Origin of the sequence: Brevibacterium sp. BRM-1, assembly GCF_026802075.1 — a bacterium.
GTDB classification, from domain to species: Bacteria; Actinomycetota; Actinomycetes; order Actinomycetales; family Brevibacteriaceae; genus Brevibacterium; species Brevibacterium rongguiense.
In genome coordinates this window covers 1,375,308-1,432,978 of record NZ_CP113788.1, presented here as the reverse complement: position 1 = coordinate 1,432,978, position 57,671 = coordinate 1,375,308, and the positions used below count along the sequence as shown (strand labels likewise).

Below are 57,671 nucleotides of genomic sequence, written 5' to 3'. Positions count from 1 at the left end.
AGGTGGGTCCCAAGATCGTCCCCGTCCTGCAGAAGCTGTGGGACGTGTTCAAGGAAGAGGACGCCACCCTCGTGGAGGTCAACCCGCTGGTCAAGACCGGTGCCGGCGACATCGTCGCCCTTGACGGCAAGGTCTCGCTCGACGACAACGCGGACTTCCGCCACAAGGACCACGAGGAGCTGCGCGACATCAGCGCGGAGGACCCGCTGGAGCTCAAGGCCAAGAAGCTCGGCCTCAACTACGTCAAGCTCGACGGCCAGGTGGGCATCATCGGCAACGGGGCGGGCCTCGTCATGTCGACGCTCGACGTGGTGGCCTACGCGGGCGAGAAGCACGACGGTGTGAAGCCGGCGAACTTCCTCGACATCGGCGGCGGCGCCTCGGCCGAGGTCATGGCCAATGGGCTCGATGTCATCCTGGGCGATGACCAGGTCAAGAGCGTCTTCGTCAACGTCTTCGGCGGCATCACCGCCTGCGATGCGGTGGCCAACGGCATCGTCAAGGCGCTCGAGATCCTGGGCGACAGCGCGACCAAGCCGCTCGTCGTGCGCCTGGACGGCAACAAGGTCGAAGAGGGCCGCCAGATCCTCAAGGTCGCGAACAACCCCCTCGTCACGCTCACCGACACCATGGACGCGGGCGCGGACAAGGCCGCCGAACTCGCGGCCGCCAACTGATCGCCCGAAAGGACTAGGACAACCACCATGTCGATTTTCCTCAACCAGGATTCGAAGATCATCGTCCAGGGCATCACCGGCAGCGAGGGCGCCAAGCACACCGCGCGCATGCTCGCCGCCGGGTCGAACGTCGTGGGCGGCGTCAACGCGCGCAAGGCCGGCACCACGGTCAGCCACCAGGACAAGGACGGCAAGGACGTCGAGCTCGACGTCTTCGGCTCTGTGTCCGAGGCGATGGAGAAGACCGGGGCGAACGTGTCCGTGGCCTTCGTGCCGCCGGCGTTCACGAAGGACGCCGCGATCGAGGCCATCGATGCCGGGATCGGCCTGCTCGTCATCATCACCGAGGGCGTGCCGGTCCAGGACTCCGCCGAGGTCTGGGCCTACGCGACCGACAAGGGCAACAAGACCCGCATCATCGGGCCGAACTGCCCCGGCATCATCTCGCCCGAGCAGTCCCTGGCCGGCATCATCCCGGCCAACATCACCAACCGCGGCAAGCTGGGCCTCGTGTCGAAGTCCGGCACGCTGACCTACCAGATGATGTACGAGCTGCGGGACCTGGGCTTCACCACCGCCATCGGCATCGGCGGCGACCCGGTCATCGGCACGACGCACATCGATGCGCTCGCGGCCTTCCAGGAGGACCCGGAGACCGAGGCGATCGTCATGATCGGCGAGATCGGCGGCGACGCCGAGGAGCGCGCGGCGGAGTACATCAAGGACAACGTCACGAAGCCCGTCGTGGGCTACGTGGCCGGCTTCACCGCCCCGGAGGGCAAGACGATGGGCCACGCCGGCGCGATCGTCTCCGGCTCGTCCGGCACCGCCGAGGCGAAGAAGGAGGCCCTCGAGGCCGCCGGCGTCAAGGTGGGCAAGACGCCGTCCGAGACTGCGCAGCTCATGCGCGACATGCTCAAGTGACGCGCTGAGGCGCAGCGGGCGGCATGCCCGGCCACGGCCGCCGGGGCGCCGCGCGGGAGACCGCGCGGCGCCCCGCGCGCGTCTGCGGGCCCCGCGGCGCTCCTAGACTGGGGCGCATGTCGCGATCCCTGCTGCCCGATCCCGCCCTGCTCGCCCCCCTCGCACAGCGCCTGCGCAGCGCGTCCGCCCCCGCGCTGCCCGCCTGGCCCGATGGGGCACCCGAATCGCGGATCCTCGCGGAGTACCTCGTGGGCCGGGCCCACGGCGTGCTGGACGTCTCCGGCCGCCGGTCCGGTGGTGCGGACCGGGACGGCGCCGTTGCGCGGGATGGCGGTGCTGAGCCGGCCGGGAGCGCCGAGCGCGGCGGTGATGGGCAAGGCGGGAGCGCCCCGCAGGATGGGGGTGCTGAGGCAACCGGGGGTGCTCCGCACGACGGCGGCCCTGTGCCCACCGGGAGCACCGTGCGGGACACCGAAGGGTTCGCAGACCTGCCGCTGCTCGTGATCGACGACGACGAGGCCGGCGCCCTGTGGGCCGTGGCCGCCGGCGTCGCGGTTGGCTCGACCTCTCTGGCGGCCGAGGGCCTGGCGGTCGAGGGCCTCGCGGCGGACATCCCGGGGACCCACGGCTGCGCGGCCGACGACCGGGCGGGCAAGGGTGCGGTGCCGGCGGGTGGCCGCGTCCTTGCGTACAACGACCGGGTGAGCGCAGATCCGGCCGCGCGGGCCGCGGGCGCCGAGCTCGTCGGCGCGCTGCCGGCCGACGTCGTCGAGCGCGCACCGCTGCGCTGCATCATCGCCGCTCCCAAGGCCGTCGATGCGCTGCGCGAGACGCTGCAGGCGCTTGAGGGGATCGCCGCCGAGGTCATCGTCGTCGGCCGCGACAAGCACCTTTCGCCCGCGCTCAACGCGGAGCTCCAGCGCTTCTTCCGCCGCGTCGATGTCTCACCCGGGATCGCGAAATCGCGCCTCATCATCGCCTCCCAGCCCATTGCGTCCGCGGGCCGGCCCATGGCCGACGAGGATGCTGCGAACACCGAGGCGCGCATCCCGGAGGCCGCGGGGGCGCTCTTCCCGCGCTGGGCGCGCCGGGCCTGCGATATCCCGGGTGTGACGGACATCGATGTGGCCGCCCACGGTGCGTGCTTCGGGGGCAATTCGGTGGATCCCGGTTCGCAGCTGCTGCTGCAGGCGATCGCGCAGCGGGCCCGCGAGGGCGTGCTGCGCCCGTCCGCCGTGCTCGACCTGGGGTGCGGCAACGGATGGCTGCTCGCCGCCGCGGCGGCCCTGCTTGGCCCCGAGCGAGCGGTGGGCACGGACGATTCGCGGGCCGCGTGCGCCTCGGCCGCGGCGACGCTGCGGGCGGCGGGCACCAGTGCCCGCATCGTGCTCAGCGATGCCGGGGCGGACCTGGGGGACGGGACGTTCGACCTCGTGATGCTCAACCCGCCGTTCCACGCGGGCACCGCGGTGACGACCGAGGACGCCCACCGGATGATCGATGCCGCGCACCGCCTGCTGGCTCCGGGCGGCTGGCTCGTGTGCGTGTTCAACTCGCACCTGCGCTACCGCTCGCACCTGAACGCGGCATTCGGCGGCAGCGAGCAGTGGGCGCGCAACGCGAAGTTCACGGTGGTCGCTGCGCGCAGGGACTGAGGGACCGGGGTGCGCGAGAGGGGACTTGAACCCCCACGCCCGAAGGCACTGGAACCTAAATCCAGCGCGTCTGCCTATTCCGCCACTCGCGCGAGCCAGGGCCAGCCTAGTGCACCTCGCCCGGCGCGCGCCGTGCCCCGGGCGTCTCGGCCGCGCTGCCGGCCGGCGCGCCGGGCGCAGCCCCCAGCGGCGCGGTAGACGCAGCCCCCGGCCGAGCGGGCTGCAGCGGGCCTGACGCCGCCTGCGCGCGCCGGCCGCACGTCCCGACGGCTCCGCCTCGCACGCCCCCGACCCCAGCTGCACCGTGTCGCGTCACAGGGGAGCAACAGCGGTGGGTCGTGGCGCGGGTGAGCCCGGTCGGGCTCAGGCGGCGTCGACGCCCAGCTGTTTGCGCAGGCGGGCGACGTGGCCGGTGGCCTTGACGTTGTACTGGGCGGCCTCGACGGTGCCGTCGGCCGCGACCACCACCGTGGAGCGGATGACGCCCAGGACGACCTTCCCGTAGTTCTTCTTCTCGCCGAACGCGCCCCACTCGGTCATCATCGTCTTGTCCGGGTCGGACAGCAGCGGGAACGTCAGGTCCTCCTGCTCCGCGAACCGCTTGAGCTTGGCCGGCTCGTCCGGCGAGACGCCCAGGACGTCGACGCCGGCGCCGGCGAGGGCTGCCAGCGAGTCGCGGAAGTCGCAGGCCTCCGTCGTGCAGCCCGGGGTCATCGCGGCGGGGTAGAAGTAGACCACGATCCGGCGGCCGGCGTAGTCGGCAAGGGAGACGTCCGCCCCGTCCTGGTCCTGGAGGGTGAAGGCGGGGGCGGTGTTGCCGGGTTCGAGGCGGGGCATGGGTCTCCCTTCGTTGGGCGCGGTCCCGTGCGCTCGGCGCGCACGACCGCGGGGTCTCGGTGGGCCCTCGGCCTGCGGCCGGAGGCGCGTGCACAACGATACGCGGGCGCGCGGACACGGTGCCCGCGGTTCACGGTAAGCTCTGACCTGAAGAGACGGGCACGCCTGCCCGCCGCGGTCTCGCGGCCGCGCACAGGCTGCCGAACAGGCACAAGGTGAGGAAGTTTCAGTGAGCAGCAGCGTGTACACCTCGGACGTCACGGTCGATACGGCCAACCGCGAACAGCTCGTCGAGTCGATCCGCCTGCGCGAGCAGCGCCTGTCGGCCAACGTGGACGAGCTCGTGGGCCGTCTCCACCCCAAGGCGCTCGCCGCGCAGGCCGAGGCGCAGGCGAAGTCGGTCGTCATCAACCCCGACGGTTCGCCCAAGGTCGAGCGCATCGCGCTCTTCGGCGGCATCGCGCTCGCCGTCGCTGCGGGCATCACCCTCGCGGTGGTCAAGAGCCGCCGCTGAGGCGGCCGCGAACGGGGGGAATCGACCGCCGGAGCGCCACCGGGCACGCCCTGGTGATCTCCAGCACATCGGTCCTGTGAGGGCCGGATTCGATTTCACAACCAGGTGGCGAGCGTGTAGAGTCATGTCTCGTTGCGCGCACCTCTAGCTCAATTGGCAGAGCAACTGACTCTTAATCAGTGGGTTCCGGGTTCAAGTCCCGGGGGGTGCACAGAATGAAGGCCCCTCATCAGGCATCACGTCCGGTGAGGGGCCTTCGTCATGCGGTTCTGGGTTCGCCGATCCCGCGCTTACCCACCGGTTCGATCACCTCGTATTGCACCGCCCCGGGGGCGTTGGGGGAGGCTGCTGCGGAGTTCCATCCCTTGAGCGCCCGCCCCTGCGCTGGAATGCGCGCGGGGCTGACAGCGCGGGGTATGCAGGATCCCGTGCGGCACCGACAGCGCGGGGTCGTGGCCGTACAGAATCGTCCAGGGGCTGACTGTGCAGGGGGGCTGGCCGTACAGGGCGCTGACTGTGCAGGAGGGCTTGGCTGCACAGGGCGCTGACCGCACGGGATGAGGCTGGGTGCGGGAATGCACGGGTACCGGCCGCGCAGGATCGCGGCGGGCGCGGCCGGCTGCGCAAACGCCGTCACGGGCCGCGCAGGATGCGGACTCGGGCCGGACACAGCGATTCCGGGCGCTCACAACTCGGGCATCCCACTCACCGCGACATCGCCCACCGCCTCAGCGGCCAGGCGGAGACCGGGCAGCCCGGCACGGGCTCAGCGCATTCCGTCGCCCGGACGGGGCACCGCGAGGCGAGTGTCAGTGCGAGGGCGGGGCGGCGCCACGGCGGCGGCCGAGCACGAAGACCGCGATGCCCAGGGCCAGCGCGATGATGCCGCAGATCACCGCGATCGGCCAGGAGAAGCCCTCGGCGAAGCTGCTGCCCGCATCGTCGGCGTCCGCGTTGGGGTCGGCGGTCCCGGCGGGCGCCGCCTGCGTGGTCGCTCCATCGGCGCCGATCGCATCGGCGTTGTCGCCACCGGGAGCACGGGGGACCGGATCGGAGTAGTCGGAGGCGGCGCGCTCGCCGGAACTCTGGCTGCTCGGCGCCCAGTCGTTGCCGGCGTCGTCGCCGAAGGAACTGACGGAGCCGCCGCTGCCGTTCGACGGGTCGCGCTCGACGCTGCCGGGGTGGCGGTGCGGGCTCCGGCCCGGTTCCGGCGCGACCGAATCGCCATTGCTCGCATTCGGCTCCGGCTCTGGTTCCACTGGGCTGGGTTCGGGGGCCGCGGATGAGGACTGCGTGGGCACGGGCGTGGGCTGCGGCGTGTTCGTGGGCTTGGGGGTCGGCGTCGGTGCGGGTGACCCCGGCGAAGTCGTGGAGGGTGCCGTCGAGCTGTCGGAGGCACTGGGCTGCGGCGCCGTGGTGCTGGGGTCGGCGGAGCCCGCGGTGGCGGACTCGGTCGCGGGGGCCGATGAATCCGCACCATCGCCGTCGGCCGCGAGCGCGGCGCCGGCACCGAGCGGAGCCACCGCAAGTGCGAGGGCGACGGCGCATGCGACGGCTCGGCTCCTCAGGGCGGAGACCGTCGTCATGCTGTTCCTTTTCGTCGCTGCTGGGGTGCGGGGCCGCACAGGACCGTGCCGGTGCCTGCGGGGGCAATGGGAGGGGAGCCCAGGGTGCGCGGGGCGGAAGGCGCTGAGTACCGGGCCCCGTCCCATGGTAGGGCGTGTGCGCTGGTCAGGGCCATCCCCACGCGTTCTAAACGTTCAAAAGCCACAGATTTCACAAAATGTACGCGCTCAGCCCTGCTCCGGGTAGCCGACGACCCGGTCCGAGCCCTGCCGCACGATCGCGTACCCGGGCGCGCCCTCCGTCAGGGCGAGCAGATTCGTCTGGGTCCTGAACGCCGTGCTGCCGGAGAGCAAGCATGCGGCGCCGTCGACCGTGACCGGGGTGAGCGTGCCGCGCGGCTCGGAGAACCGGACATCGGCCTCGGAGCCGTCGCGCACGAGCAGTCCGCTGCGCATGTTGAACAGGTAGGGGCCGATGACGGCGTGCTCGTAGTTCTGCCCGCGCACCCAGCTCGCCTCGCCCACGGCGTCCGTCGATGTGGAGACCGTGGAGGCGATCATGCCGGTCTCCGCCTCGCTGACCACCAGCTGGATGCGGTGGCCGCTGTTCGTGCTGGCCCCCGGCTGGCCCCACAGGGTGACGACCTTGCCGTGCCCGGCGGAGACCCAGCGGATGATCTCGAGGCCCTCCTCGGGCTTCTCGAGTGCGATGCGCGTGGTCTGGCCGGTGGCGATGTCGGTGCTGATGAGCGGCCCGCGGAACTCCGCGCTGATGAGCCGGTCGTCGTCGAGCGCCATGGGCGTCGAGCCCGCCGGCGGCGTGGGGATGTTGCGCATCCCATCGCCGGTGAACGTGGACAGGGAGTTCCCGGCCTTGACGAGCACGCTCGAACCGGCCGAGGAGAGGCGTGCGCCCGCGGGCAGCGTGTAGTCCACGGGCGCCGAGGTGCCGTCGAAGAGCGCCTGCGCGTGCCGGCCCGTGCGCCACAGCAGTGCCTTGCGGCCGTCGATCGTCGTATCGACGGCGAAGTCGAGGCGGCCGTCCAGGCTGCCGCCGTAGCGCTGATCGCCGCTGCGGGGGTCGAGGACGCGCAGCTTCTGCTCGTCGATGACGAGGACCCCGCGGGCCGTGGCCGTGACGGAGGCGGTGCTTTCGACCTTCGCCTGCCAGGCGGGCTCCTCGGCATAGCCCGGCACGGGCTCGGACGAGTCCTCGACGCGGATCTCCGACTGCTGCGCCTGGCTGCTCGCCGCGGAGATGCTCTGAGGTGCGCCCGTGCCCGGCGCGCCGATGATGGTGGGGACGAAGTAGGCGGCCAGCGCCCCGACGAGCAGGATGGCCAGCACGATGCCCGGCATCGTGAGCCCGCGCAGCTGGGGCAGCGCGCCCCGCTTCGCGCGGCCGGCGCCGGGCCCGTCCCGGCGGGCGGGCGCGCTGCGCTGGGCTCGCTCGGCGCGCCGCGCGCTGCGCTTGGAGGCCCGGGCCGAGGCGCGGGTCGGCTCGGCGGGGCCGGAGAACGGAGTGCCCACCGGGTAGGCGGACTCCTGCCCCGCCGCGGGTTCTGCCCGCGACTGCGCGGGGGCCTCCGATGCCGCGGACGGAGCACCGGGCGCGGATGGAACGCCGGCCGCGGATGGGGCGCGGGGTGCGGACGGACCGGCGGCCCCGAGCCGGGCGGCAGACCCGGCTTGCGCCCCGGGACCCGTCGCAGGGTCCGCGGCGGCGCCCGGTGCGGGCTCGGTGGGCGGGGCGGCGGAAATGCGGCCGCCCGATTCGATCGTGATCGTCCGAACGGCCTGCCCGTCGTGGATCTGCGCGGTGATGTCCTCGCCCGCGGCCTTCGCGGCCTGGACGAGCTGTGCCATCGCCGCGCCCAGGTCCGGGTGCTCGCTCACCGCGTCGCCGACCGTGAGCTGCGCCGAGCGATCGGCGGCAACGCGCACGGAAGCGGTGGACATGGACGGCAGACCTCGCGGTAGACGGCAGGCGGACGGGGAAGGCGGTTTTTCAGTGTACGAAGCCCAACGGGGCCGCCTGCCCGATGAGTCCGAATAGTTACCCGCCGGTGACGCAATCGTTGTGGCCGGTCCGGGTTTGCCAAACGCGAAGCCGGGCAACTAGCATGTCATCTGCTGTCTGCGCGCCGAAGTGGTGCGCCGGATATGCGATGGTGGCTATAGCTCAGTTGGTAGAGCACCGCGTTGTGGTCGCGGGGGCCGCGGGTTCAAGTCCCGTTAGCCACCCCAGTCGAGCAAGGCCCCGCACCCCCGTTCACCGGGCGTGCGGGGCCTTTGCGCGTGCCCCGGCGCCAGCCCGCGGCCGGCCGTGGCCTTCGGGGCCCGTGCCTCAGCGCTCCCGGACCACGCTGAGCAGGAACGCGCTGTCCTCAAGCGCCTCGACGGCGTGGCGGGCGTGGGGGATAGCGATGAGCTCGCCCGGGCCCAGCTCCCACCGCCGCGCACCGGCGATGAGCGCAATCCGGCCCGAGAGCACCTGGAGGGTCGCCTCCGGCGGCGCATCGTGCTCCGCGAGACCGCTGCCGGCGGCCAATGCCAGGACCGTCTGGCTCAACACGGTCTCGTGGCCCCCGGCCACCATGTGCGCGGCCCTGCCCGCGTGCGCACCGCGCGCCTTGGCCACCAGCTCCCGGCTCAGGGCGGTGAGGCTCACGGCGCCGAGGCCCGGGGCGCCGGCATGCGGGGCGCCGGTGTTCGCAGTGCCGGGAGCCGGGGCACGGGGTGTCGCAGCGCCGGGATTTGAAGCGCCGAGACTCGCAGCACTGGGATTTGAAGTGGCGGGACTCGAAGAGCCCGGACTCGCCGTGCCGCCGTCCGGGCCACTCTGCCTCGGGCCGCTCTGGTCGGCTGCCCGAGGTGCGGTGCCGGCCGAATCGCTGGGATCCTCTGCCATGTCGATCGGTGTCCTTTCGATGGGTGCGGGGACAGCTCCACGGGCGCGGGGGGGCCGCTCAAGGGGTGCCGGCGCGGGCCCCGCCCGCTCAGCCGGTCAGCGCCGTCAGGGCCGCCAGCGAGGCAATCGCTCCGGCTCCCAGCGCGGCGGCCTTGGCGAGCTCGAAGGCCACGTAGAGCAGATGCGCCCGGGAGCGGTGCTCGCCCGGGTCCTGGCCCGCGAGCACGGCATCCGAGCGGCGGGTGACGAGCGGGCGGGCGAGGAGGAGCTGAAGCAGCAGGAGGGCCACCGCGCCCAGCAGCGCACACCCGCCCAGGCCCCAGGAACCGCCCGGACCGCCGCCGGAGAGCAGCAGTCCCGCCGTCACCACCGCGGCGAGCACGAGCTCGCAGGCGTTGAGCGCGCGGAAGACGAGCCTGCCGATTCCCAGCCCCAGCGGGATCGTGATGCCGGGAGCCTGGAACTTCAGCGGCGCCTCGAGGAACGAGACGGCCAGGACCATGCCCAGCCAGACGAACGCGGCCGCGATGGCCACGGCGCTCACGAGGCCGTCTCCACACGGGCGCCGCCCGCAGCCGCACCGCTCCTCACGGCTCCGGCACTCCTCGTGGCCACGGCACTCGTCATGCCCGCGGGGCTCCGCAAAACGCCAGTGCTTCTCGTGCTCTCAGCGCTCCCCGTCGCTCCCGCACCCCTCATGCCCCGGGCACGACGACGAGGCCGTCGGCGCCGATGTGCGGGTTCTCCGCGACGGGCACGCGCTCGCCCTCGGGGACGCGGCCGGGCGCGGTGCCCGCTCCGAACGGCGAGCCACCCAGCGCCTCCCGCCCGTGGGGGGAGACCCAGTTGGACAGATCCGGGCCGTCCGGCACGATCCCCGTGGGATTGATGTCGCTGTGGACGATGTAGTAGTGCTCCTTGATCTGGGAGAAGCTGATCGTGTCGCCGAACCCGGGGGTCTGGAACAGATCGCGCGCGTAGCCCCAGAGGTTGGGCAGCTCGTCGAGCTTGCTCCGGTTGCACTTGAAGTGGCCGTGGTAGACGGGGTCGAACCGGGCGAGCGTCGTGAACAGCCGCACGTCCGCCTCGGTGATCGTGTCGCCCATGAGGTAGCGCCGGTCGGCCAGGCGCTCCTCGAGCCAGTCGAGCGCGGTGAAGAGCCGGTCGAAGGCCGCGTCGTAGGCCTCTTGCGAGCCGGAGAACCCGCACCGGTAGACGCCGTTGTTGACCTCGGTGTACACGCGCTTGTTCACCCGCTCCATCTCCTCGCGCAGCTGCGCCGGCAGGAGGTCCGGGGCGCCCTCGCGCTGGAAGTCCCGCCACTGCTCGGAGAAGTCGATGGTGATCTGCGGGAAGTTGTTCGTCACGACCTCGCCGCTGGGCACGTCGACGATCGCGGGGACCGTGATGCCCTTCGGGTAGCCGGGGAAGCGCCGCTCGTAGGCGTCCTTGAGCCTGGGGATGCGCAGCACCGGGTCGAGGCCGCCGGGGTCCAGGTCGAACGTCCACGAGTCCGCGTCGTGGGTGGGGCCGGCCAGGCCCATGGAGATCGCGCCCTCGAGCCCCAGCAGGCGGCGCACGATGATCGTGCGATTCGCCCACGGGCAGGCGCGGGCGGCGATGAGCCGGTAGCGGCCGGCCTCGACGGGCCACTGGCCGGTCCCGTCCGAGGTGATCCGGTCCTCGATGTAGGCGGTGTCCCGCTCGTAGCTGGCCTCCACGTAGGTGCCGTTCGCCATGGCCTCTCCCCTCGTCATGGGTGCCCGCGGGCACCGTGATTCCCGCGCCCGAGGCGGGGCGGGTGTGCGCGTGGGCGCCGCCGGCCGCTTCAGGACGCGGCGTCGTCCGGCTCCCACGATACGGCCCGTGCGCCCTCCCCGGTGGGCAGGTGGGTGCGCCAGGCGCTCACGACCACTGCGCCGCAGAGTGCCGCCATGACGGCGCCGGCGGTGAAGAGCTGGGCGAAGGTGAAGTGCGCGGAGAGCGCGGTGAGCGTGACCGGGACGAAGAAGCCCAGGTAGGAGAAGCTGTAGAAGACGCTCGTGAGCCCCGCGAGGTCGTCGGGTCCCGCGATGCGCTGGACCTCGCTGAGCCCGGCGATCATCGCGAGCCCGTAGCCCGCGCCCAGGACGGCGGCGCCCGCGATGGCCAGCGGGAGCGTCAGGCGAGAGGCCGCGAGCGCCGCGATCACCATGCCCACGAGGATGATGCCCATGGCCAGCGCGGAGGCGCGGGCGCTGCGGTGGGTGTCGATGCGCTTGCCCAGCATCTGCACCACGGCGCCCGCGCCCAGGCAGATGACCGTGAGCAGGCCCGACAGCGCGATCGGCAGGCCGCCGGAGTGATCCGCCATGAGTCCGGGCAGCACCGCGTAGGCACTCCCCGCGGCCCCGAAGACCCACGGCGCGACCGGGATGACGACGAAGAGGAAGCGGCGGTGGGCGACTGCCGGCACCTTGAGGTCTGCCCACAGGCTGCCGGTCTCCGCGGCCGTGCGCCGTCGGCGGGTCTCCGGGGCGCGCAGGATGGCCAGGGAGGCCAGGAGTGCGATGACGATGTGCACGCCGTAGCTGAGCCGTTCGGGCAACGGGGCCCACTGCGCCAGCGCGGCGGCCGCACCGGCGCCGACGAGGAAGCCGGTCGTCAGCGACAGCGAGGCCCGCCGGGGGCCCGCACCGGCATCGGCTGCCCGCGAGAGCTCGGAGATCCAGGCGGCGCCGACGGCCATGCCCAGGCCCAGCGCGAGCCCGCACAGCACCCGTCCGATGCCCACGGCGACGAACGAGGCGGGGGCGGCGGCGATGACGAGCGAACCGGCCAGCGCAAGGGGAGCCGCCGGCAGCAGCAGCGGCCGGCGCCCGAAGCGGTCGGACAGCGGGCCGCCGATGAGCAGCGCGGGCACGATGCCGAAGATGTAGGCGGCCAGCAGGCCATCGGCCACCACAGGGGAGAAGTCCCCGTTCTGGCGGTACATGACGAGGAGCGGGGTGAACTCGTTGCCGCCCCAGGCCACGGCGAACATCACGAAGGCGACGGCCCGCCAGGCCCCGGCGGGCGCGGGGGAGCCGGGGCGGGCCACCTGGTCCGCGGCGTGGGTCGGGGCTGGGGATCGGGACACGTCTTCCTTCGGGGCGGCGGCGGTTGTCTTGGGCGAGGGCGCGGCGCGATTCACAGGGCGGCCCGGGCGGTGGCGAAGTGCTCGGCGAGCCGCGCGGCGTAGTCGTCGGCGCGGCGCTCGCGCAGGGCGGAAAGGAGGGCCGCGTGCGCGGCGCGGAAGTCCTCGGCGCGGCCCAGGTCGTGGGAGACGGAGTTGGCCGCCAGGCGCTGCTGGCGCTCGCGCAGACCCGCGGCGAAGGCGGTGAGCAGACTGTTGCCGGCGGCGGCGATGACGCAGTGGTGGAACTGCGCATCGGCGGCCGCATAGGCGGGCAGGTCGTCCGCGGCGATCGCGCTGCGCTGGGCCTCGATGATGTCCTCCAGGCGTGCGCAGACCGCGCTCAGCGCCTCGTCCCGCAGACCGGTGAGCGAGCGGGCGGCGTGGGACTCGACGACACGGCGGGCCTCGAAGACCTCATCGGCCTCGGCGGGGGAGATGGGCACGATGAGCGCCCCGCGCTTGGGGTACAGGCGCATGAGGCCCTCGGCCTCGAGGCGCAGGAACGCCTCGCGCGCCGGCGTGCGGCTGATGCCCAGCTCCGCCGCGATCTCGCCCTCGCTCGTCATCGTGCCTGCGGCCAGGGCCCCGCTGAGCACCTGGCCCTTGACGTGCTCGAAGGCACGAGCGGTGGCCGACTTCATGTATCTATCTTGTATCTATGAGGCTCGGAGCGCAAGTCACCGCCCCCGGACGCACGCGAGGCGCCGCGGGCACTCGGCCCGCGGCGCCTCGGCGGCGTGCTGCGCGGTGTCAGTCCTGCGCGGACTCCCGGGGCGGGCGCTCCGCTGTGCGCAGCGAACCGGGCGCGGCCTGGCCCGGCGCGCCTCCCTCGGCCGCGCGCGGGCGCTCCGGCTCGCTCTCCGCCTCCCGGTACTCCTCGAGCGAGCGCGGGGAGCCGGAGAAGGCGGCATCGCGCTGCGGTTCGGAGACCACGGACTTCTCCGTGACGTCGAACTTCTCGCGGTACTTGCCGAACAGCAGCCGGCCCTGCGAGTAGATGGCCGTCGTCGCGTTGTAGCCCAGGATCGTCGCCGGGTAGAGGAACCACTGGCCCAGCATCATGACCGACCGGAAGCGGCCGTAGCGCACCGGCCGCGGGGGGATGAGGTTCCAGAAGACGATGATCGAGATGAGCAGCGAGATCATCGCGACCTGCTGGATGACGCCCACGAGGAACGGCATCTGCTTGACGAAGCCGTCGACGCCCGAGCCCGTCTGCGTCATGACGATGAACGGCACCCAGCCGCCGATCGCGATGATGAGCGAGACGGACGCGAGCGTGATGTGGCCCTCGAGCAGGCCCAGGAAGCGCAGGGCGGAGCCGAAAAAGGGCGCCTTGCGATCCGAGATCGCCTGCCCCACGTAGGGCACGTCGGAGGCGCCGTAGGACCAGCGGCTGAGCTGCTTGAACTGCGCGATCATCGTCTGCTTGAGCCCGCCCGCGAGCACGGCGTCCTGGTAGATCGGCACGTGGATGGGCACGACCCTGTAGTCCCCGCCGAAGTGGAAGTACGAGCGCCAGTACTGATGGCCGTCCTCGACGATCGTGCGCTTGGACCAGAAGTCCATCTCGATGAGCGCATCGAGCGGCTGGGAGTGGGAGGCGAAGTTGCGCAGCGAGAAGGGCCGCACGGTGGAGGTGAGGTTCCAGAAGCAGTTCGCCGAGGCGACCACGCGGGTGATGGCCGGCGCGTCCCAGATGTTGCTCAGGTAGAGGCTGATGGGCTGGAACGAGCGCCGCTTGCGCTCCGGGCAGGCGATGTACTCGTAGGCGACGTAGTCGAAGTAGGACTCATAGGGCTTGTTGTCGCAGTCGAGGGTCGTGACGATGACCTCGTCGGGCTCGTAGCCCTCCGCCTGCGCCCACTCCTGGACCCGGTGCCCCGCATACGTGATGTTCGCGCCCTTGCCGGCGAGCTCCGCCGGCAGGTCGCGGGGATGCTCGACGAGCTCGAAGCGGCCGAAGCGGTGGCCGAACTCCTCTTTCAAGCGCTCGGCGGTGCGCTTCATCTCCGGCCCGCCGCGGCCCTCGTAGGCGAAGAAGAGGCACAGCTGATCGCCGGGCGTGGTGGAGTACATGAGCCCGCGGATCGTGGGGGCGATGACCTCATAGGACTCGTTGTAGGCGGCGATGATGATCGCGTGGCGCAGGTCCGAGGGGTGGAGGTAGTCCTGCGGGGCGGCCTTGACGCGGTCGAGCAGCTCGCGGTGCTGGTGGACGTGGAAGGAGCCCGGCGGGCTCGGCGGCACCCGCCGGCCGTCGAGCGTGAGGCCGATGTCCACGAGGCGCGCACCCCAGTCCACCCGCGCGCTGGCCTTGTAGCGCACGAAGCCGCGGGCCAGGTCGATCGAGCCGCGGATGGCGCGGAAGAACATGATCCCCACGACAATGAGCACGTAGACGGCGCCCGCACGCGGCGAGAAGATCGGGATGATGAAGACGGCCAGCAGCGCCGAGTAGCTGATGATCGCGGGGATCGTCTCGAAGAGCCGGTAGAGCGGTCTGCGCCGCCCGAGTGGGATCTCGTTGTCCACGCTCACATCCTTCCGGGGCGCACCGCGCGGGGGTGTCCTGCGCTCCGGGCCCACGTCCTCACGGCGGACCCGATGCGGGCGGCCGTGCACACGGTCTCAACCTCCCAGTCTACTGGGCGCCGGCCGCGCGGGTCAGTGCTTGCGGCTGTGGGGTGCCACACGAACGGCTGGGCGCTCCCTCAGGGCCACCGCCGAGTGCCATCGCTGGGCGGCATCGCTGGGCGGCATCCTCGCGCGGACCGGGCACCGGTTGCCGTGGACCGCTCACCGGGCACTGCATGTCCCCCTTGCGGGATGCCCCCGGCGCGGCGCTGCGCGGCTAGGATCGGCCCATGGTGGACACGCGCAGAGCAGACCTCATCCGCAAGCTGACCAAGCGCCTCGAGAGCGTGCACTCGGCCGGCTACTTCTCGCCGGCTGTGGCTCGCGCGGTGGCCGAGGCGGGCATCGAGCACCCCGGGCAGGCGTACCTGGCAGGCCGCGCCGCGCCCATGGGAGCGGTGCGCGCCGCGGTGGTGACCGCCGCGTTCTACAACTTCAGTCCCGAGCACGTGCGCCGGTTCGTGCCCGCGTGCTGGGAGATCGCGAGCCCCGAGCGCATCTGGGCGGCGCGCGTGCGCGGCACCGAGGCCATGCTCGCCCACCTCTTCCTGGGGGAGGGGGAGCGCGACCACTCCGAGCTCGCGGCGGCCGCCGCGCAGCTGGGCCGCGCGCTCCAGCCGGTGCTCGCCGCACAGCTGCCGGACGGACGGCCCCTCTACGCGGCGCACCAGGAGGCCCTCGCCGCCGGGGTGCAGGCCGAGGACCCCGCCGTCCAGCCGTTCCTCGACCTCTGGTCGGTCGCCACCCTGCTGCGCGAATACCGCGGGGACGGCCACATCGCCGCACTCGTCGTCAACTACCTGCCCGGGCTCCAGGCGCTCGCCCTCCACACCGCCACGGGCACGTCCTTCCGGCCCGAGGCCGCGCGCAAGTCCCGCGGCTGGTCAGCCGAGCAGTGGGCCCAGGCGCAGGAGTCCCTGCGGGCCCGCGGCCTGCTCGTGGGCGCCGGCGAGGAGGCCGAGCCCACCGCGGCCGCCGCCGGCCTGCGCGAGCAGATCGAGGCGCAGACGGACGCCTCCGTGGCCGTGGCGTTCTCCCCGCTGGACGACGAGGCGCTCGCGGATGCCGCCGAGGCCGCCAAGGACTTCGCGCGGGTCGTCGTGCGGGCCCAGGCCTTCCCGGCCCAGATCTTCGCCCCGGGGTCCGGGATGACGCGCGGGTGACGGGAGCGGCGCGCGGCTGAGGGCAGTGGTGCGCGGCCGGGAGCTGAGCGGGCTCAGGCGCCGGGCGAGGACCTCTCGCCGCCCGCCTGCGGCGCCTCGGCGGCGTCGGGGGTCTCCTGCGCGGGGAAATGGGCCTGTGCCACCTGCGAGGCGATCGCCTTCGCGGTCTCCGAGTCGGGGCCCTCGGGCACGAAGACGGCCCGCCGGTAGTAGTCGAGCTCGGCGATCGAGTCCCGGATGTCGCCGAGCGCACGGTGGCCCCCGGTCTTGGCCGGAGCGCTGTAGTAGGCCCGCGGATACCACCGCTTGGCGAGCTCCTTGATCGAGGAGACGTCGATGATCCGGTAGTGCAGCCAGTCGACGAGCTCGGGCATCTGCACCTGCAGGAAGCCCTTGTCCGTGCCCACCGAGTTGCCGCCCAGCGGCGCCCTGCCCGACTCCGGGACGTGCGAGCGGATGTAGGCGAGCACCCGGTCCTGCGCCTCGGCGACGGTCGTGCCGCCATCGAGTTCCCCGATGAGGCCCGAGGCGGTGTGCATGCCGGTGACGAAGTCGTTCATCTGCGCGCGGGCGGCAGCGCTCGGCCGGATGACGACGTCGATGCCCTCATCGAGGGGGGTGAGGTCGAAGTCGGTGACGATCGCCGCCACTTCGACGAGTTCGTCGGTGCCGAGCACGAGCCCGGTCATCTCGCAGTCGATCCACACAATCCTGTCGTAAGCCACCGGCCCACTGTACAACGCGGCGCCTGTGGGCAGGCCGGGCCGAGCGGGGCGCGCGACGGCGGGGTGGGAGGCCACGGCAGGACCGGGGGCCGCACCGCGCGGTGCGCAGTCGCGGGGCGGTGCCCGGCGCCCGCTCAGGGGGAAACCCGGCGAGTGTTCAGGGGGAAGTCAGCAAACGCATCGGCTGCGCGGATAACGGTTCGGCAACGGCGTGAACTAGACTTGGCCGGGCCCGTTCGCGGATCCCACACCACGGCCCACCCAATGGAAGGACCTCAGTGCGCTACGTTTTCGCCGTCATCTTCATGGTGCTCGGGGTGGTCCTGGGCGGCTTCGGCATCCTGCAGAAGACCGTCCTCGCCCCCTCCGACACGATCACGGCCACGGCCGACCTGGACTCCCCGGGCCCGCTCGTCGTGGTCGACCCGGGGATGCTCAACCTCTACCCGGGCCCGGCCAGGCTCACGGTCGAGGGCACGGGCGACGTGACGATCGCCCAGGCCTCGAAGGAGAACGTCGACGCCTGGGTGGGCGACACCGCGCACACGGAGATCACCGGGCTGACGAGCGAGAGCGCGCTCAAGGCGGAGAAGTCCGACGGCAAGGACTCGGCCCCCAACCCCGCGGCTGCGGACCTGTGGACCTCGGTGCAGACCGGCGCCGCCCCCCAGACGCTCGACTGGGACCAGGACGCCGGCCGCACGGCGTTCCTCATCGGCACCGACGGCAAGTCCGACGCCGCCCAGCAGGTCTCCATCTCCTGGCAGAAGGACGCCGCCACCCCCTGGGCGGTGCCGCTCATGGTGGCCGGCGGGATCGCGTTCCTCATCGGGCTCGTGCTGCTGTTCATGGGCATCCGGCGCGGCCGGCGCGAGCGCCGCCGGCGCACCGCGCGCCAGGAGCGCCGGCGCAAGCTCGCCGAGACGGGGGCGGCGTTCGCCGTCGTGCCCGCGCTCGCGCTCGCCGGCTGCGGTGCGCAGTCCCAGGAGCTGCCCGAGCCCTCCCCGGCGGACAAGCCCAGCACCGCCACCGCCGTCATCGACGACGGCCAGGCCGAGCGGATCCTCCACAGCGCCTCGGAGGCCGTCGCGCAGGCGGACTCCAACCTCAGCTCGAAGACGCTCGAGACGCGCGCCTCCGGCCCGTTCGGCGCGCTGCGCAAGAAGGCGTACGCCGTGAAGAAGAAGGCCAAGGACGTCGACCTGCCCCCGGCGCTCGCCGCGGACTCCATCACGCTCAACTACACCTCGGCGACGGACGCCTGGCCGCGGGTCACCACGCTCGTGGCCGAGGACTCCGACTCCGGCCAGACCCAGCTCATCGTGCTCAAGCAGGACACCGCCCGCTCCGACTACAAGGTGTGGTCGCAGTCGGTGCTCCTCTCCGGCAGCCAGATCCCGGAGGTCAACGACGCGCGGCAGGGCTCGACGCTGCTGGGCGCCGACGCCAGCGGACTCGCGAAGACACCGCAGGACACCGTCTCCGCGTACGCGAAGGCGCTGGCGGTCGGGTCGAAGAGCGGCGGCGAATTCGGCGACGACGACTACGCCAAGCAGGTCAAGAAATCGCTCGAGGACCAGAAGAAGGCGCTCGCCGAGGGCAACGCGACGATCGACGCGAAGTACACGCCGGGCAAGAACGTCGTCGCGCAGCAGACGGCCGACGGCGGCGCGGTGGTGGTGGGCAGCATGACCTCCACCCGCACGATCAGCCCCGAGTCCACGGGCGGGCGCTCCGGCACGCTCAGCGTGCCCAAGCCGCAGAGCGAGCTCGTCAAGGAGACTTCGACGAGCAAGAAGCTCAAGACGGACTACGCGGAGATCGTGGCGTTCGTCGTGCCGAAGAAGGGCGGCGGCAAGCCCCAGCTCATCGGCGTCACCGAGGCGATGACCGGTGCCGAGCTGACCTAGGCGCCCGCGCAGCGCGCACCGGGGCCCGCGTGGGAATACAGTGGCCCCAGGACCACAACCGCCGCGCGCGGCCCGCGGCCGCGCCGGCCCAGCGAAGCCACAGCAGGAGTGATGCACATGTCAGTTCCCCCGCAGCAGCCCGGTCAGCCCGGCGCCGCACCGCAGCCCGGCAGCGCCGCGCAGCCCGCCCCTGCCGGCGGTGGGCACGGTGGCCTCGACCTCTCCGCCGTCCGCAGCCGCTCCGCCGTGCCCGCCCAGGCGGCGGGCCAGGGCGGCGCCGGCGTGAGCGTGCCCGCGCTCGTCTTCGACGTCGACGAGGCGAGCTTCAACAGCGTCGTCGAGCTCTCCGCCCGCGTGCCCGTCGTCCTCGACCTGTGGGCGGACTGGTGCGAGCCGTGCAAGCAGCTCTCGCCCGTGCTCGACCGCGTGGTCGAGGGGATGGGCGGCGCGCTGGTGCTCGGCAAGGTCGACGTCGACGCGAATCCGCGCATCCAGCAGATGTTCCAGGTCCAGTCGATCCCCACCGTCGTCGCGATCGTGCAGGGCCAGCCCGTCCCGCTGTTCCAGGGCGCCCAGCCCGAGGCGCAGGTCAAGCAGATCTTCGACCAGCTCGTCCAGCTCGCGGGCCAGCAGGGCATGACCGAGCGCGCCGTGGTCGCGGGCCAGGCGGAGGAGCCCGCCGGTCCGGCCCACCCGGACGCACTCGACGCACTCGAACGCGGCGATCTGGACGGCGCCGAGGCCATCTACCGCGAGGCCCTCGCCGCCGCCCCCGCCGATGAGGACGCCAAGGTGGGCCTGGCGCGCGTCGGCCTGCTCAAGCGCACCCGCGGCAAGGACCTCGGCCAGGTCCGCCAGGCGGCAGCCGACGAGCCCGGCAGCGTCGACGCGGCGCTCGAGCTCGCGGACCTCGACGTCGCAGGCGGCCACGTCGACGACGCCTTCGCGCGCCTGCTCGGGATGCTCCCGACCCTGGCCGGAGACGACCGCGAGCGCGTGCGCGTGCGCCTCCTCGAGCTGTTCGAGGTCGTGGGCGCGGCCGACCCGCGGGTGACGAAGGCGCGTTCGCGCCTCATGCGCGCCCTCTTCTGACGCCATGCTCAAGTGGGTGTTCGCCGCGCTGTCGGCACTGGTGGGAGTCCTCGCCGTTGTCCTCGTCCTCTCCGCGCTGTCCGTGGCGGGCACGGACGACGTGACGGAGACGGACGAGTTCACGGCCGATTCCGCGGCCCGCGCGATCCTGCTCAACGAGCAGCTCGTGCCGTTCGCCAAGACCACCGCGACGATCACGGCGACCGGGGATGAGGAGCTGTTCATCGGCACCGCGAGCGGCGTGGACACCGAGGACTACCTCACCGGAGTCGCGCACGAGGAGATCACCGACGTGCACTTCCCCGGGGCGATCGACCACCGGTTCGTGCCGGGCGAGGCGCCCAAGGCCGCCGCGGCCGACCGCGACTGGTGGCTCAGCCGCGACACGGGCGCGGCGGTCTCGCGGACCTTCGAACTCGATGACAGCCGCCAGACGCTCGTCATCGCGCCCGCCTCCGGCACTGGCACCCTGGACAACGTCCACGTGCGCATGACCATGCAGGTGAGGGGCGTATTCGCGTTCTGCGTCATCGGCATTGCGGTGGCGCTGCTGGCCTTCGGGCTCACGGCGTTCCTGCTGCTGCGCATCCGCGCCAAGCGCATCCGCCCGCGCCCCAAGGGCCCCGACGGCGGGGCCGCGCACCGCGCCCGCACCGAGGCCTTCGAGGCCGCGGGCGTCCGGGGGCCGCCGGCCGCGCAGTCGGCCCCCCGTGCGCAGCCGGGTGCCGCGGGCGGGGCGCAGGAGCCCGCCGCGGAGGCACCGGATAGCCCGAACCGTGCGCCGGGTCCCGCCGAGCCGGATCCCGCCGAGCCGGCCGGTCAGCGCAGCCCCAGCGAGTCACTCAGCTCCGATGCTCCGCGTGGGGACGACGGCGCTCCGCTCAAGGACGGCACCCGGCTGAAGGACGATGCCCGGGCCGACGACGACACTCGGGTAGCGGATGGCACCCGCGCCGATGGCGCTCGGCCCGAGGGCGCGCCGCGGTCCGGGAACGGCGACGGGACCGAGGGCAGCACTGGTCGGGTGAATCGCGCCCGCGGTGAGGGCGACGTCCGGGCCGAGGGTGCTGCTTCTCACCCGGACGATGCGCGGGACGAGCATGACTCGCCCGCCGACGGCCACACCGGTGACCGGACTGACAGCGACAGCGAACGCGACGACGACAGCGGCGACAGCCACGGCACCGGCAACGGCACCAGCACCGGCGATGCCGTCGGCGACGGTGCCGGCCGTGCCGGCTCGCCGCGGGCGGGCTCGAGCGCGCGCGAGCGCGGCAGCGCCCGGTCACCGCGCAGGCGGGGCCGGCGCGGGCGCTTCACCGGCTCCTCGGCTGGGGGCGAGAGCGCCGAGGCCGGCGGCAGCACCGGCGGCAATCCCGGCGACGCAGCCGGCAGGCAGGGCGGTGCGGAGCGCCGCGGCGGCCCCGCCGGCCAGGCGAGTGCCGAAGGCGGCCCCGCCCGGCGCCGCCTTCGCGCGCACCGGCGCGGGCTCGCCCTGGCGGCGGGCCTGGGCGCCACGGTGCTGGGCGCCTCGGGCTGCACCCCCCTGCCCATCGCCCAACCCGAGCACCCGCAGGTCTCGCCCTATGAGCGCGGTCCCCTGCGCGAAGGCCAGGCGGGTGAGTTCCTCAAGGACTACACGAAGCGCCTCGACACGGCGCTCGGCAGCGGGGGAGAGGGCCTCGACGCGCTGCAGTCGGGCTCGCTGCTCGAGCGCACCCGCGCGGAGGTGAAGATCGCGAAGGCGGACAAGCAGAAGCTCTCGGCCGTCGGCTTCTCCTCCGTGGTGGCCGCGGGGCCGAGCTTCGGCGAGTACCCCATGTGGTTCCTGGCGTTCGGGCAGGCCGCGGACCAGAAGCAGGGCACCCAGGCGATGCTCGTGCAGCGGGAGAGCTCCACGGCGGACTGGACGGTCGCCAAGGGCATCTTCGTGCCCACCGGTGAGGTGCCGGCGCTCCAGGCGGGCGACGACGGGACCGTGGCCCGCGCGCCGGAGAATCACGCCGGGCTCGCCGCCAAGGCCGCGGCCCAGCTGGCCACGCGCCTGGAGACCGGCAAGGCCCCGGCGGGCGCCGCCGAGGTCAGCGGCAGCGCCGCGAAGAGCTTCCGCAGCTACGTCGAGGCGTTCGGCAAGGGCGATGACGCGTTCGCCAACGTGCGCGCCGACTGCAGCCCGGCCGACGACGGCGAGGTGCGCGGGCTGCGCACCGAGGACGACGGGGCGGTATCGCTGGGCGATCTGCGCTGCGCGGTCGACTTCGATGTGCCCGATGACTACTCCGTGAACATGGGCGCCGCGGTCAAGGCCGTCATGACCACGGGCGACGACGGCAGCCACATCCGCATCAACACCTCGGTGCCCTACCTGGCCGTCCAGCAGGGCGACGCGGTCAAGCTCGTCACCTCGGACTGGTTCCTCGTCTCCGCGCAGACATCGAAGGGCTCGAAGGACGCGAAGAAGAGCGCGAAGCAGACGAAGACGGCAAGCCCCGAGCCGGGCTCCGGCGCCGCGGGGAGCGCGGCGGAGCCGAGCGCCTCGGGCACGGACGCGGGCGGGGCGGCGAGCGCGGAGGGCTGAACAGAGCCGGCCTCCCTGGGCCTGCCGGCCCGCGGCGCACGGGAGCCTGGCCGGCCGGCCAGCGGCCCCCCGGCCCTCGGCGGCCCGCGGTCTCCCACCCTTGGCGGTGGCCGTTGCCCGTCTGCCCGGGCCGTCACTCCCGAGCGGCGGCAGCGACCAGGCTGCCTCGGTGCCGGCCGTCAACCATCTCCGGTGACGCCGGCCCTCACGCATCTGCGGAGACGCCGGCTATCGGCCGTCGGCCTCGGACGGCGGCCTCGCCCCTGTCCAGGGGCAGTCACGCGTGCGCGGGCGCCCTCACACCTGTGCGGGTGACGCCGCCTGCGCGGCGCGGCCCACGCGGCGCAGCCACCACAGGCCCACGAGCGGCAGGATGACGGGGATGAAGCCGTAGCCGATCCCGAAGGCCGACCACACGGTGGAATCGGGGAAGAGGTCCGGGCGGATGAGGCTGAGCGCGCCCACCACGATGACGCCGACGAACTCGACGAGGCAGGCGCCGATCGCGATCCGGTGGCTCGTCCGGGTGCCGAGCACGAAGCACACCGTCGCGACGATGTAGACGAGTGCGGAGAACAGCGAGAGCGAATACGCCAGCGGCGCCTGGTCGAACTTGCTGGCGAACTCGTAGCCCGCGCGGGCGGTCGCGGCCAGCGCGAAGATGCCGTAGACGGCGGTCAGGCCGCGCCCCAGGCCGGAGTGCATTGCCGAGTAGCTCACTGCCAAATCTGATCCATCCTCACAACCATGACGAACACCGTGATCCCGGCCGCCATCAGGACAAGCGGGCCCCACCGGCTGAGCTCGGCGAATGCCCACACCCCGGCCAGTGGCATGAGCACGATGGCGGTGGCGACGTAGCCGAAGAACAGCAGCGGGTCCGTCCCGGAGTGGCCCCCGAAGGCCGCGATCCCCACCACCAGCTGGACGAGCAGGAGCAGCAGCACGAACGCCGCGAATCCCAGCAGGCCCCGGCCGGCGGGACGGTTGCGGATGGCGCCGAGCGCCCCCCACAGCGTGAGGATGACGGCGGCCGCATACTCGAGGAGCGTCAGGACCGGAAACACGGTCCTCAGTGTAGTCCCAGGGTGAGGGCGCCCTGGCCCCGCCCGCGTGGCCGCGGGCCCGTGCGCGCTCGGTCCTGCGCCCGTACAATGTTCGCCGTGCGCGCCTACTTCGACCACGCCGCCACCTCGCCCATGCAGCCGGACGTGCTGGCGGCCTACACAGCCGAGCTCACCCGCGTGGGCAACCCCTCGGCCCTCCACGCCGACGGCCAGGCCGCCCGCATGCGCCTCGAGGCGGCGCGCGAAGAGCTCGCCGAGCTGGCCGGGGCGGGCAGCCCCTCCGAGGTGCTCTTCACCTCCGGGGGCACCGAGGCGGACAACATCGCCGTCCAGGGCCTGTGGCGCGCCCGCAACGCGCAGGCCGCGCGCCCGCGGCTGCTCGTCTCCGCCGTCGAGCACCCCGCCGTGCTCGAGACCGCCGAGGCGCTCGCCGCCCGGGGCGCCGAGCTCGCCATCCTGCCCGTCGACTCCGCCGGTGTGCTCGACCTGGCAGCGCTCGAGGCCGAGCTGGCCGACTCCGCCGAGCGCACCGCGCTCATCAGCGTCATGGCCGCCAACAACGAGGTGGGCGCCCTGCAGCCGATTGCGCGCGCCGCCGAGCTCGCCCGCGCACACGGCGTGCCGCTCCACATCGACGCGGTCCAGGCCTTCGGGCAGGTGCCGCTGGACTTCTCCGCGCTCGGCGCCGCCGCGATGTCGATCACCGCGCACAAGCTGGGCGGTCCCGTGGGGGTGGGCGCCCTGCTGCTGGCCCGCGACGCCGAGGTGGCCCCCGTGCAGTTCGGCGGCGGCCAGGAGCGAGCCGTGCGCTCGGGCACGCTCGACGTGGCCGGCGCCGTGGCGTTCGCTGCCGCCGCCCGCGCCGCCTGCGCGGATCGCCCCCAGCGCACCGCCGCCCTCGCGGCCCTGCGCGACCGGCTCATCGCGGGCATCGAGGCCGCGGTGCCGCAGGCGCGCCTGAGCGGCCCCGCAGGGCCCGGGCGGCTGCCGGGCAGCGTGCACATGGTCTTCCCCGGCTGCGAGGCCGATTCCCTGCTCTTCGGCTTCGATGCCGCGGGATTCGACACCTCCGCCGGCTCCGCGTGCGCGGCCGGAGTCAACCGGCCGAGCTCCGTGCTGCTGGCCATGGGCATGAGCGAGACCGATGCCCGCTCCGCCCAGCGCTTCACCCTGGGCCCCACGACCACCGGAGCGGAGGTCGACGCGCTTATCGCGGCGGTGCCCGGCGTCGTCGCGCAGGCACGCGCCGCCGGCATGGTCTCCGCCGAGCCCGCCTGGCGGGCCGCCTCGGCCGAGCGCCCGGCCACTCCGACCGGGGCGGTGGGCCGATGAGGGTGCTCGCCGCGATGTCCGGCGGGGTCGACTCCGCCGTGGCCGCCGCGCGCGCGGCCGATGCCGGCCACGAGGTCGTGGGCGTCCACCTTGCGCTCAACCGGATGCCGGGCACCCTGCGCACCGGCTCCCGGGGCTGCTGCACGATCGAGGACTCCCGGGACGCCGCCCGCGTGGCCGGGATGATCGGCATCCCCTTCTACGTGTGGGACTTCTCCGAGCGGTTCAAGGAAGACGTCGTCGACGACTTCATCGCCGAGTATTCCCAGGGCCGCACCCCCAACCCCTGCATGCGCTGCAATGAGCGCATCAAGTTCGCCGCCCTCCTCGACCGGGCGCTCGCGCTGGGCTTCGACGCGGTGGCCACCGGCCACTACGCGGAGGTCGTGCGCACCCCGGCCGGCAGCCCGGAGCTCCACCGCGGGCACGACATGAACAAGGACCAGTCCTACGTTCTGGGCGTGCTGACCGGCCCCCAGCTCGAGCACTGCCTCTTTCCTATCGGCGCCTCGGCGGCCAAGGCCGAGGTGCGCGCCGAGGCCGCCGAGCGCGGCTTCCCGGTGGCGAGCAAGCCCGACTCCTACGACATCTGCTTCATCCCCGACGGTGACACGAAGGCGTGGCTGGCGGACAAGATCCCCATGCGCCCGGGGCTCATCCGAGACGAGGACGGCGCGGTGCTCGGCGAGCACGAGGGGGCGATGTCGTTCACCGTCGGGCAGCGCAGGGGCCTGAGCCTCGAGCGCCCCGCCGTGGACGGCCGGCCGCGCTATGTCACCGGCGTCGACGCGCGCTCGAACACGGTCACGGTGGGCGGGCGCGCAGCGCTCTTCGTCGACGCGCTCACCGGCATCCGCACGAGCTGGTGCGGCGAGCCCCCCGCGGACCTCGGGCGGGGCGAGGGGGCCGCGATCGAGTGCGAGGTGCAGATCCGCGCGCACTCCGAGCCCGTCCCCGCCCGCGCGTGGCTGGGGGCCTGCGAATCCGAGCCGCCGGCCAGCGAGTTCGACGTCCCGGCGGTCCGGCCGGCGGGCCAGCTCCTGCACGTGCGCACCGCCGAACCGCTGACCGGGGTGGCGCCGGGCCAGACGATGGTCCTCTACCGCGGCACGCGCGTGCTGGGGCAGGCGACGATCGACCGCACCGCCCGCTGGGAGGAGGGCGGCGCCGCCCCGGCGCAGCAGCCGGAGCCCGCCGGTGCGGGCGCCGCGCTCGACTAGGCTGTGGCCATGATCGAGGGGCAGAAGGAGCCGGCGGCCGGGATGCGTCCCGGTGCGAGCCTGTGGGCCGATGGGGTGGGGCGCCTGAGCGTGCGCGCGCTGCAGTTCCTCATCGTCTTCGCCGCCGTGGCCGTCATCGCCTGGCTCGTGTCCTCGCAGCTCATCGTCTCCCTGCCCATCGTCATCGCCACGATCCTCACGTGCGCCCTGCAGCCCGCCCTCAACTGGCTGCGGGCCCGCCGCTTCGGGCGCGTGGGCTCCACCGTCACCGCCTTCGCCGGGGCGCTGCTCGCCCTCCTCGCCGCGTTCTTCCTCATCGGGCTCGCGATCTACCACCAGGCGGGGGAGCTCGCGGAGAAGGCGATCGAGGGCGTCACCCGCCTGCAGGAGTGGCTGGGCCGGTTCGGCATCCTGCTCAACGCCGAGCGCCTCGAGCAGGTCGAGCGGACCCTGGGCGGCGAGACCGGCAACCTGGGCGAGCGGGCTCTCGCGGGCTTCGCCACCGCGGGCGAGATCGGCGCCGGCCTCGTCCTCACCCTCGTGCTGCTCTTCTTCTTCCTCCTCGACGGCGACCGGATGTGGGCGTTCGCGCGCGGCTTCATCCCCACCCGCCACCGCGAGCGCGCCCACCTGGCGGCCGCGGAGGGCTCCCGGGTCCTGGGCCGCTACGTGCGCGGGACGACGATCATCGCGCTCTTCGCCGCCGTCGTGGACACGGCGGTCATGCTCATCATGCACGCGCCGCTCGCGATCCCGCTGGGCGCGCTCATCTTCTTCGGCGCCTTCGTGCCCATCCTCGGCGCGCTGGTCACCGGCATGCTCGCGGCGCTCGTCACCCTCGTGACGCTGGGCCCCGTGCCCAGCCTCGTCCTCGTCATCGTCGTCATCATCGTCAACCAGATCGAGCACCACATCCTCCAGCCCAAGGTGATGGGCGACACGCTGGGCCTGCACGGGGTCGTCATCCTCATCGCGCTCGCGATCGGCGCGCACACCGGCGGCATCGCCGGCGCCGTCGTCGCCGTGCCGCTGGCCGCGTTCGGCTGGGCCGTGGCGAAGGCGCTCATCGACGCCCGCGGCGGCCTCTACGCCGAGGACATCGCGGACCCGCCCGCCAGCGGCGCCACGCCCGCCGCCGACGGTGCGCCCGCCGCCGACGGCGCGGCCGTGGAGCCGGGCGCCCCCGGCCCGGCGGAAGGCACGCCCGCGTGAGCGCTGCCCCCGGCGCCTGGCGCTCGCCGCTCACTGCTGCCCTCGTCGCCGGCGCCGAGGCGCCCGTCAGCGACGCCCGGTTCGCGGCCGAGCGGATCTGCTACGCCCAGCGGATCCCCGCCGAGGGCGGCCGGATCGGAGTCTTCACCACCGCCGTCGCCCGCCCCGGCGAGGCCCGCCAGCTGCTGCCGGCCGGGTTCAGCGCCCGCAGCCGCGTCCACGAGTACGGCGGCGGGGCCTGGGCGCTTGACGACGCGGGCCTGCTCGTCTTCGTCAACGGCGCCGACCAGCGCCTCTACCGCCTCGACACCGCCCGCACCGGGGCGGACCCGGAGCCGCTCACCCCCGCCAGCGGGGCGGCCGTGCGCTACGGCGGCCTCGCGTACTCGGGCGGCCGCCTGCTGGGGATCCGCGAGGCGCACCTGCCGGGCGGGATCGAGCGCGCCATCGTCGCGATCGACCCGCGCGCGCCCGCAGTCGCAGCGCACACCAGCGCCGAGCCCGCACAGGCCTGCGCAGCGCCCGCCGTCGCGGAGCTGGCCCGCGGGCCGCACTTCCTCGCCCAGCCGCAGCTGTCCCCGGACGGCGCACTGCTCGCATTCATCGGCTGGGACCACCCCGACATGCCGTGGGACGAGACGCGGCTCTACCTGTGCGAGCCGGGCGGCGAGCCCTGCGCCGTCTTCGGCCAGCCCGGCGAATCCGTGCTCCAGCCCCAGTGGCTGTCCACCGCCCGGCTCGCCGTGAGCGCCGACCGCACCGGGACCTGGACGCTCTACCGGCTCAGCGCGCCGGACTTCCTGGCCCGGGCCCAGGGCCGCCCCGGTGCCATGCGGCCCGAGGCCGAGCCCCTGCTGGCGGACCAGGGCGAGATCGGCGGCCCGCTGTGGAGCCTCGACGCCCGTTGGTACCTGCCCGCCCGCGGCGGCAGCCGCATCCTGGCCCAGGCGAGGAGCGGGACCTCCCGGCTGCTGTGGGCCGATGCCTCGCCCGCCGCCCGCGAGGACGGCGATGTGCGCGAACTGCCCTGCGAGCTCAGCGCGTTCGCCCTCGAGGACGTCTCCGGTGACACCGCGCTGCTGCTGGGCGGCGGGCCGGACCGGATCACCGGGCTCTACGCCTACGACATCCCCAGCGGCCGGCTCTTCGCCATCGCCCTGGCCGCGGAGCTGCCCGTCCCCGCGGCCTACCTGCCGCGCCCCGCGGTCCGCGAGTTCGACGGCGTCCACGCGATCGTCTACCCGCCCCACAGCCCCGACGCGGAGGCCGCCGGGCCCGCGCCCTACCTCGCCGTCATCCACGGTGGCCCCACCGCGCAGGCCACCCCGCGGGTCTCGCTCGAGCACGCCTACTTCACCTCGCGGGGGATCGGCGTCGTCGAGGTCGACTACGGCGGCTCCACCGGCTACGGGCGGGCCTACCGCGAGCGGCTGCGCGGCCGCTGGGGCGAGGTGGACGTCGCCGACGCGGTGACGGTCATGACAGCGCTCGTCGCCGAGGGCGCGGCCGATCCCGCCCGGCTGGGCATCCGCGGCGGCTCGGCCGGGGGCTACACGGTGCTGCGCGCGCTGACCGACACGACGGTCTTCGCGGCGGGCGCCAGCTACTACGGGGTGGCGGACCTGACGACGCTGGCCGCCTCCACCCACGACTTCGAGTCCCGCTACGTGGAGGGCCTGGCCGGCGGCCCGGAGGCATACGCGGGCGCTTCGCCGCTGGGCCGCCTCGACACCGTGCGCGCGCCCATCGCGATCTTCCAGGGCGACGTCGATCCGGTGGTGCCGCGCAGTCAGGCCGAGCAGCTGGCCGCAGGCCTGGACGAGCGGGGCGTGCCGTACGCGGCGCTGTTCTTCCCCGGCGAGTCCCACGGCTTCACCCAGCCGGCCAACATCGCCGCCGCCCTCGAGGCGGAGCTGTCCTTCTACGGCCGCGTCATGGGCTTCGAGACCCCCGATGTGCCGCCGGTCGTGCTGCGGGGGCGGGGCCGGTGAGCGCCCTGCGCGCGGCGGGCCTGGGGCCCTGGCCCGGCACCGATGCCCGCGAGGCCGCGGCCGCGTCCTTCGCGGAGCTCGGCGAGGGCCTGCCCCCGCTGCCGCTGCTCGCCGCTCCGGCCGTGGGCGAGACCCGGTGGGCCGTGGACGCCGTCGGCTGCGCCGCCGCCCTGCTCGACGGCCTGCCCGTCGACCGCGACTCCTACGGCTGGCGCCTGGCCGCGGGGGCCGGGCGCGATCTGCGCCGCGAGCGCTCCCGCACGGCGCGCGCGCTCGAGGCCGCCGAGGAGTACGGCGCGGGCTTCGAGGGCCGCGCGCTGCTCAGCCTGCCCGGCCCGTGGACCCTGCTGAGCGCGCTCAGCCTGCCCGGCGGCGGCCGCGCCCTGGCCGATCCGGGGGCCGTGCGCGACGTGCTCCAGGCCTACGCGGCCGGTGCCGAGCAGCTGCTGGCCCGCGCGCAGCGGGCGCTCGGCCAGGCCCCGCGCGTGCGCCTGCTCGAGACCGCCCTTGACGCCGTGCTGGCCGGGAGGGTGCCCACCGTCTCCGGGCTGCGCACCCTGCCGGCCGTGCCGGAGGCCGCGGTCGTGGGCGGGCTGCGCTCGTTCCTCCGCCGCACCGGCGAGGACACGATCATCGCCCTGCCACGGCTGGGCAGCGTCGAGGTGCGCGGCGCGCGCCTGCGCCGCGAAGACCTCCTCGCCGATGCCGGTGCCGGCGCCATCGCCGTGCCGCTGCCGGCGGACTCCCCGGCAGGGCGCGCGCACTGGGAGCGGCTGGCGGAGGCAGCGGACTCCGGCACCGAGGTCTGGCTGCGCCTGCCCGCCGACGCGGGCGCCGAGCCCGGTGAGGTCACCCGCTGGGTCGACGCCGTGCGCCGGCCCTGGACGGCCCTCGGCATGCCCGCGGCCGCCGCGGCCGCACTGGGCGTCCTCACCGGCTGGGAGCTGCCGGTGGACGACCCGCCGCTGCTGCCGGCGGATGCCGCGCCCGCGGGAGCGCGCACCCGTCTGCGCCTGGCCGCCCGCATCGCCGCCGCACTCGAGGAGGACGCATGACGAGCAAGACCCCCGTGCCCGACCCCGCCGAGCCGGCGCACCCCGAGCCCACCCCGGAGGATGCGAGCGGGCCCGGCGCCGACCTCGGCGACCCCGCGGCCCGCCAGCGGCTCGCCCACGAGCTGGCCGCCCAGATCGACGCCCACCGCGAGGCTTACTACGTTGCCGACGCGCCCACGGTCTCCGATGCGCAGTTCGACGCGCTCATGGAGCGCCTGCGCGGACTCGAGGAGGCCTACCCGGAGCTCGCGAGCGCCGATTCGCCCACCCAGCGGGTGGGCGGCCGGGCCGACACCTCGACGTTCGAGGCGGTCGACCACACCGCGCGGATGTACTCCCTGGACGACGTCTTCTCCGTCGAGGAGCTCGACGCCTGGTTCGCCCGCGTGGCCAAGCAGGTGCCCGCGGGCACCCGCTTCCTCTCGGAGCTCAAGATCGACGGCCTGGCCGTCAACCTGCTCTACCGCGCGGGCCGGCTGGTGCGCGCGGCCACCCGCGGTGACGGCTACACGGGCGAGGACATCACCGCCAACGTGCGCACGATCGCGGACATCCCCGCCCGGTTGGACACCGAGCACCCGCCGGAGCAGGTGGAGATCCGCGGCGAGGTCTTCTTCCCGGTCGAGGCGTTCGGCGAGCTCAACGCGGGCCTCGTCGAGCAGGGCAAGGCGCCGTTCGCCAATCCCCGCAACGCCGCCGCCGGCTCACTGCGCCAGAAGGACCCGCGCGTGACCGCGCAGCGGCCCCTGCACATGCTCGTCCACGGGGTGGCGGCCTGGGTCCCGGCCGACGAATCCCACCCGGAGCCCGCGCTGCAGTCCGAGGTCTACGAGCTGCTGCGCTCCTGGGGGATGCCGATCAGCGAGTACTTCCGCGAGTGCCGCACCCAGCGCGACGTCAACGACTACATCGCCTACTACGGCGAGCACCGCCACGATGTCCTCCACGAGATCGACGGGATCGTCGTCAAGGTCGACGACATCGCGGTCCAGGAGGAGCTGGGCTACACCTCGCGCGCCCCGCGCTGGGCCTGTGCCTACAAGTACCCGCCGGAGGAGGTGACGACGAAGCTGCTCGACATCGGCGTCCACATCGGCCGCACGGGCCGGGCCACCCCCTACGCCATCATGGAGCCGGTGCGCGTGGCCGGCTCCACCGTGGACCGCGCGACCCTCCACAACGCCCACGAGGTCGCGCGCAAGGGCTTGCTCATCGGCGACACCGTCGTGCTGCGCAAGGCCGGCGACGTCATCCCCGAGGTGCTCGGCCCGGTCGTCGCAGACCGCGACGGCACGCAGCGCGAGTGGCACATGCCCGCCGACTGCCCGGCCTGCGGCACCCCGCTGGCCGAGCAGAAGGAGGGCGACAAGGACCTGCGCTGCCCCAATGCGCTCTCCTGCCCCGCCCAGGTCACCGGGCGCATCGAGCACGCCGCCTCCCGCGGCGCCTTCGACATCGAGTCCCTGGGGGAGGAGTCGGCCATCGCGCTCACCGACCCGGACCGCCGCCGGCCCGAGGCGCTGGCCGGGCTGGGCGCGGGCCACGCCCTCTACCTGCCGCTGCGCTCGGCGGCCGATGCGCAGCTCGAGCAGTTCTGCGTCGTCAAGAACGGCGCGGTGGCCGAGGGCACCGACGGGGTGCCGCTGCTGCGGGTCACAGACCCCGCCGACCCCCTGCTGCCCGGCCCCCAGGCCCCCGTCGTCACGACCGGGGCCAACCTCTTCGACCTCACCGCAGACGACCTGCGCGACGTCCTCGTCTTCCAGCCCGAGCGCCGCGACGGCGAGCCCACCGGCGACTGGCGCCTGGCGCCGGCGTTCTGGTCGCGGCCGAAGTACGGCTTCTACAAGTCCGCCGGGCAGTGGCGCGAGCAGCGCGGCTCCCAGCCGGGCAAGACCACCGAGGTTCTCATCGACGAGCTGGAGCGAGCGAAGGGCCAGCCGCTGTGGCGGGTGCTCGTGGCGCTCTCCATCCGCCATGTGGGGCCCACGGCCGCCCGCGCGCTCGCCGCCCGCTTCTACACGATGGACGGCCTGCGCGCGGCCAGCCGGGAGGAGCTCGCGGAGACCGAGGGAGTGGGGCCGACGATCGCCGACAGCGTCGTCGACTGGTTCGCCGTCGACTGGCACGCGGCCCTCGTGGACGGCTGGGCGGCCTCCGGCGTGCAGATGGCCGATGCGGCGCCGGAGGAGTCCGGGGCGCCGCAGACCCTGGCCGGGCTGACGATCGTCGCGACGGGCTCCGTGCCCGGCTACACCCGCGACGGCATCAAGGAGGCGATCGTCGCAGCCGGCGGCAAGGCGGCCGGTTCCGTGTCGAACAAGACGGACTACGTGGTGGCCGGCGACGCGGCGGGCTCGAAGCTCGCCAAGGCCGAGGAGCTGGGCGTGCCGATCCTCGACGCCGACGGCTTCGCGCGGCTGCTGGCCGAGGGGCCCGACGCCGGCGGGGACGAGACGGCGGGCGATGCCGCGGATGCCGCCGCGGACGACGGTGCGGACGAGACGGTGGCCGACCCAACGGGCGACACGCCGGAGGGCTGAGCGCCCGAATCCGCTGCACCGGGCCGCCTCCCGCGCCGTCACGGGGCACGTGGGGCCGCCCTCAGCCGGGGCACAGGCGCGCACCCCACCGCACTCAGCCGCGGCTGGGACAGTGGGACGCATGAACCGCACCACCCGCTTCGTCCTCCTCAGCACGCTGGGCCTCTCGGCCGCCCTCACGAGCATCGCCGCCGCGCAGGCGCCGGCCCCGCCCGCGCCTCGGGCACTGCTGGAGGCCACGTTCCACGGCGGGGGCGCCCGCCAGGAGCCCGCGGCCGCCGCGCCCGCGGCCGCCGCGCCTCAGGCGGGCGAATCGGAGCGCTCGCGCGTGCAGGCGGTGCGCGCGGAGCTGCTCGCGGCCGCGGACGGCGGTGAGATGGCCCGCGCCGATGCCGAGCGCGTCGCGGCCGACCTCGCCGGCTACATCTCCGGTGAGCGCACGTTCCCCGAGAGCGCATGAGCCGCGGCGTGGGCCCCGCCGCCCGCTGACCGCGATGACGGCCCTGCTCCCGTCCACGCACCCCAGCCCAGGGCGACCGCCGCACTCGGTGCTCCCGACCCCGCCCGGCGCACTCCGCGCACCGGGCCCGCGGGCCTCGATTAAGGTAGACGGCGAAGCGCGGCGGCCCGCCGCACAGCGAGAACCACAGCCCATCCACCTGAAGGGGTGACGATGCCGGAGCAATCCGCGATCACATCCGAAGAAGTGGCCCACCTGGCCCAGCTCGCCAGGATCGCCATGGACGACGAGGAGCTCGCGGCGCTGGCCGGGGACCTCAACCACATCCTCGGCAACGTCGCGCGAGTGGCGGAGGTCGCCACGGACGACGTGCCGGCCACGAGCCACCCGATCGCGCTGCGCAACGTCATGCGCCCCGACACCGTGGGCGAGACGCTCACCGCCGAGCAGGCGCTGTCGAACGCCCCCGCGGACGACGAGGGCAAGTTCCTCGTCCCGCAGATCCTCGGGGAGGAGTGACGATGGCCGACCTCACCCGCCTGAGCGCGCTCGACCTGGCCCAGGGGATGGCCGCCGGCGACTACTCCTCGACGGAGGTCACCCGCGCCCACCTCGACCGCATCGCCGCGGTCGACGAGCGCCTCAACGCCTTCATCACCGTCACGGCCGACACCGCGCTCGCCACCGCCGCGGACGTCGACCGCCGCCGCGCCGTCGGCGAGGAGCTCCCCCCGCTGGCCGGCGTGCCCGTCACGCACAAGGACCTCATCTCCACCTCGGGCATCCCCACGACGGCCGGGTCGAGGATGCTCGCCGACTTCGTGCCGCCCTACGACGCGACCGTCTACCGGAAGACCCAGGCCGCGCACATGCCGCTGCTGGGCAAGACGAACCTCGACGAGTTCGCGATGGGCTCCACGACTGAGCACTCGGCGTTCGGCCGCACGCTCAACCCGTGGGATCCCGCCCGCGTGCCCGGCGGCTCGTCCGGCGGTGCGGCGGCCTCCGTCGCCGCCTACGAGGCGCCCCTGTCCGTGGGCACGGACACCGGCGGCTCGGTGCGCCAGCCCGCCGCCTTCACCGGCACCGTGGGCGTCAAGCCCACGTACGGCTCCGTGTCCCGCTACGGCGTCATCGCGATGACCTCGTCCATGGACCAGGTGGGCCCGGTGGCCCGCACGGTGGCCGATGCGGCGGCGCTGCACGGCGTGCTCGCCGGCCACGACCGCTTCGACTCCACCTCCCTGCCCGAGGCGGTGCCGGACTTCACCGCCGCCGCGCGGGCCGGCGCGGCGGCGGGCCTGGCGGGCAAGCGGCTGGGCGTCATCAAGCAGCTCCAGGGCGAGGGCTGGGAGCCCGGCGTCCTCGCGGCCTTCCGGGCCGCGCTGGACGCCGCCGAGGCGCAGGGCGCCGAGATCGTCGAGGTGGACCTGCCGGCGCTGTCCTACGCGCTCGACGCCTACTACCTCATCATGCCCTCCGAGGTGTCCTCGAACCTGGCCCGCTACGACGGGATGCGCTACGGCCTGCGCGCCGAGCCCGAGTCCGGGCCCGTCACGGCCGAGACGGTCATGGCCGCCACGCGCGCCGCGGGCTTCGGCGCGGAGGTCAAGCGCCGCATCATCCTGGGCACCTACGCGCTGTCGGCCGGCTACTACGACGCCTACTACGGCTCCGCGCAGAAGGTCCGCACGCTCGTCCAGCGGGACTTCGCGCGCGCCTTCGAGGCCGCCGATGCGCTCGTCTCGCCCACCGCGCCCACGACGGCCTACGAGTTCGGCGCCGAGTCCGCCGACGATCCGATGGCCCTCTACCTGGGCGACATCGCGACGATCCCGGCGAACCTCGCCGGCATCCCCGGGATGAGCCTGCCGGCGGGCCTGGCCGACGGCCTGCCCGTGGGCTTCCAGCTGCTGGCCCCCGCGCGCGAGGACGCCCGCCTCTACGAGGTGGGCGCCGGCCTGGAAACCGCCCTGGCGAGCGCGGGCGCGGGCCCGGTCCTCGCCTCGGCCCCGGAACTGTGAGCGAGAGGGACTGAGATGAAGTACGAAGAGGCAATCGAGCGCTACGACCCGGTCCTGGGCATCGAGGTCCACGTGGAGCTCGGCACCGCCACGAAGATGTTCGACGCCGCGCCCAACTCGTTCGGCGGCGGCGCGAACGAGAACACCACGCCCGTCTCGCTCGGCCTGCCCGGAGCGCTGCCGGTCGTCAACGAGAAGGGCGTGGAGTACGCGATCCGGATCGGCCTGGCGCTGGGCTGCGAGATCGCGCAGTCCTGCCGGTTCGCGCGCAAGAACTACTTCTACCCGGACAACCCGAAGAACTTCCAGACCTCCCAGTTCGACGAGCCGATCGCCGCGAACGGCGGCATCGACGTCGAACTCGAGGACGGCCAGCTCGTGCACGTGCCGATCGAGCGGGCGCACATGGAGGAGGACGCGGGCAAGAACACGCACGTGGGCGGCGCCGGCGGGCGCATCCACGGCGCGGACCACTCCCTCGTCGACTACAACCGCGCCGGCGTGCCGCTCGTGGAGATCGTCACCCACCCCATCGAGGGCACGGGCAGGCGAGCGCCCGAGGTGGCAGCCGCCTATGTGCGCACCCTGCGCGACATCTTCAAGGCCCTCGGCGTCTCCGAGGCGAAGATGGAGCAGGGCAATGTGCGCGCCGACATCAACGTCTCGCTGCGCGACTCGCCGGACGCCCCGCTGGGCACGCGCACGGAGACGAAGAACGTCAACTCGTTCCGCTCGATCGAGCGGGCCGTGCGCTTCGAGATCGCCCGCCAGGCCACGCTGCTCGCCGCCGGCGAGTCGATCCTCCAGGAGACCCGCCACTTCCACGAGGACACCGGCGAGACCTCGTCCGGGCGCGTGAAGTCCGATGCGGAAGACTACCGGTACTTCCCGGAGCCGGACCTCGTGCCGGTCGAGCCGGCCCGCGAGTGGGTCGAGGAGATCCGCGCCTCGCTGCCGGAGCTGCCCGCCGCGCGCCGCCGCCGGCTCATCGGAGAATGGGGCATCACGGAGCTGGAGATGCGCGACGTCATCAACGCCGGCCTCCTGGACCCCGTCGAGGAGACGGTCAAGCTGGGCGCGTCGCCCGCGGCGGCGCGCAAGTGGTGGACCGGCGAGGTCGCCCGCCGCGCCAAGCAGGACGAGCGGGATCCCGAGGACCTCGTGAGCCCCGCCCAGATCGCCGAGCTCGCGGGCCTCGTCGAGGCCGGCAGGCTCAACGACAAGCTCGCCCGGCAGGTCCTCGACGGCACGATCTCCGGCGAGGGCAGCCCCGCCGAGGTCATGGCCGCCCGCGGGCTCGAGATCGTCCAGGACGACGGCGCGCTCGAGGCCGCCGTCGACCAGGCGATCGCGGACAACCCCGACGTCGTGGAGAAGATCCGCGGCGGCAAGCAGCAGGCGATCGGGGCGCTCATCGGCCCGATCATGAAGGCCACGCGCGGCCAGGCCGATGCGGGCCGCGCCCGCGAGCTGATCCTCGCCAGGCTCGGCTGAGCGCACCCCGCCCGCCGCTCGCCTCTGGCACGACCGGGGGCGGGCCGCGGCGGTGTGCGCCGGAGGCCGGCGCCGTGCACGCGTGCGGCGCCGGGGGCAGCCGCCGTGCGGCCGGGTGGTGCGGGCTCAGGCGCCGGGGTGCCCGGGCCCGTTCGCGCGCGAGGCTCCTGAGCTGCCGTCGAGGATGCGGGCGGTCACGGCCGCCGGGTCGAGGTCGAGGCGGCGCAGCAGCTGGGCATTGGCGGCGACGACCACGGTCGAGGCGGACATGAGCAGGGCGCCCGCGCTCATGGGCATGAGGAAGCCGATGGGCGCCAGCACCCCGGCGGCCAGCGGCACCGCGATGAGGTTGTAGCCGGCGGCCCACCAGAGGTTCTCCACCATCTTGCGGTAGGCCCTGCGCGAGAGCTCGAAGACGGAGAGCACGGCGCGGGGGTCGGACGAGGCGAGGATGACCCCGGCCGAGGCGATCGCGACATCCGTGCCGGCGCCGATCGCGATGCCGACGTCCGCGCGCGCCAGGGCGGGGGCGTCGTTGACGCCGTCGCCCACCATTGCGACCCGGTGGCCGTCGGCCTGGAGGGCCGCGATGTGCTTCTCCTTGTCCGCCGGGGCCACGCCGGCGAAGACCCGGTCGATGCCGAGCCCGCGCGCCGTGGCCTCCGCCACCTCCTGCGCGTCGCCGGTGATCATGACGACGCCGATGCCCTCCCGATGGAGTGCCGCGACCGCCTCGGCGGACTCGGGGCGCACGTCGTCGGCGAGCTCGAGGGCGCCGATGACGCGCCCGTTCGCGAGCACGTGGAGGACCGTCGCGCCGTCGGCCGACCAGTCGTGCGCGGCGGTCAGCGGCTGCGCGTCGGCATCCGCGAGCAGGGCGGGCCCGCCCACCTGCACGCGCGCGCCGTCCACCCGCGCCTGGACGCCCACCGCGGGGCGGGAGGAGAAGTCGGAGAACTGCGGGATCGTCAGGCCGCGCTCCCGCGCCGCGGCGACGATCGCGCGGGCCAGCGGGTGCTCGCTGTCGGACTCGGCGGCCGCGGCCAGGCGCAGGACTTCGTCGGCGCCGGGGGAGGCGCCGTCGGATGCGGTGGCGATGTCCGTGACCGCGGGCTCGCCGCGGGTGAGCGTGCCGGTCTTGTCGAACACGACCGTCGAGACGGTGCGCATCGCCTCGAGCGCCAGCCGGTCGCGGATGAGCACGCCCGCGCGGGCGGCCCGCTCGGTGGCGATCGAGATGACGAGGGGGATCGCCAGACCCAGCGCGTGGGGGCAGGCGATGACGAGGACGGTGACCGTGCGCACCACCGCCTCGTCCGGCCGGCCCAGCCCCAGCGCCCAGACGAGCGCGGTGACGACCGCGGCGCCGAGTGCGAACCAGAACAGCCAGCCGGCCGCGCGATCGGCCAGCGCCTGCGTGCGCGAGGACGACTGCTGGGCCTGTGCGACGAGGCCCTGGATGCCGGCCAGGGCGGTGTCATCGCCCGTGGCGGTGACGCGCACCCGCAGCCCGGAGTCCTGTGCGACGGTGCCCGCGACCACCCGGTCGCCGGCCGAGCGGACGACCGGCCGCGACTCGCCCGTGATCATCGACTCGTCGAGGTGGGCCGAGCCGTCGACGACCTCGCCGTCGGCGGGCACGGCCGCCCCCGGCCGGACGATGACCGTGTCGCCCACGCGCAGGGCTGCGGGCGCGACGCGCTCGGTGGTCTCCCCGTCCCGGCCGGGCACCGCGCGCTCGGCCTCCTCGGGCAGCAGCGCGGCGAGGGAGTCCAGGGCGGACGAGGTCTGGGCCAGCGAGCGCATCTCGATCCAGTGGCCCAGCAGCATGATGACGATGAGGAGGGCGAGCTCCCACCAGAAGTCCAGGCCCGGGTCGAGCAGTCCGAGCGCCGCGCCCCACGACGATGCGAACGCCACGGTGATCGCCAGCGCGATGAGCAGCATCATCCCGGGCCGGCGCGCCCGCAGTTCGGAGGCGGCGCCGGTGAGGAACGGCCGGCCGCCCCACGCGTACATGACGGTGCCGAGCACCGGTGAGACCCAGGCCAGCGGCCCGGCGGGGATCTCATAGCCCACGAGCTGGGCGAACATCGGGCTGCACCCCACGACGGGCACCGCCAGGGCGAGCATGGTCCAGAACAGGCGCCGGAACATCGCCACGTGGTCGTGATGGCCCCCGTGGCCGTGGTGGTCGCCGCGACTGTGCTGGTCGTCGTGACCGTGGTCGTGCTGGTGACCGGGCTGGGTCCCGGGTGCCCCGGCCCCACCGCCGTGCCCGTGGGTCGGGTTGCCGCCGTGCTGGGCCCCACCACCGTGCTGGTCACCACCGCCGCACTGGCCGCCGCCGTGCCGGTTTCCCTCGGCACCGGGTCGTTGAGCGCCGGATGGCCGCGCCTCGGACGCCGGCGCTGCGCCGGGTGCTTCGGCGTGTCCTGGGCCGTGCGGGCGGGCGGTGTGCGGATCGGAGTGGGACATGCCTCGAACATATACCCCGAGGGGGTATCGGGCAAGGGGGTGGGCGGTGCTGCTGCGCGCCTCGGCGGGGCAGGGGGGTGGTGCCCTCAGCGGCGGTCCAGCCGGCGGACCTACACTGGCAGCAGCCCGCAGCGGCGGGCACCGGCCGGAGACGAGGAGGCGGCGATGAGCAGGTCCTGGCGATCCCTGTGGCGCAGCGAGTGCGCGGCGAGCGTGCCCGACTACCGCATCCTCGCACCCGACAGCGTGCCGGACTCCGTGCTCCGCGCGTGGAGCGCCCGCGGCTACCGGGTGGGCGCCGGCACGGCGGGCCAGCCGAGCCTGCGCGGGACGATGGCCTCGCGCCTCATGAACCGCAACATCATCCGCTCGAACGTCTCGTTCACCTCGTGGACGGCGGCGGGCGCCACCGGCACCGCGCTGTTCGGCCTGCCCACGGCGGTCCTGTCCCTGGCCTGCGGCGGGCTCTTCGAGCTGGGCGCGGTCGCCACCGGCCTGGCCGCAGCGGCGACCGCAGGGGTGTCCGGTGTGACGGGCTACAAGTACCTGCGCGATCCCAAGCGGCTGCGCCGGCGCGACCGCGAGGCCGCCGGCCGCGCCCGGTGGATCACGCCCGCGCTGCTGGGCTGGCGTCCGGGGCCCGGCGGCCAGGACACGGACGAGCAGCGCCTCTTCCAGCTGGCCGTCGCCACCGCCCGGCGCATCGTCGCCACCCGCGCCTGGAGCCACCCGGTGCTGGCCGACCACGTGGCGCGCGTGGACCTCGATCACGCGGTCGCCTCGATCGGCGTGCGGCTGAGCGAGCTGCTCGAGCTGCGCGCGGAGCTCGAGCGGGTGCGCGAGCCGCACACCGCCAAGCAGATCGACGTCTACCGCGAGAAGCTCGCGCAGGCGTTCGGCTCGATGGCCGGCCGGGTCGTCGCGATGCACGAGTACTACGGGCGGCTCACGGACCTCGACCGCCAGCTCACGGTCCTCGAGCACACCGAGGCCTCGCGCGCGCTGGGGGACCGGGTGCTCGACGTGCTCTCGCACACCGCGGACGACGAGTCCGCCGACTGGCGCTTCCGCGAGCTCAACATCGAGGCCGAATCGCACGGCGATGCGATCCGCGGCCTGCTGGGCGAGCTCGAGGCCTCCGCCGGCGAGTTCGACGGGCTCGACGACCTCGACCGCCGGCTCGCAGCCGCCCAGCGGGAGACGGGCGGCTCCCATGCCGCGGGCACCCGGCCCGTGCGCGGTGCCGCTGCGCCCCACGCGTCCGCGGGTGAGCGACCCGCGCCCGAGGGCGAGCGCTCCGCGCGCCAGGGCGAGCGCTGAGCCGCGGCGTGGAGCCCCCCATCATCATCGGCGTGGCCGGCGGCAGCGGCAGCGGCAAGACCACGCTCACGCGGGCCCTCATGGACGCCTACCGCGGGCGCTGCGTGCTGCTGCGCCAGGACGACTACTACGCCCGCCGCGACGACCTCGCATTCGAGCAGCGCGCGGCGCTCAACTACGACGCGCCCGAGGCGTTCGACGACGCCCTGCTCATCGAGCACCTCGCCCGGCTGCGCGAGGGGCGGGCCGTGGACTCGCCGGTCTACGACTTCGCCGACCAGAACCGCTCAGAGGCCACAGTGCGTGTCGAGCCGCGCCCCGTCATCATCGTCGAGGGCATCCTCATCTACGCCGATGAGGCGCTGTGCGCGCTGTTCGACATCCGGCTCTTCGTCGACACCGACGCGGACGTCCGCATCCTGCGCCGCATCCGCCGCGACGTCATCGAGCGGGGGCGCTCCCTCGAATCCGTCGAGCACAAGTACCTCACCACCGTGAAGCCCATGCACGAGCTCTACGTCGAGCCCTCGAAGCGCCGCGCGGACCTCGTCATCCCCGCCGGTGGCCAGAACCTCGTCGCGCTCGACATGATCACCCGGGCCATCGACCGGCGCCTCTGAGCGGTCCCGCGCCCGAGGCGGGGGCCGAGCGGGCGACGCGCGCCCCGGGTGCGGGTCGAGCGTCCCCCGGCCCGCACCTCGGGCGCGGGATGGGGCACGGCGTCCCCGCGGGGACGTGAGAGCCCTCAGTGGCCGAACGGGTCCGGGTCCGTGCCCGGCAGCCAGGACTCGCCGGGCTCGCCGTAGCCCAGCTCCGCCTTCGCCTTCTTCCAGCGCTTGGCCCACTTGCCCTCGAGCCGGTCGACGTAGAGCGTGCCCTGGAGGTGGTCGAATTCGTGCTGCATGATGCGCGCGAACCAGCCCTCCACCGTAAGCGAGACGGGTTCGCCCGCCTCGTCGCGGCCGTTGACGGTCACCCGGTGGGCGCGCTTGAGCGGGAAGTCGAGGCCCGGCACGGACAGGCACCCCTCGGAGTCGTCGTCGGGGTCGGGGCGGCCCTCGGGCACGCGCGTGGCCACGAGGATCGGGTTGACGAACACGCCGGAGCGGTGGACGCCCGCCTCGTCGTCGTCCGCGTCGAAGACGAAGATCCGCCTGCCCACGCCGATCTGGGGCGCGGCCAAGCCCACCCCGTTGGAGGCCGCGAGCGTCTCGCGCATGTCCGAGACGAGCTCGCCCAGCTGCGCGTCGAAGGACTCGACGGGGGCCGCGGGAGCGTGGAGGACGGGCTCGCCGCACACGACGATGGGGTGGATGGCCATAGCCGCTGAGTCTAGTGGAGGCCCCGGGCCGCCCATGCGCCGCCTGCAAGAGTCCGGGGAGGCGGAATAAGCCGCGCGGGGCCTCAGTTGCCGCTCATAGGACGCCTTGCGCCGTCCCGCGCTGCCCGCCCGTCGGCGGCCGCGCGGGCGGCGCCCGGCGCGCCGAGCAGCTGAAGCCATTGGCTGGTCACCGGCGCCCCCCGCGATGCCGCGCGCAGCGGCCCGGCGGGCCGCCCCTCCCGCTCCGCGCGGGATCCGACCCTGCAGGCACGCGAAAGGACCGCACCGTGAAGATCTACGACAACGTCTCCGAGCTCATCGGCCACACCCCCCTCGTCAAGCTGGGCGCCGCCAGCGAGCGCACCGGCGCGGAGGTCGTCGCCAAGCTCGAGTACTACAACCCGGCGAACTCGGTGAAGGACCGGATCGGCGTGGCCATGGTCGACGCGGCTGAGGCATCCGGCGAGCTGCGCCCCGGCGGCACGATCGTCGAGGCCACGAGCGGCAACACCGGCATCGCGCTCGCGATGGTCGGAGCGGCCCGCGGCTACCGCGTGGTGCTGACGATGCCGGAGTCCATGTCGAAGGAGCGCCGCGCCCTGCTGCGCGCCTTCGGCGCCGAACTCGTCCTCACCCCGAAGGCCGAGGGCATGAAGGGCGCGGTGGACAAGGCGGAGGAGATCGGCGGCCAGGACAACGCGGTCCTCGTCCGCCAGTTCGAGAACCCGGCCAACCCGGAGATCCACCGCACCACCACCGCCCAGGAGATCCTCGCGGACACGGACGGGCGCGTCGACGTCTTCGTCGCCGGCATCGGCACCGGCGGCACGCTCACCGGCGTGGGCGAGGTGCTCAAGGACAAGGTGCCCGGCGTGCGCATCGTCGCCGTCGAGCCCGCCGCCTCCCCGCTGCTGAGCGAGGGCACCGCCGGCTCGCACACCATCCAGGGCATCGGCGCGAACTTCGTGCCGGGCGTGCTCAACCGCGAGGTCTACGACGAGGTCGTCGCAGTGGACAACGAAGCCGCGAACGAGGCCGCCCGCCGAGTCGCGCAGGAGGAGGGCATCCTCGTGGGCATCTCCTCGGGCGCCGCGCTCACCGCCGCCGAGGCGGTGGCGAGCCGGCCGGAGAACCAGGGCAAGCGCGTGGTCGTCGTCTTCCCGGACTTCGGCGAGCGCTACCTCTCCACGCCCCTGTTCGCCGAGTACATGGACTGAGGGCCGTGCGGTTCGGACTCGCCGCCGCGGCGGCAGCGGCCGGCGCGGCCGCCTACGGGCTGACCCGCCCGGGTGTGCGCGCGGCCCTGCGCGAGGACCTGGAGACCGCGCGGCGGCGCGACCCGGCGGCCACAAACGACCTCGTGACGATCCTCAGCTACCCCGGCCTCCACGCCATCTGGGCCCACCGCGGCCTGCACCGCCTCTGGCAGCGGCCCGCGGGCCGGGTGCCCGCGCGCCTGCTCTCCCAGGCCGTGCGCACGCTCACCGGCGTGGAGATCCACCCGGGAGCGCAGATCGGGCGGCGCTTCTTCATCGACCACGCCTCCGGGATCGTCGTCGGCGAGACCGCCGAGGTGGGCGATGACGTCATGCTCTACCAGCAGGTCACGCTGGGCGGCACATCGCTGCAGGCGGTCAAGCGCCACCCGACGGTGGGCGACGGCGCGATGATCGGCGCGGGCGCCAAGGTGCTCGGCCCCATCACGATCGGCGCGAACTCCTCCGTGGGCGCCAACGCCGTCGTCGTGCGCGATGTGCCGGCCGATTCCGTGGCCGTGGGCATCCCCGCCGCGGTGCGGCCGGCCAGGGGTGCGGGCGCGGCCCAGGCAGGTGGCGATCGGGCGGGCGCGCGGGGGCCGGGTGGCGCCGGCGGTGCTGACGGCGCGGGCGGTGATTCGGGACGCACCGCTGGTGCGGGCGGCTCGAGTGGCACCCGCGGCGAGGGGTCCGCGGGGGAGGCGCCTGCCGGCTCGCGCTCGCAGGACAGTTCGCGCCCGCCTGCCGGCTCGCGCCCGCCCGCCGCGCCGGCGGCGGATCCCGCCGATCCCGTGGACCCGGCCGTGCTCGTGGAGCCGGCGCTGTGGATCTGAGCGGGTGTGCGGCGGGCGCTGGACGCGCCCCTGCGCGGTCGCCGGGTGCGCATAGAGTGTGGCCATGAAGTCGACGTCGTCCGCCGTCATGGCAGCGGGGCCCTGCACATGCGCCTGCTGAGGCGCGTGGGCGGACGCGCGAAGATCCGCTGGCTGCGCGTGCTGGGCCGCCGCACCCGCGTCCTCGACGCGGGCAGCGGGCCGGTCGTGATCTGCTCCGCGGGCGTGGGCTCGGCGATCCCGGACTGGCTGCCGCTGGTCGAGGAGCTCGCCGCCGATCACCGCGTCATCGTCTTCGCCCGGCCCGGCTGGCGCGAGGCCTCGCCCCAGGAAGCCGAGTGCGCCCTCGCCGGCGCCGAGGCGGTCCACGAGGCCGCCGGCGCCGCGCTGACCCGTGTTTCCCTGCCCGTCGAGGCCGCGCGCCTCGTGGGCGTGCTCGACGCGTGCGGAGTGCGCGAACCCGCCCTGGCGCTCGGCCACTCGATGGGCGCCTACATCGTCGAGGCCGCCCTGCGCCTGCACCCGGAGCGGCTGCGCGGCGGGGTCTTCCTCGACGGCTCCACCCTCAGCGAGGCGGGGCTGCCGTTCGTGGCCGGTCGGCCGGCGCCGAAGGACTCGCTGGTGCGCACGGTGCAGCGCCGGCTGCTGGCGCGCGCGCGCTTCCTCTTCGACACCGGCTCGATCCTCGTGGGCGCCCTGCGCTGGGCGGGGATCTACGCGCGCCACGGGGTGCTGCCGCTGGCGTATGTGCAGCCCGGCTTCCTCCGGCGCCTCGTGCGCGAGATCGTCGACTTCGAGCACTGCGCCGGCCAGCTCGCAGCGCTGCGCTCCGGTGCGCCCCTGCGCCCGCAGGCGGTGCTGGGCATCTTCCCGGCCTCCGGGCTCGTCACCCAGCTGCGCTCGCGGCGCTGGGTGGGCGAGGTCTTCGCCGAGGCCCGCGAGCTGGCCCGCGAGTGCCGCGTCATCACCGAGGTCATCACGCGCTCGGGGCACTTCGTCATGGCCGACCGGCCCGCGCTCAGCGCGAACCTCATCCGCCGTGTCGAGGCCGAGTTCGACGGCGGCGCGGTGTGTGCGGCCGCCGGCTCGAGCGCGCGGGGCGAGGTGCCCTGCGGCGCCGAGGTGCGCGGGCCCGGCGTGCCCGGGCCGGGCGCGGGTGAGTCCGGGGCGCGCGGGGCGGGCCCGTCAGGGCCACGCGCGGGCGTGCCGAGCGTGGCGGCCCCCGGCGCGGTCGGTGCCCCCAGCGTGGTCGGTGCGTCCGGTGCGCGTGCGCTCTCCCCGCGCGGGCCCGGTGTCGGAATAAGCGTCCCAGGCCTCGCGTTGCACCCCCACAAGTTAGTTAAAAGTTAAACTAAGGAGTGGCCATGGAATTCGGCATCTTCACCATCGGGGACGTCACCCCGGACCCCGTGACCGGCACCGTGCCCACGGAGCACGAGCGCATCAAGGCGACGGTCGAGATCGCCAAGAAGGCCGAAGAGGTGGGCCTCGACGTCTTCGCCACCGGCGAGCACCACAATCCGCCGTTCGCGGCCCCGGCCAACCCGCCGGTCCTGCTGGCCAACATCGCCGCGCAGACGCAGCGCATCGAGCTGAGCACGGCCACCACCCTCATCACGACGAACGACCCCGTGCGCCTGGCCGAGGACTACTCCTACCTCCAGCACCTGGCCGATGGGCGGATGGACCTCATGCTGGGCCGCGGCAACACCGGCCCCGTCTACCCGTGGTTCGGCAAGGACATCCGGCAGGGCCTGCCGCTGGCCATCGAGCACTACAACCTGCTCCACCGGCTGTGGCGCGAGGAGGACCTCGACTGGGAGGGCAAGTTCCGCACCCCGCTGCAGGGGTTCACCGCCACCCCGCGCCCGCTCGACGGCGTCCCGCCGTTCGTGTGGCACGGGTCCATCCGCAGTCCCGAGATCGCCGAGCAGGCCGCCTACTACGGCGACGGCTTCTTCCACAACAACATCTTCTGGCCGACGTACCACACGCAGCGCATGGTCAACCTCTACCGCCAGCGCTACGAGTACTACGGCCACGGCACCGCCGACCAGGCGTTCGTGGGCCTGGGCGGGCAGGTCTTCATGCGCAAGGACTCGCAGGCGGCCTGGAACGAGTTCCGGCCGTACTTCGACAACGCGCCCGTCTACGGCCACGGCCCCAGCATGGAGGACTTCACGAAGCAGACCCCGCTGACCGTGGGCTCGCCGCAGCAGGTCATCGAGCGCACGCTGTCCTTCCGCGAATGGGCCGGCGACTACCAGCGCCAGCTCTTCCTCGTCGACCACGCGGGCCTGCCGCTCAAGACCGTGCTCGAGCAGATCGACCTCCTCGCCGAGGACGTCCTGCCCACCCTGCGCAAGGAGTTCGCCGCCCAGCACTCGCCCGAGGTGCCCGAGGCGCCCACCCACGAGTGGCTCGTCGCGCGCCACGAGGCCGACAAGGACCCGATCCCCGGCGGCGGCCGCGACTCCCAGGCGTTCAAGGACCGCGAGGAGCGCGCCCGCCGCGAGGCCGAGGAATCCAAGAAGTCCGAGGGCGCCACGAAGTCCGATGGGGCCGGCGGCGCCGGCTCCCAGGGCTGAGCCGCGCGGGGGCGAGGCCGGCGCGGCCTCGCCCCCGCGGGCTGTCATAGGGTGTGGGGGCAGCGCCGCCCACCCGGCCGAGCACCCAGAGCACAGCGAGCAGAAGGGGGAGTCCCGATGAAGATCGTCGCCGTCTCCGCATCCATGTCCGTGTCCTCGTCCTCGACCGCGCTGGGCGAGCGCGTCCTGCGCGCCGTGCGCAAGCGGGCGGAGGAGTCCGGGACCGAGGCGCAGGTGAGCACCGTGAGCCTGCGCGACCTCGCCCACGACCTCGTCGACATGACGCTGACGGGCATGCCCACGCCCCGCCTCGAGGAGGCGTTCGCCGAGATCCAGTCCGCGGACGCCGTCGTGGCGATCACCCCGGTCTACAACGCCGCGCCCGTGGGCATCTTCACGCTGTTCTGGCAGCTCTTCCCGGAGGGCGGCCTGCAGGGCAAGCCCGTCCTGCTCGCCGCCACCGGCGGCACCGCCCGCCACTCGCTCGTGCTGGACTCCCAGGTGCGCCCGGTCATCGCCTACCTCAAGGGCATCGTGCTGCCCACCACCGTCTACGCGGCGACCGAGGACTGGGGCGCTGGGGGCGGCGCCGGCTCGCCGAACGCGCGGGCCGAGGCCGGCGCGGCCGAGCTCATGGGCCTCGTGTGCTCGATCCGCACCGGCGTGGGCGGACCCGACCGCGCCGCCGCGGCTCCGGGCACCGACGCCGAGGTGGCGGAGCCCCACCGCCGCCCCGACGAGTTCGACCCGGCGCAGGTCACGCCATTCGAGCAGCTGCTCAACATGGGCTGAGCCGCCCGGGCCCGCCGGGCCAGGGGCCCGGGCCCGCCGGGCCACGGCCCGCGGCGCTCGAGCGCCGCGCCCCTGGCCTGTAGGCGGGGTCACGCCCGCGCTGGCACTCGGCGCCGAGGCCGGGGCGCGGCTACGAGTCGTCGCGGCCGCGCCTCTGCGCGGCCGGGCTCGCGTCTCTGCGCGACCGCGGCCGGGTCTGCCAGACTGGGGCCATGACGACGCTCGACATCCACACGATCGCCTTCCCCACCGCGGCGCTGCGCGACGCGGTCCAAGCCGAGGTCCCCGCGGACGACCGCGCAGGCCTCGACCTCATCGTCTGGTCGCCCGAGGGCCGCCGCGGGCCGGGCAACGAGACCGGCGGCGGTACCAGCGGCGGCGAATCGGTGGGCGGCGGCGAGTCCGCGGGTGGCAGCGCGCCGGACCCGGACGACATCGACGCGGTCGTCATGCCCTACATGGGGGCAGGCGAGGCGGTGTCCGCGCTCGAGGGCCTGGCGCACCTCAAGCTCATCCAGATGCAGAGCACGGGCTATGACCCCGTCGCGGATTTCGAGGGCCGCATCCGGATCGCCACCGGCGCCGGCGCCCACGCCGCGGCCACCGCGGAGCTGGCAGTGGGCCTCGCGCTCGCCCGGCTGCGCGGGATCGACGTCGCCGCGCGCAACATGCCCTCGGGCACCTGGGCCCACGAGCGGCGCTGGTCGCTCGTCGACCGCACCGCGCTCATCGTCGGCGTCGGCGGCATCGGCGAGGAGATCCGCGCCCGCCTCGAGCCCTTCGGCGTCACGGTGCTGCGCGCCGGCAGCCGCGAGCGCGACGACGAGCACGGCCATGTCTACGCAAGCGATGACCTGGGCGAGGTGCTCCCGCGCGCGGAGCTCGTCTTCCTCATCACCCCGCTCACCGATGCGACCCACCACCTCGTCGATGCGGACTTCCTCGCCCGACTGCCAGACGGCGCCATGATCGTCAACGTCTCCCGCGGTGCCGTCGTCGACACGGACGCGCTGCTCGCCGAGCTCGAATCCGGCAGGCTCCAGGCCGCGCTCGACGTCGTCGACCCGGAGCCGCTGCCCAGCGACCACCCGCTGTGGCGCGCCCCGAACACCCTCATCACGCCCCACGAGGGCGGGGACACGAGCGCGTTCGAACCGCGCATCATCGCGATCCTCGCCCAGCAGGTGCGCCGGATCGCCGCCGGCGAGGACCTCCTCAACGCCGTCGGATCCTGAGCGCGCAGCGCCGCGAGGGCGGGGGCCGGGAATTCCCGGCCCCCGCCCTCGCGGCGTGTGAGCGGTCTACTTCGAGGGATCCACGAGGATCTTCACCGCGGTCTCGGGGCGGTTGATGAGGGTGTCGAAGCCCTTGTCGATGACCTCGTCGAGCCCGAGCACGGCCGTGATGAACGGCTTGAGGTCGATCTTGCCGTCCTGGACCATGCGGATCGTGTCCGCGTGATTGGACACGTAGGCGATCGTGCCGCGCAGGTCGATCTCGCGGACCACGAGGGCGTGCATGTCGAGTTCGGCCCGGTGGCCCCAGATGGCCTCCATGACGACGACGCCGCCGGGGCGCACGGCGTTGAGCAGCGTGTTGATCGTCGCGTTGACGCCGGCCGCGTCGAAGCCCACGTCCGGCCCCTCGCCGGTGATCTCGCGCACGCGCTCCACGACGTCCTCCTGGCTGGGATCGACGATGTGGTCCGCGACACCGGTGGTGCGCGCCATCTTCTTGCGCGCCTCGGCGAGCTCGGAGACGATGACGGTGACGCCCAGGCCCTTGAGCACTGCGGCCGTGAGCAGGCCGATCGGGCCCGCCCCGGAAACGAGCGCCGACTGCCCGGCTCGCACGCCCGAGCGCTGCACGGCGTGGTAGGCCACGGTGAGCGGCTCGATGAGCGCGGCCTCGTCGAGCGGCACATCGCCCACGGGATGGACCCAGCGCTCATCGACGACGATCTTCTCGCTCAGGCCGCCGCCCCCGCCGGCCAGGCCGATGAAGCCCATCTTCGTGCACAGGTGGTAGTCGCCGCGCCGGCACTGGGGGCACTCGCCGCACACGAAGTAGGGCTCGACGACGACGGAATCGCCCGGCTTGACCGAGTCGACCCCGGCGCCCACCTCCTCGACGACGCCGGACATCTCGTGGCCCAGGGTCACCGGAAGGGTCTCGCCGCTCAGCGGGTGCGGGGTGTCGTGGCCGGGACAGAAGATGGGGCCGTCGAGGTATTCGTGGAGGTCCGTGCCGCAGATGCCGCAGTAGGCCACCCGGATCTTCACGGCGCCCTCGCGCAGCTCGGGCTCGGGGATGTCTTCGACGCGGATGTCGTGGTCGGCGTGGAATCGCAGGGCTCGCATGGGGATCTCCTTGGCCGCCGCTGGCCGGCGGCATCGCTGGTAGGACGCCTCCACAGTAGGACTCACCTGCATACCGGTGCATGGGTCGATGAGGGGTGGGACCGCGGGTCTTGCGGCGGGGCGCGGGCCTTGACTTCGAGGAGCGAACAGGGGGACGCGGGCAGCCGCCGTGGGGCAATCGCCCATGAGCGGCGGACTCTTCGCGGTGGCATTTTCGGCGGTGTCCCGGTCGCCAGGGCCGGGCAGGGAAGCGCTGCGGCGCTGGAGGGGGAGCAGGCTGGAGGATCGGCACGCGCCGTTGCGCGGCGAGCACCCCACAGGGGTTCGTTCGGCAGGAGGCCGGTCGAGGGAACACTGAGACCGGTCAAGCGGACCTTGGGGTGCCAGGGTCGGATATTCTCGGCGCCAGTGGTCTGCCAGCGAGAGTGCGGCGCGCCGGTGGCCCGTTCGGTCAGCCGGCGTCGGGGCCGGTGGGCAGGCGCCCGGGTCCGGAGGCCGGGCGGGTGCCCGGGCGCGGAGGCCGGGCAGGCGCCCGGGCGCGGAGGCCGGGCAGGCGCTCGGGCGGGCGGGGGCGATGGACAGGCCCGCGCCTCGGCGGCGGATTCGGATATGAAAGTGCGCGCAAAAGGCCCCGCCGAACGGACCCGGGGCTCGAGCGCACGGGACGCGTCACCGCGCGGGCCCGGCGGCGCGCGGGGCCGGCGTCCGCCATGCGACCCGCGGCGCGGACGCCCGCGAGGCCGGTCATAGACTGCGCGGATGAGCTCTCAGACCCCCGACTTCGTCCCCGCCGCGGCCCAGGCCGAGCCCGGTATCGACATCAAGCCGCGCTCGCGCGACGTCACCGACGGCCTCGAGCGCGCGGCCGCGCGCGGCATGCTGCGCGCGGTGGGCATGGGCGACGACGACTGGGGCAAGCCGCAGATCGGCGTCGCGTCGTCGTGGAACGAGATCACGCCGTGCAACCTCACTCTCGACAAGCTGGCGGGATTCGCCAAGGAGGGCGTCCACGCCGCGGGAGGCTACCCCCTGGAGTTCGGCACGATCTCCGTCTCCGACGGCATCTCCATGGGCCACGAGGGCATGCACTACTCGCTCGTCAGCCGCGAGGTCATCGCGGACTCGGTCGAGACGGTGTTCGGCGCCGAGCGCCTGGACGGCTCCGTCCTCATGGCCGGCTGCGACAAGTCCATCCCCGGCATGCTCATGGCCGCCGCGCGCCTGGGCCTGTCCAGCGCCTTCCTCTACAACGGCTCGATCATGCCCGGCACAGCCAAGCTCTCCGACGGCACGGAGAAGGAGGTCACCCTCATCGACGCGTTCGAGGCGGTGGGCGCCTGCCGGGCCGGGAAGATGACGGAGGCGGACGTCGACGCGATCGAGCGGGCCGTCTGCCCCGGCGAGGGCGCGTGCGGCGGCATGTACACGGCCAACACCATGGCCTCGGCCGCCGAGGCGATGGGCATGTCCCTGCCCGGCTCCGCCGCGCCGCCGGCCATCCACCGCAACCGCACCGTCTTCGCCCGCCAGTCCGGCGAGGCCGTCGTGGGCCTGCTGCGCCGGGGGATCACGACCAAGGACATCATCACGTACGAGTCGCTGTGCAATGCGATCGCGGTGGTCATGGCGTTCGGCGGCTCGACGAACGCGGTGCTCCACCTGCTGGCCATCGCCCACGAGGCCGGGGTCCGCCTCGAGCTCGACGACTTCAATCGGATCGGCGACAAGGTGCCCCACCTGGGCAACGTCAAGCCGTTCGGCGACTACGTCATGAACGACGTCTTCAAGATCGGCGGCGTGCCGGTCGTCATGAAGGCGCTGTTGGACAACGGGTTGCTCACGGGCGACTGCATGACGGTGACCGGCAAGACGGTCGCGGAGAACCTCAAGAACATCAACCCGCCGGACCCCGACGGCAAGATCCTGCGCGCCCTGAACAACCCGCTCCACCCCACCGGCGGGCTCACGGTCCTCAAGGGCTCACTCGCCCCGGACGGCGCGATCGTGAAGTCCGCGGGCTTCGACGCGGACGTCTTCGAGGGCACCGCGCGCGTCTTCGACCGCGAGCAGCCGGCCATGGACGCCGTGCTCAACGGCGAGCTCAAGCCCGGCGACGTCGTCGTCATCCGCTACGAGGGCCCCAAGGGCGGGCCGGGGATGCGGGAGATGCTCGCGATCACGGGCGCCATCAAGGGCGCGGGGATCGGCAAGGACGTCCTTCTCATCACCGACGGCCGGTTCTCCGGCGGATCCACCGGCCTGTGCATCGGCCACGTGGCGCCGGAGGCCGTGGACGGCGGGCCGATCGCGTTCATCGAGGACGGCGATCCCATCCGGGTCGACATCGCCGAGCGCACCATCGAACTCGATGTCAGCGAGGACGAGATGGAGCGGCGCCGGCGCGCTTGGCAGCTGCCGGCCAACCCGCGGCTGCACGGGGTGCTGGGCAAGTACGCGAAGCTCGTCCAGAGCGCCGCGAAGGGTGCCGTCACGACGGACTGAGCGGCGGGCCGGTGCAGGCTGAAAGCGCCTGGCGAGCGCTGATGGCGTTGGGGTGGCGGTGTTCAGCGAACCTCGGGGGACCGAGCGCGGAAGGATCGCGCGGCTCAGGTCGAGGGCATCCCCAGGACAGGTCTGGTCACCGTAGCCGCATGGTCGTCCATGGAGAGTGAACGCCGGGGACGGTGGACGTCCGCCACACCGGGCGTGCCAACGGCTCAGCAGTCCGGTGGCAGGGGCCGGGTGGGAATGCATGCCGGCGAGGGGAGAGACAATGACGATCACGCACATCACGGGGTGGGGGACGGGGAAGGCCGCTGAGACGGTGCTGCGCGACCCGTTCGCCCCATCGCCGGTCGAGTTCGGACTGGGAGCCGATGCACGTGCCGTTGACGAATCCGGGCCCGAACCTGACAGGGATCGACCGGGGGACGGGGCCGTGGCTGGTACGGCGGTCGGCGGCGCAGCGGATGGGGGCGCCGAGAGCGGCCGGGCGGTGGGCAGTCGAGCTCCCGGGCCGGGCACCAAGGGCACCCGTGCGGTCGCCCCCGGTGCATCCGTTGCCGCTCAGCGCGTGACCGAATCCGTCTCGGCCCTGGCCGATGTGCCCGTGCGGGCGCGGCTCTGGGAGTCCGAGCCGTTCGAGGTCGCCCCGTTCGGCGAGGCGATCGCGAGCTGGCGCGCGCACACGCCGCCCGGCACGCTGATCGAGGTGCAGCTGCGCGCGGGCACCGGCAGCGTGTGGTCGCAGTGGGCGGTGGCCGCGCGGTGGTCCGCCGGGATCGACTACGACGTGACCGGCGGCAGCGGTTTGGGTGCCAACGGATCCGACTGCCCCGCAGCCGATGGCACCGCCGACGTCGGCACCGCCGGCGTTGGTGCAGCGGGCGTTGGTGCAGCGGCCGAAGTCACACCGGGCGGTGCGACCGGGGGAGGTGGCGGTTGGCCGGACTTCCATTCGCACACCGTGGCCGACCAGGCACCGTTCGGGCTGCGCGTCGATGCGGACACGATCGCAGTGAACGAGGCCGAACTGGGAGGTCCCGCCTCCCGCGTCGAGGTGCGTGCGCTGCTCTTCGCCCCGGAGGGCAGCCCCCTGCCCCGGCTCGAACGGGTCTCGGTGCTGACGCGCCCGAAGACGGGGGCCTCGACGGCGGAGCCGACCGTCTCGCAGCCGCGGGGCCGTGACATCGACCTGAGACTGCCCGCCTTCTCACAGCGGCTGGCCGGCGCGATCCCGGGGCATGCCGACGGCGGTTCGTGGTGCTCGCCCACCTCGCTTGCGATGCTGCTCGCGTATGCGCGAACGCCTGCGGCAAATGGTTCGGAGCCGGAGCCGGCGTCGGGGGTGCGGCCAGGCTCGGGGCCGGGGTCAGGGTCGAGGCCGGGGTTGGGCGCGCGTGAGGCAGCGCCCGCGATCGCCGAGACCATGCGCCGCGTGTGGGACTACTCGTACGGCGGCGCCGGGAACTGGGCATTCAACGCGGCCTGGGCGGCCAGCCTTGGCTTCGACGCCTACGTCGATGCGCTGCCGGATCTGCGCGCCGGTGAGGAGCTGCTGGCCGCGGGGGAGCCGTTCGCCGCCTCGGTGACGTTCGCGCGGGAGGACCTGCCGGAGGCCGGCTACGAGACGGCGGGGCATCTGCTCGTCGTCTCGGGGGTGACGGCCGAAGGAGACGTGCGCGTGCACGATCCCGCCGCCGCAGACAACGCGAGCGTGCGGCGGACCTACGCCCGTGCGGCCTTCGAGCGGGCGTGGTTGGGCGGCAGTGGCGGCATCGTCTATCGGGTTCGTTCCTGAGGTCTTCACTTGGTGGGTGCTGTTGGATGAGGTGAAGGGTTTCCGACCGTCCGGGCGGGGATAGGTCCGCACAGTCTCCACGCGGTGGCGCGCGGCCGATCGGGTGAAGACCTCGCCGCTCGGCGCCGTCCACAGCGCGGCTCCATCCGCAGGGTCGTCCACAGCAAGGACGGTGCACCCCTACCACGGGGACGGCTTCCGTAGTCTCCCGCCATGGACGAACCGCCCGCCGCAGACGCGCTCCCCGCTCGGGCTCGCGTCACGCCCCCAAATCACACCGTCGCCCGGGCGTTCGCTGCCCGGGATGCGCACGTTAATAGGGGCACCCGCGTTGCCCGGGGTCCCCGTGCTGCTCGGACTCCCGATGCTGTCCGGTTTCGCTTCGCTGCCCGGGATGAGCATGCTGCCGGGGTCCCTCGCGTTGCCGGCGTTACCCACGCTGCCCGCTTACCCGTCGCTGCCCGGGGCCGCCTCGCGACCCACGATCCACTCGCCGCCAGGACCCGGTCGTGATCCACGATCCCCACGCCGTTCGGGACCCGGCTGCCACCTCTCTCACCGCCGGGACCGCGCGCTTCGGGGTGGAGGGCGGGAGTATCGGCGTCCGGGTCCGGCGCCCGGTGCGGGCGAGTGAGCACCCCCGGGGCGAGGCATCGCGGCTCGCGGTGAGGGAGATGCGCACGTACGCCCGGGAACTGGGCGGCCTTATCGTCCCGGGCGTTCGACTCTCACCCGACGTCGTCGACGTCGTCGAGGCTCCGGCCTGGGCGCAAGAGGATGAGGACTTCTGGCGTCTGCGCAATGCCCTGGCATGCCTGCAGGTCAAGCGGCCGGACGCGATCGCCGCAGGGTTCTCGTCGGCATATCTCCAGGGCCTGCCCGTCCGCCCGGGCCGCCTGGAGGTCGTCGTCCCGCGCGGTGGCAGCCGGGTGACCCACGCGGCCGTGGACGACCGGCGCAGCCTGCGCTACGAGCCAGTGGAGGTCGCAGGGGTGCGCGTGCAACGGCTGCGGTGCGCCCTGCTCGAGTTGGCACCGCGGCTGTCGGAGACCGACCTCGTGGTCGTGCTCGACGCGCTCGTCGGCGGTGGGCGGTGCGCGGACACCGTGGACCTGGAAAAGCTCCGGCACTTCGTCGCGGACGAGCGCGCCTACAAGGGGCGGGCGGTGCTGCTCGCCGCGGTGGCGCGCTGCCGCGCGGGAGTGCGCTCGCCGCCGGAGACGAGACTGCGCCTGGCGCTGGTCGATGCGGGGCTGCCCGAACCCGCGGTCGCGCAGCCGATCCACATCCGCGGACTCGGCACGATCCACCCGGACCTGTCCTACGACCGGCCGCGCATCGCGCTCGAGTACGAGGGCGACCACCACCGCGTCGATCCGCAGCAGTTCGGGTACGACCTGCAGCGCTACTTCGCCATGGAGTGCGACGGCTGGATCGTCCTGCGCGCGACGAAGACGATGGCCCGCGCGTGGATCGTCGACCAGGTCCGGCGGCTGCTCAACGAGCGCGGCGCGCCGTGAGCGCTCGCCGTTGCCAGCTACCCGGTCGGTTGATTGGTGCCCTCGGAAGAACCCTTCACCTGATCGCGCGCTGCGCATCGGGTGAAGGGTTTTCGGCCACCGGCACGGCGGTGGGGAAGCGAACTCTTCACCCGATGCCGTTGGGACAATCGAGTGAAGACTTCACCCCGCGCCCCTGTCCTTGCCCGTGCTCAGCTCAGCGGAATGCGGCCCTTGAGCTGCTCGGCGCTCAGCGGTTCCTGCGCCGACTGCTCGATGACCTCCTTGGCCTTAGGCGTCGAGTCCCAGACGTTCCAGAGCAGGACACCGCGCACGTGGCCGCCGTCGACGTAGTAGACGACCCCGGCGCTGTGGTCTGAGGTGAAGTCCTCGACCATCTCGAGGCTCGCATCGAGGGTGCCCACGGCCTCGTAGCCGAAGTCGTAGATGTCGGACCAGAAGATGGGCGTGTACGTGTAGGTCTCTTCGTCCTTGCCGGCGGCTGCGGCCGCCATGTTGTGACCCGCCGTGGTGCCCTGGTGCTCGGCATTGTCCACGTGCTCCACGCGGCGCACGCCCAGGAGCGCGTCGGGGTAGGAGGCGACGTCGCCGGCGGCCCACACGTCCGGGGCGCTCGTAGCGAGGCGTTCATCGACGACGATCCCATTGCCCACCTCGAGTCCGGCCTGCCGGGTGACCTGGTCGTTCGGCACGACGCCCAGGCCCGCGACGACGACATCGCCGGAGTAGGACTCGCCGGCTTCGGTTGTGACGGTGACGGAATCGCCGTGCACGGCGCCGCCGGTGACACGAGCCCCGGTGACGAGCGTGACACCGTGCTCGCGCAGGGCGCGCTCGATCTCATCGAGGACGATGGTGGGGAACATCTGCTGCAGGACCTGCTTGCCGGGCACGATGAGCGTGACCGCTACGTCGTTGAGCGACAGTGCCGCCGCGAGCTCCGAGCCGATGTAGCCGCCGCCCACGACGACGGCGCTGCTGCCCGGCTTCGCAAACTCGCGCAGTCGGCGGTAGTCCTGTGCGGTGCGGTAGTAGACGACGCGCGCGGAATCAGGCAGGTCGATGGTGCGCGGCTCCGCACCCGTGGCGATGAGCAGGCGGCTGTAGCCCACCTGCGAGGCGTCCGACAGGGTGAGCGCGTGTGCCGCGGTGTCGATCGCCGTCACCGATATCGAGGGGAGGAAGACGGCGCCGATGCCATCGTCGAGCAGCCAGTTGTCCTCGAGGCTTGCCTCCCCGTCCACCCAGAGGTCCTTCGACAGAGCCGGGCGGTAGACCGGGCCGTCGGGTTCGCGGCCGATGATCGCGATGCTGCCGTTCGCGTCCTTCTCGCGGATGGCGGCCGCCGCGCTGGCGGCCGCGACCCCCGCGCCGATGATGGCGTAGTCGTAGCGGTCCTGCTCTGCCATGGTGGTCCTCGCTTCCTCCGGCGCCGCGGCGACCGGGTGCTTGGGTGGGTGCGCGTTCTTCTTCGGAAACAGACTCGCGGGCCCAAAACTTCCGCTCGGACATAGGCGAATGCCCGGGGTGCGAGGTGCGAGGTACGAGGCGCCGTCTGTGTCGAGCACGAGCACGAATCCAAGGCCCAGTCCGAGCCCGAGGTTCGAGGCCCATCGCAAGCTGAGGCCAAGACTCGAGATTCACGACGAGTCTGAAACCGAGTCCGACCCCGTACCCGAGGCTCGAGGCCCAGTCCGAACCGTCGCCAAGACTCAAGACTCGGGATGAGTACGAGTTTGCCCCGGAGGCCCAAAGCCCGCGACCCGAGGCCGGAGGCCAAGACCCCAGTCCGAGGCCCAGACTCGAGATGGAGGCCGAGCCCGAGCAAGCACCCGAGCCCGAGACCGAGTCCGCGGCCAAGCCCCAACGCGAGGTTCGAGGCCCGGCCCGATCCCGAACCTGAGGCTCGGGAACCGGTTCAAGCTGCAGCCGAGACTCAAGACCCAGCCTGAGTCCGGGGTTCGCCCAGCACCGCACCAGCGTCTCACCGCCGCTCGGACCGCGCGGTGTGCGCGAACGGCCGCCGGTGCTACGCCAGCGTGTCGCGCCAGGCCGCGTGCAGCTGGGCGAAGCGGCCTGTGCCGGCGATGAGGTCTGCAGGCGCACCGTCCTCGACAATTCGGCCGTGCTCCATGACGAGCACGCGGTCGGCGATCTCCA

Annotated in this window: 45 protein-coding genes, 3 tRNA genes and 1 pseudogene (2 of these 49 cut by a window edge); 31 read left to right on the top strand and 18 right to left on the bottom strand. The window is 73.6% G+C overall.

What is annotated here, in order from left to right; all coding sequences use genetic code 11:
* From sucC to BRM1_RS06280, 3 genes are all read left to right on the top strand, one after another.
* On the top strand, nt 1-677 hold the 3' portion of the coding sequence (gene sucC, locus BRM1_RS06290) for an ADP-forming succinate--CoA ligase subunit beta (RefSeq protein ID WP_268529380.1). The gene continues 493 nt to the left of window position 1, outside the view; only the last 677 of its 1,170 coding nucleotides appear in the window; its start codon lies beyond the left edge, outside the window; it ends in the stop codon at nt 675-677.
* A gap of 27 nt (nt 678-704) precedes the next feature.
* Nucleotides 705-1,601 (top strand): succinate--CoA ligase subunit alpha, encoded by an 897-nt coding sequence (sucD, locus tag BRM1_RS06285; protein WP_268529377.1) that lies wholly within the window; start codon nt 705-707, stop codon nt 1,599-1,601.
* Nucleotides 1,602-1,717: 116 nt separating this feature from the next.
* A complete protein-coding gene (locus BRM1_RS06280) occupies nt 1,718-3,256 on the top strand; it encodes a class I SAM-dependent methyltransferase (protein WP_268529374.1) in 1,539 nt (512 codons plus the stop codon).
* 10 nt (nt 3,257-3,266) lie between these two features.
* On the opposite strand, the gene BRM1_RS06275 is transcribed toward BRM1_RS06280, so the two are convergent.
* Together BRM1_RS06275 and bcp are read right to left on the bottom strand one after the other, a co-directional pair.
* Nucleotides 3,267-3,348, bottom strand: a tRNA-Leu gene (locus BRM1_RS06275).
* 271 nt (nt 3,349-3,619) lie between these two features.
* Nucleotides 3,620-4,093 carry a thioredoxin-dependent thiol peroxidase gene (gene bcp, locus BRM1_RS06270; RefSeq protein ID WP_268529370.1) on the bottom strand — a complete coding sequence of 158 codons (474 nt, stop codon included), beginning with the start codon at nt 4,091-4,093 and terminating at the stop codon, nt 3,620-3,622.
* Between the two features lie 229 nt (nt 4,094-4,322).
* Here bcp and BRM1_RS06265 point away from each other — a divergent pair, with 229 nt between their 5' ends.
* Entirely contained in the window at nt 4,323-4,607 is a 285-nt protein-coding gene (locus tag BRM1_RS06265) for a DUF3618 domain-containing protein (RefSeq protein ID WP_160953642.1), read from the top strand.
* Between the two features lie 138 nt (nt 4,608-4,745).
* Nucleotides 4,746-4,818, top strand: a tRNA-Lys gene (locus BRM1_RS06260).
* A gap of 598 nt (nt 4,819-5,416) precedes the next feature.
* Here the strand turns inward: BRM1_RS06260 and BRM1_RS06255 are convergent.
* The gene (locus BRM1_RS06255; RefSeq protein WP_268529367.1) at nt 5,417-6,193 is read right to left on the bottom strand and encodes a hypothetical protein; all 777 of its coding nucleotides are present in this window, start codon (nt 6,191-6,193) and stop codon (nt 5,417-5,419) included.
* Between the two features lie 207 nt (nt 6,194-6,400).
* Nucleotides 6,401-8,131: a hypothetical protein gene (locus tag BRM1_RS06250; RefSeq protein ID WP_268529364.1), complete on the bottom strand. Its 1,731-nt coding sequence runs from the start codon at nt 8,129-8,131 to the stop codon at nt 6,401-6,403.
* Between the two features lie 212 nt (nt 8,132-8,343).
* On the opposite strand from BRM1_RS06250, the gene BRM1_RS06245 reads away from it, so the two are divergent.
* Nucleotides 8,344-8,419, top strand: a tRNA-His gene (locus BRM1_RS06245).
* Between the two features lie 100 nt (nt 8,420-8,519).
* Here the strand turns inward: BRM1_RS06245 and BRM1_RS06240 are convergent.
* From BRM1_RS06240 to BRM1_RS06215, 6 genes are all read right to left on the bottom strand, one after another.
* Entirely contained in the window at nt 8,520-8,843 is a 324-nt protein-coding gene (locus tag BRM1_RS06240; RefSeq protein WP_268529362.1) for a cupin domain-containing protein, read from the bottom strand.
* Nucleotides 8,844-9,171: 328 nt separating this feature from the next.
* Complete coding sequence (locus BRM1_RS06235) at nt 9,172-9,627, bottom strand: hypothetical protein (RefSeq protein WP_268529360.1); 456 nt, start codon at nt 9,625-9,627, stop codon at nt 9,172-9,174.
* Between the two features lie 151 nt (nt 9,628-9,778).
* Complete coding sequence (locus BRM1_RS06230; protein ID WP_268529357.1) at nt 9,779-10,822, bottom strand: glutathione S-transferase family protein; 1,044 nt, start codon at nt 10,820-10,822, stop codon at nt 9,779-9,781.
* A gap of 89 nt (nt 10,823-10,911) precedes the next feature.
* A complete protein-coding gene (locus BRM1_RS06225) occupies nt 10,912-12,201 on the bottom strand; it encodes an MFS transporter (protein WP_268529355.1) in 1,290 nt (429 codons plus the stop codon).
* 50 nt (nt 12,202-12,251) lie between these two features.
* Nucleotides 12,252-12,881, bottom strand: coding sequence for a GntR family transcriptional regulator (locus tag BRM1_RS06220; protein WP_160953637.1), 630 nt, complete (start codon nt 12,879-12,881; stop codon nt 12,252-12,254).
* A 109-nt stretch (nt 12,882-12,990) separates the two neighbouring features.
* Entirely contained in the window at nt 12,991-14,775 is a 1,785-nt protein-coding gene (locus BRM1_RS06215) for a glycosyltransferase (RefSeq protein WP_268529353.1), read from the bottom strand.
* A 332-nt stretch (nt 14,776-15,107) separates the two neighbouring features.
* Here BRM1_RS06215 and BRM1_RS06210 point away from each other — a divergent pair, with 332 nt between their 5' ends.
* On the top strand, nt 15,108-16,040 hold the full coding sequence (locus tag BRM1_RS06210) for an SCO6745 family protein (protein WP_268529351.1): 933 nt from the start codon (nt 15,108-15,110) through the stop codon (nt 16,038-16,040).
* Between the two features lie 53 nt (nt 16,041-16,093).
* On the opposite strand, the gene orn is transcribed toward BRM1_RS06210, so the two are convergent.
* Entirely contained in the window at nt 16,094-16,729 is a 636-nt protein-coding gene (orn, locus tag BRM1_RS06205) for an oligoribonuclease (protein WP_268529726.1), read from the bottom strand.
* 314 nt (nt 16,730-17,043) lie between these two features.
* On the opposite strand from orn, the gene BRM1_RS06200 reads away from it, so the two are divergent.
* The 3 genes from BRM1_RS06200 (at nt 17,044) to BRM1_RS06190 (ending at nt 22,345) form a co-directional block, all read left to right on the top strand.
* Complete coding sequence (locus BRM1_RS06200; protein WP_268529349.1) at nt 17,044-18,675, top strand: hypothetical protein; 1,632 nt, start codon at nt 17,044-17,046, stop codon at nt 18,673-18,675.
* Nucleotides 18,676-18,792: 117 nt separating this feature from the next.
* Complete coding sequence (locus BRM1_RS06195; protein WP_268529347.1) at nt 18,793-19,767, top strand: tetratricopeptide repeat protein; 975 nt, start codon at nt 18,793-18,795, stop codon at nt 19,765-19,767.
* A gap of 4 nt (nt 19,768-19,771) precedes the next feature.
* Nucleotides 19,772-22,345: a hypothetical protein gene (locus BRM1_RS06190; RefSeq protein ID WP_160953633.1), complete on the top strand. Its 2,574-nt coding sequence runs from the start codon at nt 19,772-19,774 to the stop codon at nt 22,343-22,345.
* A gap of 297 nt (nt 22,346-22,642) precedes the next feature.
* Here BRM1_RS06190 and BRM1_RS06185 read toward each other — a convergent pair whose 3' ends face one another.
* The gene (locus BRM1_RS06185; RefSeq protein ID WP_407925021.1) at nt 22,643-23,065 is read right to left on the bottom strand and encodes a hypothetical protein; all 423 of its coding nucleotides are present in this window, start codon (nt 23,063-23,065) and stop codon (nt 22,643-22,645) included.
* Entirely contained in the window at nt 23,062-23,412 is a 351-nt protein-coding gene (locus tag BRM1_RS06180) for a hypothetical protein (RefSeq protein ID WP_160953632.1), read from the bottom strand. The genes BRM1_RS06185 and BRM1_RS06180 overlap by 4 nt, the downstream gene beginning before the upstream one ends.
* A 96-nt stretch (nt 23,413-23,508) precedes the next feature.
* On the opposite strand from BRM1_RS06180, the gene BRM1_RS06175 reads away from it, so the two are divergent.
* The 10 genes from BRM1_RS06175 (at nt 23,509) to gatB (ending at nt 36,743) form a co-directional block, all read left to right on the top strand.
* Nucleotides 23,509-24,744, top strand: coding sequence for a cysteine desulfurase family protein (locus BRM1_RS06175; RefSeq protein WP_268529344.1), 1,236 nt, complete (start codon nt 23,509-23,511; stop codon nt 24,742-24,744).
* Nucleotides 24,741-25,964 (top strand): tRNA 2-thiouridine(34) synthase MnmA, encoded by a 1,224-nt coding sequence (mnmA, locus tag BRM1_RS06170; protein WP_268529342.1) that lies wholly within the window; start codon nt 24,741-24,743, stop codon nt 25,962-25,964. Before BRM1_RS06175 ends, mnmA begins: the two co-directional genes overlap by 4 nt.
* A 9-nt stretch (nt 25,965-25,973) precedes the next feature.
* Nucleotides 25,974-27,176: an AI-2E family transporter gene (locus BRM1_RS06165; protein WP_268529339.1), complete on the top strand. Its 1,203-nt coding sequence runs from the start codon at nt 25,974-25,976 to the stop codon at nt 27,174-27,176.
* Nucleotides 27,173-29,167 carry a S9 family peptidase gene (locus tag BRM1_RS06160; RefSeq protein WP_160953327.1) on the top strand — a complete coding sequence of 665 codons (1,995 nt, stop codon included), beginning with the start codon at nt 27,173-27,175 and terminating at the stop codon, nt 29,165-29,167. The genes BRM1_RS06165 and BRM1_RS06160 overlap by 4 nt, the downstream gene beginning before the upstream one ends.
* A complete protein-coding gene (locus tag BRM1_RS06155) occupies nt 29,164-30,222 on the top strand; it encodes a hypothetical protein (protein ID WP_160953326.1) in 1,059 nt (352 codons plus the stop codon). Before BRM1_RS06160 ends, BRM1_RS06155 begins: the two co-directional genes overlap by 4 nt.
* Nucleotides 30,219-32,765, top strand: coding sequence for an NAD-dependent DNA ligase LigA (ligA, locus tag BRM1_RS06150; protein ID WP_268529336.1), 2,547 nt, complete (start codon nt 30,219-30,221; stop codon nt 32,763-32,765). The genes BRM1_RS06155 and ligA overlap by 4 nt, the downstream gene beginning before the upstream one ends.
* 121 nt (nt 32,766-32,886) lie before the next feature.
* Complete coding sequence (locus BRM1_RS06145; RefSeq protein WP_268529334.1) at nt 32,887-33,225, top strand: hypothetical protein; 339 nt, start codon at nt 32,887-32,889, stop codon at nt 33,223-33,225.
* Between the two features lie 213 nt (nt 33,226-33,438).
* Entirely contained in the window at nt 33,439-33,744 is a 306-nt protein-coding gene (gene gatC, locus BRM1_RS06140; RefSeq protein WP_160953324.1) for an Asp-tRNA(Asn)/Glu-tRNA(Gln) amidotransferase subunit GatC, read from the top strand.
* 2 nt (nt 33,745-33,746) lie between these two features.
* Nucleotides 33,747-35,249 carry an Asp-tRNA(Asn)/Glu-tRNA(Gln) amidotransferase subunit GatA gene (gatA, locus tag BRM1_RS06135; protein ID WP_268529328.1) on the top strand — a complete coding sequence of 501 codons (1,503 nt, stop codon included), beginning with the start codon at nt 33,747-33,749 and terminating at the stop codon, nt 35,247-35,249.
* A 15-nt stretch (nt 35,250-35,264) separates the two neighbouring features.
* The gene (gene gatB, locus BRM1_RS06130) at nt 35,265-36,743 is read left to right on the top strand and encodes an Asp-tRNA(Asn)/Glu-tRNA(Gln) amidotransferase subunit GatB (RefSeq protein WP_268529325.1); all 1,479 of its coding nucleotides are present in this window, start codon (nt 35,265-35,267) and stop codon (nt 36,741-36,743) included.
* A gap of 126 nt (nt 36,744-36,869) precedes the next feature.
* Here gatB and BRM1_RS06125 read toward each other — a convergent pair whose 3' ends face one another.
* The gene (locus BRM1_RS06125) at nt 36,870-39,221 is read right to left on the bottom strand and encodes a heavy metal translocating P-type ATPase (RefSeq protein ID WP_268529323.1); all 2,352 of its coding nucleotides are present in this window, start codon (nt 39,219-39,221) and stop codon (nt 36,870-36,872) included.
* 165 nt (nt 39,222-39,386) lie between these two features.
* Between BRM1_RS06125 and BRM1_RS06120 the strand changes: the two genes are divergently transcribed.
* Together BRM1_RS06120 and udk are read left to right on the top strand one after the other, a co-directional pair.
* Nucleotides 39,387-40,541: a hypothetical protein gene (locus tag BRM1_RS06120; RefSeq protein WP_268529321.1), complete on the top strand. Its 1,155-nt coding sequence runs from the start codon at nt 39,387-39,389 to the stop codon at nt 40,539-40,541.
* Nucleotides 40,542-40,549: 8 nt separating this feature from the next.
* Nucleotides 40,550-41,161 carry a uridine kinase gene (gene udk / locus BRM1_RS06115; RefSeq protein WP_160953320.1) on the top strand — a complete coding sequence of 204 codons (612 nt, stop codon included), beginning with the start codon at nt 40,550-40,552 and terminating at the stop codon, nt 41,159-41,161.
* A gap of 125 nt (nt 41,162-41,286) precedes the next feature.
* Here the strand turns inward: udk and def are convergent, their stop codons facing one another.
* Nucleotides 41,287-41,862 (bottom strand): peptide deformylase, encoded by a 576-nt coding sequence (gene def / locus BRM1_RS06110; RefSeq protein ID WP_160953319.1) that lies wholly within the window; start codon nt 41,860-41,862, stop codon nt 41,287-41,289.
* Between the two features lie 287 nt (nt 41,863-42,149).
* Between def and cysK the strand changes: the two genes are divergently transcribed.
* From cysK to BRM1_RS06080, 6 genes and pseudogenes are all read left to right on the top strand, one after another.
* On the top strand, nt 42,150-43,079 hold the full coding sequence (gene cysK, locus BRM1_RS06105; RefSeq protein WP_160953318.1) for a cysteine synthase A: 930 nt from the start codon (nt 42,150-42,152) through the stop codon (nt 43,077-43,079).
* 59 nt (nt 43,080-43,138) lie between these two features.
* Nucleotides 43,139-43,669 (top strand): annotated as a pseudogene (epsC, locus tag BRM1_RS06100) (serine O-acetyltransferase EpsC); the annotation flags it as partial.
* Nucleotides 43,670-44,059: 390 nt separating this feature from the next.
* On the top strand, nt 44,060-45,301 hold the full coding sequence (locus BRM1_RS06095; protein ID WP_268529315.1) for an alpha/beta fold hydrolase: 1,242 nt from the start codon (nt 44,060-44,062) through the stop codon (nt 45,299-45,301).
* Between the two features lie 14 nt (nt 45,302-45,315).
* Complete coding sequence (locus BRM1_RS06090; protein WP_160953315.1) at nt 45,316-46,539, top strand: LLM class flavin-dependent oxidoreductase; 1,224 nt, start codon at nt 45,316-45,318, stop codon at nt 46,537-46,539.
* Nucleotides 46,540-46,656: 117 nt separating this feature from the next.
* Entirely contained in the window at nt 46,657-47,331 is a 675-nt protein-coding gene (locus tag BRM1_RS06085) for a CE1759 family FMN reductase (RefSeq protein ID WP_268529311.1), read from the top strand.
* 212 nt (nt 47,332-47,543) lie between these two features.
* Entirely contained in the window at nt 47,544-48,566 is a 1,023-nt protein-coding gene (locus tag BRM1_RS06080) for an NAD(P)-dependent oxidoreductase (protein WP_160953313.1), read from the top strand.
* Between the two features lie 66 nt (nt 48,567-48,632).
* Here the strand turns inward: BRM1_RS06080 and BRM1_RS06075 are convergent, their stop codons facing one another.
* Nucleotides 48,633-49,691: a 2,3-butanediol dehydrogenase gene (locus BRM1_RS06075; protein WP_268529308.1), complete on the bottom strand. Its 1,059-nt coding sequence runs from the start codon at nt 49,689-49,691 to the stop codon at nt 48,633-48,635.
* A gap of 759 nt (nt 49,692-50,450) precedes the next feature.
* On the opposite strand from BRM1_RS06075, the gene ilvD reads away from it, so the two are divergent.
* The 3 genes from ilvD to BRM1_RS06060 all read left to right on the top strand — a co-directional run bounded on the left by ilvD (nt 50,451) and on the right by BRM1_RS06060 (nt 55,511).
* On the top strand, nt 50,451-52,193 hold the full coding sequence (ilvD, locus tag BRM1_RS06070; protein ID WP_268529306.1) for a dihydroxy-acid dehydratase: 1,743 nt from the start codon (nt 50,451-50,453) through the stop codon (nt 52,191-52,193).
* Nucleotides 52,194-52,764: 571 nt separating this feature from the next.
* Nucleotides 52,765-53,991: a C39 family peptidase gene (locus BRM1_RS06065; RefSeq protein WP_268529303.1), complete on the top strand. Its 1,227-nt coding sequence runs from the start codon at nt 52,765-52,767 to the stop codon at nt 53,989-53,991.
* Nucleotides 53,992-54,665: 674 nt separating this feature from the next.
* Complete coding sequence (locus BRM1_RS06060) at nt 54,666-55,511, top strand: GTPase (protein ID WP_268529300.1); 846 nt, start codon at nt 54,666-54,668, stop codon at nt 55,509-55,511.
* A 191-nt stretch (nt 55,512-55,702) separates the two neighbouring features.
* Here the strand turns inward: BRM1_RS06060 and BRM1_RS06055 are convergent, their stop codons facing one another.
* Together BRM1_RS06055 and BRM1_RS06050 are read right to left on the bottom strand one after the other, a co-directional pair.
* A complete protein-coding gene (locus BRM1_RS06055) occupies nt 55,703-56,920 on the bottom strand; it encodes an NAD(P)/FAD-dependent oxidoreductase (RefSeq protein WP_268529297.1) in 1,218 nt (405 codons plus the stop codon).
* A 620-nt stretch (nt 56,921-57,540) separates the two neighbouring features.
* Nucleotides 57,541-57,671, bottom strand: partial view of an ABC transporter ATP-binding protein gene (locus tag BRM1_RS06050; RefSeq protein ID WP_268529293.1) — the end only. The gene runs 1,720 nt beyond the window's last position; the window shows 131 of its 1,851 coding nt (coding positions 1,721-1,851); its start codon lies beyond the right edge, outside the window — the gene reads right to left on this strand; it ends in the stop codon at nt 57,541-57,543.

Excerpts from the sequence above, each read along its gene's own strand:
- sucD (WP_268529377.1), top strand. The coding sequence starts at position 705 with ATGTCGATTTTCCTCAACCAGGATTCGAAGATCATCGTCCAGGGCATC.
- BRM1_RS06165 (WP_268529339.1), top strand. The coding sequence starts at position 25,974 with ATGATCGAGGGGCAGAAGGAGCCGGCGGCCGGGATGCGTCCCGGTGCG.
- BRM1_RS06280 (WP_268529374.1), top strand. The coding sequence starts at position 1,718 with ATGTCGCGATCCCTGCTGCCCGATCCCGCCCTGCTCGCCCCCCTCGCA.
- BRM1_RS06190 (WP_160953633.1), top strand. The coding sequence starts at position 19,772 with ATGCTCAAGTGGGTGTTCGCCGCGCTGTCGGCACTGGTGGGAGTCCTC.
- def (WP_160953319.1), bottom strand. The coding sequence starts at position 41,862 with ATGGCCATCCACCCCATCGTCGTGTGCGGCGAGCCCGTCCTCCACGCT.
- BRM1_RS06195 (WP_268529347.1), top strand. The coding sequence starts at position 18,793 with ATGTCAGTTCCCCCGCAGCAGCCCGGTCAGCCCGGCGCCGCACCGCAG.
- BRM1_RS06080 (WP_160953313.1), top strand. The coding sequence starts at position 47,544 with ATGACGACGCTCGACATCCACACGATCGCCTTCCCCACCGCGGCGCTG.
- gatA (WP_268529328.1), top strand. The coding sequence starts at position 33,747 with ATGGCCGACCTCACCCGCCTGAGCGCGCTCGACCTGGCCCAGGGGATG.
- BRM1_RS06230 (WP_268529357.1), bottom strand. The coding sequence starts at position 10,822 with ATGGCGAACGGCACCTACGTGGAGGCCAGCTACGAGCGGGACACCGCC.
- ilvD (WP_268529306.1), top strand. The coding sequence starts at position 50,451 with ATGAGCTCTCAGACCCCCGACTTCGTCCCCGCCGCGGCCCAGGCCGAG.
- BRM1_RS06075 (WP_268529308.1), bottom strand. The coding sequence starts at position 49,691 with ATGCGAGCCCTGCGATTCCACGCCGACCACGACATCCGCGTCGAAGAC.
- bcp (WP_268529370.1), bottom strand. The coding sequence starts at position 4,093 with ATGCCCCGCCTCGAACCCGGCAACACCGCCCCCGCCTTCACCCTCCAG.
- BRM1_RS06060 (WP_268529300.1), top strand. The coding sequence starts at position 54,666 with ATGCGCACGTACGCCCGGGAACTGGGCGGCCTTATCGTCCCGGGCGTT.
- BRM1_RS06255 (WP_268529367.1), bottom strand. The coding sequence starts at position 6,193 with ATGACGACGGTCTCCGCCCTGAGGAGCCGAGCCGTCGCATGCGCCGTC.
- gatC (WP_160953324.1), top strand. The coding sequence starts at position 33,439 with ATGCCGGAGCAATCCGCGATCACATCCGAAGAAGTGGCCCACCTGGCC.
- BRM1_RS06145 (WP_268529334.1), top strand. The coding sequence starts at position 32,887 with ATGAACCGCACCACCCGCTTCGTCCTCCTCAGCACGCTGGGCCTCTCG.
- orn (WP_268529726.1), bottom strand. The coding sequence starts at position 16,729 with ATGACCGGGCTCGTGCTCGGCACCGACGAACTCGTCGAAGTGGCGGCG.
- BRM1_RS06250 (WP_268529364.1), bottom strand. The coding sequence starts at position 8,131 with ATGTCCACCGCTTCCGTGCGCGTTGCCGCCGATCGCTCGGCGCAGCTC.
- BRM1_RS06125 (WP_268529323.1), bottom strand. The coding sequence starts at position 39,221 with ATGTCCCACTCCGATCCGCACACCGCCCGCCCGCACGGCCCAGGACAC.
- gatB (WP_268529325.1), top strand. The coding sequence starts at position 35,265 with ATGAAGTACGAAGAGGCAATCGAGCGCTACGACCCGGTCCTGGGCATC.
- BRM1_RS06055 (WP_268529297.1), bottom strand. The coding sequence starts at position 56,920 with ATGGCAGAGCAGGACCGCTACGACTACGCCATCATCGGCGCGGGGGTC.
- BRM1_RS06090 (WP_160953315.1), top strand. The coding sequence starts at position 45,316 with ATGGAATTCGGCATCTTCACCATCGGGGACGTCACCCCGGACCCCGTG.
- BRM1_RS06210 (WP_268529351.1), top strand. The coding sequence starts at position 15,108 with ATGGTGGACACGCGCAGAGCAGACCTCATCCGCAAGCTGACCAAGCGC.
- BRM1_RS06095 (WP_268529315.1), top strand. The coding sequence starts at position 44,060 with ATGCGCCTGCTGAGGCGCGTGGGCGGACGCGCGAAGATCCGCTGGCTG.
- ligA (WP_268529336.1), top strand. The coding sequence starts at position 30,219 with ATGACGAGCAAGACCCCCGTGCCCGACCCCGCCGAGCCGGCGCACCCC.
- BRM1_RS06220 (WP_160953637.1), bottom strand. The coding sequence starts at position 12,881 with ATGAAGTCGGCCACCGCTCGTGCCTTCGAGCACGTCAAGGGCCAGGTG.
- BRM1_RS06120 (WP_268529321.1), top strand. The coding sequence starts at position 39,387 with ATGAGCAGGTCCTGGCGATCCCTGTGGCGCAGCGAGTGCGCGGCGAGC.
- mnmA (WP_268529342.1), top strand. The coding sequence starts at position 24,741 with ATGAGGGTGCTCGCCGCGATGTCCGGCGGGGTCGACTCCGCCGTGGCC.
- BRM1_RS06085 (WP_268529311.1), top strand. The coding sequence starts at position 46,657 with ATGAAGATCGTCGCCGTCTCCGCATCCATGTCCGTGTCCTCGTCCTCG.